Annotated in this window: 57 protein-coding genes and 1 pseudogene (2 of these 58 cut by a window edge); 26 read left to right on the plus strand and 32 right to left on the minus strand. The window is 65.5% G+C overall.

Going from position 1 to position 54,487, the window contains the following annotated elements:
* Positions 1-130, minus strand: partial view of an SPFH domain-containing protein gene (locus DJ029_RS05060; protein WP_112321207.1) — the 5' portion only. 797 nt of this gene lie to the left of the window's left edge; 130 of the gene's 927 nt are visible here — the first part of the coding sequence; it begins with the start codon at positions 128-130; its stop codon lies off the left edge, out of view.
* Positions 131-314: 184 nt separating this feature from the next.
* Between DJ029_RS05060 and DJ029_RS05065 the strand changes: the two genes are divergently transcribed.
* Complete coding sequence (locus DJ029_RS05065; RefSeq protein ID WP_112321208.1) at positions 315-1,484, plus strand: biopolymer transporter ExbB; 1,170 nt, start codon at positions 315-317, stop codon at positions 1,482-1,484.
* 1 nt (position 1,485) lies between these two features.
* Positions 1,486-3,126, plus strand: coding sequence for a peptidoglycan -binding protein (locus DJ029_RS05070; RefSeq protein WP_112321209.1), 1,641 nt, complete (start codon positions 1,486-1,488; stop codon positions 3,124-3,126).
* 10 nt (positions 3,127-3,136) lie between these two features.
* Here DJ029_RS05070 and DJ029_RS05075 read toward each other — a convergent pair whose 3' ends face one another.
* Positions 3,137-3,607 carry a hypothetical protein gene (locus tag DJ029_RS05075; protein WP_112321210.1) on the minus strand — a complete coding sequence of 157 codons (471 nt, stop codon included), beginning with the start codon at positions 3,605-3,607 and terminating at the stop codon, positions 3,137-3,139.
* Between the two features lie 152 nt (positions 3,608-3,759).
* On the opposite strand from DJ029_RS05075, the gene DJ029_RS05080 reads away from it, so the two are divergent.
* A complete protein-coding gene (locus DJ029_RS05080) occupies positions 3,760-4,467 on the plus strand; it encodes a hypothetical protein (RefSeq protein ID WP_112321211.1) in 708 nt (235 codons plus the stop codon).
* Positions 4,468-4,487: 20 nt separating this feature from the next.
* On the opposite strand, the gene DJ029_RS05085 is transcribed toward DJ029_RS05080, so the two are convergent.
* The 3 genes from DJ029_RS05085 to gloB all read right to left on the minus strand — a co-directional run bounded on the left by DJ029_RS05085 (position 4,488) and on the right by gloB (position 9,202).
* Complete coding sequence (locus DJ029_RS05085; RefSeq protein WP_112321212.1) at positions 4,488-5,657, minus strand: alpha/beta hydrolase; 1,170 nt, start codon at positions 5,655-5,657, stop codon at positions 4,488-4,490.
* Between the two features lie 124 nt (positions 5,658-5,781).
* Positions 5,782-8,106 carry an ATP-dependent Clp protease ATP-binding subunit ClpA gene (gene clpA, locus DJ029_RS05090; protein ID WP_112321213.1) on the minus strand — a complete coding sequence of 775 codons (2,325 nt, stop codon included), beginning with the start codon at positions 8,104-8,106 and terminating at the stop codon, positions 5,782-5,784.
* A 328-nt stretch (positions 8,107-8,434) separates the two neighbouring features.
* The gene (gene gloB / locus DJ029_RS05095) at positions 8,435-9,202 is read right to left on the minus strand and encodes a hydroxyacylglutathione hydrolase (RefSeq protein ID WP_112321214.1); all 768 of its coding nucleotides are present in this window, start codon (positions 9,200-9,202) and stop codon (positions 8,435-8,437) included.
* Positions 9,203-9,229: 27 nt separating this feature from the next.
* On the opposite strand from gloB, the gene DJ029_RS05100 reads away from it, so the two are divergent.
* The 8 genes from DJ029_RS05100 to DJ029_RS05135 all read left to right on the plus strand — a co-directional run bounded on the left by DJ029_RS05100 (position 9,230) and on the right by DJ029_RS05135 (position 16,614).
* Positions 9,230-10,012 (plus strand): methyltransferase domain-containing protein, encoded by a 783-nt coding sequence (locus DJ029_RS05100; protein ID WP_112321215.1) that lies wholly within the window; start codon positions 9,230-9,232, stop codon positions 10,010-10,012.
* 252 nt (positions 10,013-10,264) lie between these two features.
* A complete protein-coding gene (locus DJ029_RS05105; protein WP_112321354.1) occupies positions 10,265-10,825 on the plus strand; it encodes a F0F1 ATP synthase subunit delta in 561 nt (186 codons plus the stop codon).
* A 1-nt stretch (position 10,826) separates the two neighbouring features.
* Positions 10,827-12,359, plus strand: a complete 1,533-nt coding sequence (gene atpA / locus DJ029_RS05110; protein ID WP_112321216.1) for a F0F1 ATP synthase subunit alpha — start codon at positions 10,827-10,829, stop codon at positions 12,357-12,359.
* Between the two features lie 34 nt (positions 12,360-12,393).
* Positions 12,394-13,272: a F0F1 ATP synthase subunit gamma gene (locus DJ029_RS05115; protein WP_112321217.1), complete on the plus strand. Its 879-nt coding sequence runs from the start codon at positions 12,394-12,396 to the stop codon at positions 13,270-13,272.
* Positions 13,273-13,290: 18 nt separating this feature from the next.
* On the plus strand, positions 13,291-14,715 hold the full coding sequence (gene atpD / locus DJ029_RS05120; RefSeq protein ID WP_112321218.1) for a F0F1 ATP synthase subunit beta: 1,425 nt from the start codon (positions 13,291-13,293) through the stop codon (positions 14,713-14,715).
* Positions 14,716-14,722: 7 nt separating this feature from the next.
* Complete coding sequence (locus tag DJ029_RS05125; protein WP_112321219.1) at positions 14,723-15,445, plus strand: class I SAM-dependent methyltransferase; 723 nt, start codon at positions 14,723-14,725, stop codon at positions 15,443-15,445.
* Complete coding sequence (gene atpC / locus DJ029_RS05130) at positions 15,435-15,821, plus strand: ATP synthase F1 subunit epsilon (protein WP_157966272.1); 387 nt, start codon at positions 15,435-15,437, stop codon at positions 15,819-15,821. The genes DJ029_RS05125 and atpC overlap by 11 nt, the downstream gene beginning before the upstream one ends.
* A 22-nt stretch (positions 15,822-15,843) precedes the next feature.
* The gene (locus tag DJ029_RS05135; protein WP_112321220.1) at positions 15,844-16,614 is read left to right on the plus strand and encodes a Stf0 family sulfotransferase; all 771 of its coding nucleotides are present in this window, start codon (positions 15,844-15,846) and stop codon (positions 16,612-16,614) included.
* A 6-nt stretch (positions 16,615-16,620) separates the two neighbouring features.
* Here the strand turns inward: DJ029_RS05135 and DJ029_RS05140 are convergent, their stop codons facing one another.
* Positions 16,621-17,214 (minus strand): 2-hydroxychromene-2-carboxylate isomerase, encoded by a 594-nt coding sequence (locus tag DJ029_RS05140; protein ID WP_112321221.1) that lies wholly within the window; start codon positions 17,212-17,214, stop codon positions 16,621-16,623.
* A gap of 121 nt (positions 17,215-17,335) precedes the next feature.
* Here DJ029_RS05140 and DJ029_RS05145 point away from each other — a divergent pair, with 121 nt between their 5' ends.
* Together DJ029_RS05145 and DJ029_RS05150 are read left to right on the plus strand one after the other, a co-directional pair.
* Positions 17,336-18,355, plus strand: coding sequence for a ribose-phosphate pyrophosphokinase (locus tag DJ029_RS05145; RefSeq protein ID WP_112321222.1), 1,020 nt, complete (start codon positions 17,336-17,338; stop codon positions 18,353-18,355).
* A 6-nt stretch (positions 18,356-18,361) separates the two neighbouring features.
* Positions 18,362-19,258 carry a sulfotransferase gene (locus tag DJ029_RS05150; protein ID WP_112321223.1) on the plus strand — a complete coding sequence of 299 codons (897 nt, stop codon included), beginning with the start codon at positions 18,362-18,364 and terminating at the stop codon, positions 19,256-19,258.
* A gap of 4 nt (positions 19,259-19,262) precedes the next feature.
* Here DJ029_RS05150 and DJ029_RS05155 read toward each other — a convergent pair whose 3' ends face one another.
* The 6 genes from DJ029_RS05155 to DJ029_RS05180 form a co-directional block, all read right to left on the minus strand.
* Positions 19,263-20,309: a threonine aldolase family protein gene (locus DJ029_RS05155; protein WP_112321224.1), complete on the minus strand. Its 1,047-nt coding sequence runs from the start codon at positions 20,307-20,309 to the stop codon at positions 19,263-19,265.
* A complete protein-coding gene (locus DJ029_RS05160; protein ID WP_112321225.1) occupies positions 20,309-20,782 on the minus strand; it encodes a YcgN family cysteine cluster protein in 474 nt (157 codons plus the stop codon). The genes DJ029_RS05155 and DJ029_RS05160 overlap by 1 nt, the downstream gene beginning before the upstream one ends.
* Before the next feature lie 5 nt (positions 20,783-20,787).
* A complete protein-coding gene (locus DJ029_RS05165) occupies positions 20,788-21,729 on the minus strand; it encodes a bifunctional riboflavin kinase/FAD synthetase (RefSeq protein WP_112321226.1) in 942 nt (313 codons plus the stop codon).
* Positions 21,730-21,762: 33 nt separating this feature from the next.
* A complete protein-coding gene (locus DJ029_RS05170) occupies positions 21,763-22,218 on the minus strand; it encodes a MaoC family dehydratase (protein WP_112321227.1) in 456 nt (151 codons plus the stop codon).
* A 137-nt stretch (positions 22,219-22,355) separates the two neighbouring features.
* Positions 22,356-23,231 (minus strand): TIGR01459 family HAD-type hydrolase, encoded by an 876-nt coding sequence (locus DJ029_RS05175; RefSeq protein WP_112321228.1) that lies wholly within the window; start codon positions 23,229-23,231, stop codon positions 22,356-22,358.
* 33 nt (positions 23,232-23,264) lie between these two features.
* Complete coding sequence (locus tag DJ029_RS05180; RefSeq protein WP_157966273.1) at positions 23,265-24,266, minus strand: TraB/GumN family protein; 1,002 nt, start codon at positions 24,264-24,266, stop codon at positions 23,265-23,267.
* Positions 24,267-24,475: 209 nt separating this feature from the next.
* Between DJ029_RS05180 and groES the strand changes: the two genes are divergently transcribed.
* The gene (gene groES / locus DJ029_RS05185) at positions 24,476-24,787 is read left to right on the plus strand and encodes a co-chaperone GroES (RefSeq protein ID WP_112321230.1); all 312 of its coding nucleotides are present in this window, start codon (positions 24,476-24,478) and stop codon (positions 24,785-24,787) included.
* Positions 24,788-24,837: 50 nt separating this feature from the next.
* Positions 24,838-26,481 carry a chaperonin GroEL gene (gene groL, locus DJ029_RS05190; protein ID WP_112321231.1) on the plus strand — a complete coding sequence of 548 codons (1,644 nt, stop codon included), beginning with the start codon at positions 24,838-24,840 and terminating at the stop codon, positions 26,479-26,481.
* 124 nt (positions 26,482-26,605) lie between these two features.
* On the opposite strand, the gene DJ029_RS05195 is transcribed toward groL, so the two are convergent.
* The gene (locus tag DJ029_RS05195; RefSeq protein ID WP_112321232.1) at positions 26,606-27,127 is read right to left on the minus strand and encodes a GNAT family N-acetyltransferase; all 522 of its coding nucleotides are present in this window, start codon (positions 27,125-27,127) and stop codon (positions 26,606-26,608) included.
* Between the two features lie 24 nt (positions 27,128-27,151).
* The gene (locus DJ029_RS05200) at positions 27,152-27,802 is read right to left on the minus strand and encodes a ribonuclease T2 family protein (RefSeq protein WP_112321233.1); all 651 of its coding nucleotides are present in this window, start codon (positions 27,800-27,802) and stop codon (positions 27,152-27,154) included.
* 138 nt (positions 27,803-27,940) lie between these two features.
* On the opposite strand from DJ029_RS05200, the gene DJ029_RS05205 reads away from it, so the two are divergent.
* From DJ029_RS05205 to DJ029_RS05215, 3 genes are all read left to right on the plus strand, one after another.
* On the plus strand, positions 27,941-28,711 hold the full coding sequence (locus DJ029_RS05205) for a DUF1013 domain-containing protein (protein ID WP_112321234.1): 771 nt from the start codon (positions 27,941-27,943) through the stop codon (positions 28,709-28,711).
* A gap of 258 nt (positions 28,712-28,969) precedes the next feature.
* Positions 28,970-30,514 (plus strand): hypothetical protein, encoded by a 1,545-nt coding sequence (locus tag DJ029_RS05210; protein WP_112321235.1) that lies wholly within the window; start codon positions 28,970-28,972, stop codon positions 30,512-30,514.
* Positions 30,511-32,097, plus strand: a complete 1,587-nt coding sequence (locus DJ029_RS05215) for a hypothetical protein (protein ID WP_112321236.1) — start codon at positions 30,511-30,513, stop codon at positions 32,095-32,097. Before DJ029_RS05210 ends, DJ029_RS05215 begins: the two co-directional genes overlap by 4 nt.
* Here DJ029_RS05215 and DJ029_RS05220 read toward each other — a convergent pair.
* The 4 genes from DJ029_RS05220 to DJ029_RS05235 all read right to left on the minus strand — a co-directional run bounded on the left by DJ029_RS05220 (position 32,094) and on the right by DJ029_RS05235 (position 34,858).
* The gene (locus DJ029_RS05220; protein WP_112321237.1) at positions 32,094-32,909 is read right to left on the minus strand and encodes an SDR family NAD(P)-dependent oxidoreductase; all 816 of its coding nucleotides are present in this window, start codon (positions 32,907-32,909) and stop codon (positions 32,094-32,096) included. The two genes, DJ029_RS05215 and DJ029_RS05220, sit on opposite strands and share 4 nt — an antisense overlap.
* Positions 32,910-32,927: 18 nt before the next feature.
* Positions 32,928-33,866 (minus strand): class I SAM-dependent methyltransferase, encoded by a 939-nt coding sequence (locus DJ029_RS05225; RefSeq protein ID WP_112321238.1) that lies wholly within the window; start codon positions 33,864-33,866, stop codon positions 32,928-32,930.
* A 77-nt stretch (positions 33,867-33,943) separates the two neighbouring features.
* Positions 33,944-34,285, minus strand: a complete 342-nt coding sequence (gene clpS, locus DJ029_RS05230) for an ATP-dependent Clp protease adapter ClpS (protein WP_370445230.1) — start codon at positions 34,283-34,285, stop codon at positions 33,944-33,946.
* Positions 34,286-34,414: 129 nt separating this feature from the next.
* Positions 34,415-34,858: a phasin family protein gene (locus DJ029_RS05235; RefSeq protein ID WP_112321240.1), complete on the minus strand. Its 444-nt coding sequence runs from the start codon at positions 34,856-34,858 to the stop codon at positions 34,415-34,417.
* Positions 34,859-35,104: 246 nt separating this feature from the next.
* On the opposite strand from DJ029_RS05235, the gene DJ029_RS05240 reads away from it, so the two are divergent.
* Complete coding sequence (locus DJ029_RS05240) at positions 35,105-36,523, plus strand: D-alanyl-D-alanine carboxypeptidase (protein ID WP_112321241.1); 1,419 nt, start codon at positions 35,105-35,107, stop codon at positions 36,521-36,523.
* A gap of 128 nt (positions 36,524-36,651) precedes the next feature.
* On the opposite strand, the gene DJ029_RS05245 is transcribed toward DJ029_RS05240, so the two are convergent.
* The 11 genes from DJ029_RS05245 to DJ029_RS05295 form a co-directional block, all read right to left on the minus strand.
* Entirely contained in the window at positions 36,652-37,449 is a 798-nt protein-coding gene (locus DJ029_RS05245; protein WP_112321242.1) for a division plane positioning ATPase MipZ, read from the minus strand.
* A gap of 215 nt (positions 37,450-37,664) precedes the next feature.
* Positions 37,665-37,886, minus strand: coding sequence for a 50S ribosomal protein L31 (gene rpmE, locus DJ029_RS05250; RefSeq protein WP_112321243.1), 222 nt, complete (start codon positions 37,884-37,886; stop codon positions 37,665-37,667).
* A gap of 130 nt (positions 37,887-38,016) precedes the next feature.
* Positions 38,017-38,991, minus strand: a complete 975-nt coding sequence (locus tag DJ029_RS05255; protein ID WP_112321244.1) for a hypothetical protein — start codon at positions 38,989-38,991, stop codon at positions 38,017-38,019.
* Positions 38,992-39,129: 138 nt separating this feature from the next.
* Entirely contained in the window at positions 39,130-39,513 is a 384-nt protein-coding gene (gene rplS / locus DJ029_RS05260; RefSeq protein WP_112321245.1) for a 50S ribosomal protein L19, read from the minus strand.
* 5 nt (positions 39,514-39,518) lie between these two features.
* Complete coding sequence (trmD, locus tag DJ029_RS05265) at positions 39,519-40,382, minus strand: tRNA (guanosine(37)-N1)-methyltransferase TrmD (RefSeq protein WP_112321246.1); 864 nt, start codon at positions 40,380-40,382, stop codon at positions 39,519-39,521.
* Complete coding sequence (gene rimM, locus DJ029_RS05270) at positions 40,375-40,926, minus strand: ribosome maturation factor RimM (RefSeq protein ID WP_232822966.1); 552 nt, start codon at positions 40,924-40,926, stop codon at positions 40,375-40,377. The genes trmD and rimM overlap by 8 nt, the downstream gene beginning before the upstream one ends.
* Positions 40,927-41,010: 84 nt before the next feature.
* Positions 41,011-41,421 (minus strand): 30S ribosomal protein S16, encoded by a 411-nt coding sequence (rpsP, locus tag DJ029_RS05275; protein ID WP_112321247.1) that lies wholly within the window; start codon positions 41,419-41,421, stop codon positions 41,011-41,013.
* 36 nt (positions 41,422-41,457) lie between these two features.
* Entirely contained in the window at positions 41,458-41,763 is a 306-nt protein-coding gene (locus DJ029_RS05280) for a chorismate mutase (RefSeq protein ID WP_112321248.1), read from the minus strand.
* Between the two features lie 51 nt (positions 41,764-41,814).
* Entirely contained in the window at positions 41,815-43,308 is a 1,494-nt protein-coding gene (ffh, locus tag DJ029_RS05285) for a signal recognition particle protein (RefSeq protein ID WP_112321357.1), read from the minus strand.
* Positions 43,309-43,505: 197 nt separating this feature from the next.
* Complete coding sequence (locus DJ029_RS05290) at positions 43,506-43,919, minus strand: globin domain-containing protein (RefSeq protein WP_112321249.1); 414 nt, start codon at positions 43,917-43,919, stop codon at positions 43,506-43,508.
* A 63-nt stretch (positions 43,920-43,982) separates the two neighbouring features.
* Positions 43,983-44,435, minus strand: coding sequence for a hypothetical protein (locus DJ029_RS05295; RefSeq protein ID WP_112321250.1), 453 nt, complete (start codon positions 44,433-44,435; stop codon positions 43,983-43,985).
* 75 nt (positions 44,436-44,510) lie between these two features.
* Here DJ029_RS05295 and trhO point away from each other — a divergent pair, with 75 nt between their 5' ends.
* The gene (gene trhO, locus DJ029_RS05300) at positions 44,511-45,413 is read left to right on the plus strand and encodes an oxygen-dependent tRNA uridine(34) hydroxylase TrhO (RefSeq protein WP_112321251.1); all 903 of its coding nucleotides are present in this window, start codon (positions 44,511-44,513) and stop codon (positions 45,411-45,413) included.
* 86 nt (positions 45,414-45,499) lie between these two features.
* On the opposite strand, the pseudogene DJ029_RS05305 reads toward trhO, so the two are convergent.
* Positions 45,500-46,203, minus strand: a pseudogene (locus DJ029_RS05305) (SDR family oxidoreductase).
* A gap of 99 nt (positions 46,204-46,302) precedes the next feature.
* Between DJ029_RS05305 and DJ029_RS05310 the strand changes: the two are divergent.
* From DJ029_RS05310 to DJ029_RS05325, 4 genes are all read left to right on the plus strand, one after another.
* Positions 46,303-47,184, plus strand: a complete 882-nt coding sequence (locus tag DJ029_RS05310; protein ID WP_112321252.1) for a LysR substrate-binding domain-containing protein — start codon at positions 46,303-46,305, stop codon at positions 47,182-47,184.
* A 152-nt stretch (positions 47,185-47,336) separates the two neighbouring features.
* Positions 47,337-47,591 carry a hypothetical protein gene (locus DJ029_RS05315; RefSeq protein ID WP_112321253.1) on the plus strand — a complete coding sequence of 85 codons (255 nt, stop codon included), beginning with the start codon at positions 47,337-47,339 and terminating at the stop codon, positions 47,589-47,591.
* Between the two features lie 104 nt (positions 47,592-47,695).
* Positions 47,696-48,793 carry a cell division protein ZapE gene (gene zapE / locus DJ029_RS05320; protein WP_112321254.1) on the plus strand — a complete coding sequence of 366 codons (1,098 nt, stop codon included), beginning with the start codon at positions 47,696-47,698 and terminating at the stop codon, positions 48,791-48,793.
* A gap of 70 nt (positions 48,794-48,863) precedes the next feature.
* On the plus strand, positions 48,864-49,274 hold the full coding sequence (locus tag DJ029_RS05325) for a c-type cytochrome (RefSeq protein ID WP_112321255.1): 411 nt from the start codon (positions 48,864-48,866) through the stop codon (positions 49,272-49,274).
* A gap of 49 nt (positions 49,275-49,323) precedes the next feature.
* Here DJ029_RS05325 and DJ029_RS05330 read toward each other — a convergent pair whose 3' ends face one another.
* Positions 49,324-51,360: a vWA domain-containing protein gene (locus DJ029_RS05330; protein ID WP_112321256.1), complete on the minus strand. Its 2,037-nt coding sequence runs from the start codon at positions 51,358-51,360 to the stop codon at positions 49,324-49,326.
* Positions 51,357-51,893, minus strand: a complete 537-nt coding sequence (locus DJ029_RS05335) for an RNA polymerase sigma factor (RefSeq protein ID WP_232822967.1) — start codon at positions 51,891-51,893, stop codon at positions 51,357-51,359. The genes DJ029_RS05330 and DJ029_RS05335 overlap by 4 nt, the downstream gene beginning before the upstream one ends.
* Positions 51,894-52,118: 225 nt before the next feature.
* Here DJ029_RS05335 and DJ029_RS05340 point away from each other — a divergent pair, with 225 nt between their 5' ends.
* Positions 52,119-54,080, plus strand: coding sequence for an AMP-binding protein (locus DJ029_RS05340; RefSeq protein WP_112321258.1), 1,962 nt, complete (start codon positions 52,119-52,121; stop codon positions 54,078-54,080).
* Positions 54,081-54,144: 64 nt separating this feature from the next.
* Positions 54,145-54,487: the 5' portion of a hypothetical protein gene (locus tag DJ029_RS05345; protein ID WP_112321259.1), read on the plus strand. The gene runs 17 nt beyond the window's last position; the window shows 343 of its 360 coding nt (coding positions 1-343); it begins with the start codon at positions 54,145-54,147; its stop codon lies off the right edge, out of view.

Below are 54,487 nucleotides of genomic sequence, written 5' to 3' on the forward strand. Positions count from 1 at the left end.
TACGGGTGTAGCGCCCAAACCGCTCGACGGTCCATTCCTCGCCCTGGGGGACGGATTTGACCATCATGTAGATAAGGACCGCCGCGAAAACCAGTATGGCGACGGCGGGCGCACCGAAGGCGTCGAGCATGAAAGTCCCTCATTCCTGACTTATTATGCACAAGATATGGATACTTGTTGGCGGGGGCGCAACAAAGCACATGTAAACCGAGTGAAATTCGCCACCTGGGCCATTCGGCGTTGGACAGGCCCCTCTCACTGGGTAGAGTGCCTTAAAAGCGCTGGGAAAACAGCTTTTTTCGAGGTCGAAACCCATGTTCATGGATCGCGAGCAGGATCCGCAGTTCTCGCAACCCACACGACAGATCGTCGCGATGGTGGTCATTCTCGCGGTGGTGGGCGTCAGCGCGTTCTTCGCCTATCCGGCGATTTCGCCGATCTTTCTGGCGTCGCCTTACCTGAACGGGTTCATCGTCCTGGTGTTCATCTTCGGGGTGCTGTCGTGCTTCTGGCAGGTGTTGACGCTGGTATCCTCCGCCGGGTGGATCGAGGGGTTCGCGCTGGACAGGCCGGGGCATGAGTTCACCGCCGCGCCACGATTGTTGGCCTCGCTTTCCGCGATGCTGCGGGACGACCAGGCGCGGCAGAGCCTGACCTCCACCTCCACGCGCTCGATCCTCGATTCCGTGGGGACGCGGCTAGAGGAAGCGCGCGACATCACGCGCTACATCATTAACCTGCTGATTTTCCTTGGCCTTCTGGGCACTTTCTACGGGCTGGCCACGACGGTACCTGCGGTGGTGGACACGATCCGCAGCCTGGCCCCGCAGGAAGGCCAGGACAGCATGCAGGTGTTCGACAACCTGATGAGCGGCCTTGAGGAACAGCTGGGCGGCATGGGCACGGCGTTCGCCTCGTCCTTGCTGGGGCTGGCGGGTTCGCTGGTGGTTGGCCTGCTGGAGCTGTTTGCGGCGCATGGGCAGAACCGCTTTTATTCCGAGCTTGAGGAATGGCTGAGCTCGATCACCAAGCTGTCGCTGTTCACGGGCGAGGACGGGATGTCCCCCGGTTCCGGACGCTCGGAAATGGCGGCCAGCCAGATCGCCACGCTGAATGACCTGGCCGTGCGGGGCGAGGCGAGCCGGATCGAAACCGACGCCAAGCTGACCCGCCTGACCGATGCGGTGATGGCGCTGGCGCAGCAGTTGAACGAACGCCCCGCGCAAAGCAGCGGCTTCGCCGGCGGGGCCGAAGTGTTCGACCGCATCGCCGCCAGCCAGGACCGCATTGCCGCCGTGCTGGAAGCCCGAGAGGAAGAGGGCGGCGCGCTGGACGCGGACAGCCGCATGCGCCTGCGCAACATCGACGTGCAGCTTCTGCGCATCCTCGAGGAGATGGCCGCCGGACGCCAGGACAGCGTGGCCGAGCTGCGCCAGGAAATCGCCCAGCTGACGGACACGATCCGCCGGGCGACGGGGGCGTGACATGGCATTGAGCCGCAGACCCGGCTCTCGCTTCAACGCGGCGATCTGGCCGGGCTTCGTGGACGCGATGACGGCGCTGCTGCTGGTGCTGTTCTTCGTGCTGTCGATCTTCATGATCGTGCAATTCGTGCTGCGCGACCAGGTGACCGAAAAGGACCGGGAGCTGGAAACGCTCGGCGGTCAGATCGTCCAGCTTGCCAACGCGCTGGGGCTGGAACAGCAGCGCACCGACCAGCTTGAGGCCGAGGTGTCCGAGCTGAATGTCAGCCTGTCCGACGCCGAGAGCATCCGCGCCCGGCAGGCGGCGCTGATCGCCACGCTGACCGACCAGCGCGACACGCAGACCGAGCAGCTCGCCAGTTTCGAGGACCAGGTCGCGGGCTTGCTTGCGCAGAACCGGGACCTGAGCGCGGACCTGGAGCGGACGTCCGACGAACTGGCCGGGGTTTCGCAGGATCTGAGCGCGCTCAGGGATGAGAACGAACAGCAGATTTCGGCCAACCGGGCGCTGAACCTGGCGCTGGCGCAGGCGCGCTCGGAAGTGGACGAACAGGCGGAGGCGGCGCGCCTTGCCGCCGCCCGGCGCGAGGCGCTGGAAGCCCTGGTCGCGGACCTGGAGCAGGAAAACGCCGCACAGGCCGAGGCGATTTCCGACGCTGAAGCCGCGCAGCTGGCCGATGCCGCCGCCGCCGAGGCGTTGCGCGCCCGGCTTCAGGACAGCAGCGCCGAGCTCACCGCCATGAGTCTGGCGCTGGAGGCAGAGCGCGCCCGCGCCGAGGAAACGCTGACCCTTCTGGCCGCTGCCCGCAGCGCGCGGGACGAGTTGCAGGCCTCCCTCGCCGAAGCCGAGGAAGGCCGCGCCGAGGCGCTGAGCGCCGCCGAGCGGCAGGCCGCCCTGCTGGCCATCGCCCGCGACTCGCTGTCCGAGGAAGAGGCCCTGAACGAGGAAAGCCAGCGGCAGGTCGCCTTGCTGAATCAGCAGACCACCGCGCTGAACCAGCAATTGCGCAGCCTTCAGGGCCTGCTGGACGAGGCCAAGGCGGCCGAGGCGGCGGCGAATGTGCGGCTGGAAAGCCTTGGGTCCGACCTGAACACCGCGCTGGCCCGCGTGGCCGCCGAACAGCGCGCCCGCGCCGAGCTGGAGGAAGCCGAGCGCAAGCGGCTGGAGGAAGAGGCGAAGAACCTGGAAAACTACCGCTCGGAGTTCTTTGGCCGTGTCCGGGAAATCCTGGGCGACCGGGAAGGCATCAGGATCGTCGGGGACCGCTTCGTGTTCTCCTCGGAGGTGCTGTTCGAGGCGGGCTCCGCTTCGCTCGGCCAGCAGGGCCGCGCGCAACTGGGCGAGGTGGCCGACGTGATCCAGGAAATCCGCGGCGAAATCCCGGCGGAAATCAACTGGATTCTGCGCGTGGACGGGCACACCGACAACATCCCCATCTCCGGCGGGGCCTTCGCCGACAACTGGGAACTGAGCCAGGCCCGCGCCCTGTCCGTGGTGCGCTACCTGATCAACCAGGAAGGCATCCCCGCGGACCGCCTGTCCGCGAACGGGTTTGGCGAGTTCCAGCCCGTCGACCCGGCCAACACGCCTGAAGCACGCGCGCGCAACCGCCGCATCGAGCTGAAGTTCACCGAGCGCTAAGCTTCAGCCGTCACGGGGGCCGATCCGGGGCAGCTTCCCCGGAGGGCTCCGCGTCGCCGGTGGCATCCTGCGCGGCGTCGCCCGGCTGGGGCGTACGTAACGGCGCGGCCCCGACCGCAAGGGCGATCCTGTTCAGTATCAGGATCACCTCGGGATCGCCGGCTTTCGCGATGGCCCGCATCTCCGCCAGGAGCTGGTTTTCCCAGCGGGTCATCCCGGCCAGCAGGTCGGACTGCGTTTGCGCCAAGGTCTGCATTTCGCCCCGGATCGCGGCAATCTGGGCGGGCAGGGTCGGGTCGGGGAAGATCGGAATATCCGCCGGCGGCCCCCTGTCCGCGCCCGTGTCGGCGGGCGTATCCGCGAAGGGGGGCAGGGGCGGTGTGGCTGCGGTCAGGCGGTTGAACGCCCACCAAAGCAGGCCGGCAACGCCGCCGCCCATGAGCGTGGCGACCAGAATGATCACAAGATGTGCCAGCGTCATGCAACGCCCCTTTGCCGCCTTTTGCGCGCATTGAAGCCGCTCAAGCCTTAGGACGGGGTAAACCACGGCAAACTGGATAGGTTGCAGTTTATGTTTTGATAACTACCGGGGGCTATGGTTGGCCCAAGTCAGGCTAATCCGGAGTCGTTCACATGTTGCAGCCCGCCCGTATCCCGCGATCGACCTTCGGAGAGGAGCAACAGGTGCAACGGACCGGGCGTCGGCCCGTCGGCGCACCGAAACCCCGCGCCATGCCTTGCGAGATTGTCGCCCTTTTCGAATGCACCGGCACGGTGCCGGACCTGCCCGAAGGTTGGATGATCGAACGCAGTGGGCGGATGGCCGCACTGTGCTGCAAGCCCCACGCCCCGTGCGCCCGCCTGGGGCGTGAAATTCCCGGTGCGTTGCAATGCGCGGCGGGCATCGTCCGGTTGGAGCAGCCCCGCAGCCACCCCTCTCGCGAGTCGGTGCAGGACTGGATGCTCTCCTCTAGCAAGCGGTTGGATGCCATGATGCAGGACTACACGGGGTGTTATGAAATACGTCTACTGCTCAGCACGCCGAACCGGGCGGACGACCTGGCGCAGGACACCCGGCAAAGCCAGGAAGAGGCGCGGCTGATCGTCAAGATTGCCCAGGGCCTGCGGGATCGGGCGCGCCAGACATGCGTCACGCCGCCAGCCCTGCGAAGCCCCCATGACGGCCAGCAGAAGATGGCCCTGTCGATCCTGGTGGAACGGGAACAGCTTGCCGAAGTGCAGGAAATGACACACCTGGCTGTTCGCCTGGCCAGGGCGCACCGGCTGGAATGCCAGGTGAGCGAGCCGGGACCGATTGAAAGCTTTCCCCCACCCGCCTGAGCGCAACACCTCGGACGTGCTCAGCGCAGGTGCTGGTCGAGGAAGCGCAGGCGGATCGTCCGGCCCGCCTGGTTGCCCAGGGTCTGTGCGCCGATCTGGTTGAAGACGTGGTTCGCGAAGGGCAGGCGCACCAGTTCCAGCGGGACACCGGCGGCGCGCGCTGCTTCGGCGAACTCCAGCGTGCCCTCGGCCACGACCAGGCTGTCGCCCAGTGGCAGGATCACCTGCGTGGGCGGGGCCTTTGCCGTGAGGAAGTTGCGCGAGTCTATTGCCGCGATCCGCTCAGGGTGGCGATCGGGCGGGCCGCCGATATACCCCTCGATTAACTCCTTCGGCGTGAAGCCGGGGATCGGGTAGCCCCGCTGGTGGATCGAAGTCGGATCGACAGCGGGGTATTGCGTCACGATGGCAGCGGGGGCCAGGACGGGCCCGCAGCCGGGCACCGTCAGCCTCTCGGCCGCGGCGAAGCCTATGTTGATGGCCAGGTTGCCGCCCGCGGAATCCCCCGACAGGGCGATTCGGGCCGGATCCCCGCCGAGGCGCGGAGCGTTCCGCGCGGCCCACGTCAGGCCACATGCGGCGTCGGGCATGGCCTTGTCCCAGGTCGGCATGCCGGGCGTGAAGAGCCGGTAATCGACGCTGACGACCAGCCAGCCGCGATCGGCGAACCAGCGCAGGTCCGCGGCGGTCTCGGTCCGGTGGCCGGTCTTGAAGCCGCCGCCGTGGATGTAGACCAGGACCGGCGCAGGCGTGGCGCTTTCGGGCGGCACATAGATCGCGGCGCGAAGGGTGGTGCCCGCGACCGTGCGAAACGTCTCCTCCTTGTCGGGTGGCGGGCTGTCCATCGGGCCGGGTACCAGTGCGGCGATCAGGTTGACCGAGCCGCCCGCGGCGACAGTGACCCAGAGCAGCCGCGCCACGATATAGCCGGCGCAGAGCGTGGCCCCGGCAGACAGCCCCAGCGCCAGGGCCCCGGCGCGCCGCGCGCCCCAGCGCCGGGTGATCCCCGCCAGCCCCAGCGCGGCCAGGGCGGCGAGCAGCAGGTGCGGCCCGAAGGGCGCCCAGAGCGCGCCGCCGACCACTGCCAGCCGGGTCGACGCCGGGTCGAGGAACGCGCCCGTCGCCGCGCCCAGCAGGCCAAGCGCGAGGGCGAGAGAGAGGAGGCCGGTCAGAAGGGCGAGGGCTTGCATGCCCTTCGCTATCACGAAACGCGGCGGCGCTCACCCGCGATGGCCCCATGCCCCACGAAAAACCCCGCCGCGAGGAACGCGGCGGGGTGATCGTGCAGTGCAAGGTCCTCGGGCAGGGCGCGCCTTAGCGTGCCGTCAGCAGCGGTGGCTTGCGGGACGAGAGTTTCGCCTGGCCCGGCTCCTCCACGTGGAGGTCGAGCTTGCCGTCCTTCACCCCGACGCGCACCAGCCCGCCCTTGGCGAGCTTGCCGAAGAGCAACTCTTCCGCCAGGGGCTTCTTGATGTGCTCCTGGATGACACGGGCAAGGGGGCGTGCGCCCATCTTCTCGTCGTAGCCCTCGTCGGCGAGCCATTCGGCCGCTTCCGGGGTCAGGTCGATGGAAACGTTGCGGTCCATCAGCTGCGCTTCCAGTTGCAGCACGAACTTCTCGACCACCTGCAGGATCACCGATTTCGGCAGCGCGCCGAAGCTGATGATCGCGTCCAGACGGTTGCGGAATTCCGGCGTGAACTGCTTCTCCAGCGCGGCCATATCCTCACCCTCGCGGCTGTCGCGACCGAAGCCGATGGCTTCCTTGGCCAGTTCCGACGCGCCCGCGTTCGAGGTCATGATCAGCACCACGTTGCGGAAGTCGGTCGTGCGCCCGTTGTGGTCGGTCAGCTTGCCGTGGTCCATCACCTGCAACAGGATGTTGTAGACGTCCGGGTGGGCCTTCTCGATCTCATCCAGAAGCAGCACGCAATGCGGGTTCTGGTCCACGGTATCGGTCAGCATCCCGCCCTGGTCGAAGCCGACGTAGCCCGGAGGCGCGCCGATCAGGCGGCTGACGGAGTGCTTTTCCATGTACTCGGACATGTCGAAGCGCGTGAACTCGATGCCCATCACCTCGGCCAGTTGCTTGGCGACCTCGGTCTTGCCGACGCCCGTGGGACCGGCGAACAGGTAGTTGCCGATGGGCTTCTCGGGCTCGCGCAGACCGGCGCGGGACAGCTTGATCGCCGAGGACAGCGCCTCGATCGCGGCGTCTTGGCCGAAGACCACCCGCTTGAGGTTGGTTTCCAGGTCCCGCAGCACCGCCGCATCGTCCTTGGACACGTTCTTGGCCGGGATCCGCGCGATCTTGGCGACGACGGCCTCGATGTCCTTGGCGCCGATGGTCCGCCGACGGCGGCTTTCGGGCAGCAGCATCTGCGCCGCCCCGGCCTCGTCGATGACGTCGATGGCCTTGTCGGGCAGCTTGCGGTCGTGGATGTAGCGCGCGGACAGGTCCACCGCCGACTTGATCGCGTCATTGGTGTAGCGGATGTCGTGGTGCTGCTCGAAATAGGGCTTCAGCCCGCGCAGGATCTTGATCGAATCATCCACCGACGGCTCGTTCACGTCGATCTTCTGGAAACGGCGGCTGAGCGCGCGGTCCTTTTCGAAGTGCTGGCGGAATTCCTTGTAGGTGGTGGAGCCCATGCAGCGCAGCTTGCCGCCCTGCAACGCCGGTTTCAGCAGGTTCGATGCATCCATCGCCCCGCCCGAGGTGGCGCCCGCGCCGATCACGGTATGAATCTCGTCGATGAAGAGCACCGCGTCGGGGTGGTCCTCAAGCTCCTTCATGACGGCCTTCAGCCGCTCCTCGAAGTCGCCGCGATAGCGGGTGCCCGCCAGCAGCGCGCCCATGTCGAGCGAGAAGATGGTGGCCCCGGCCAGTACCTTGGGCACTTCCCCGTTGACGATCTTGTGGGCCAGCCCTTCGGCGATGGCGGTCTTGCCGACACCGGGGTCGCCCACCAGGATCGGGTTGTTCTTGCGCCGCCGGCACAGCACCTGGATGCAGCGCTCCACCTCGTGCTCCCGGCCAATCAGCGGGTCGACATCGCCCTTCTTGGACTTCACGTTCAGATCGACGCAGTACTTCTGCAGCGCCGTTTCTTCGGGCTCTTTGCCCGGGGCGGCCTGTTCTGCCTGCTGCTCGACCTCTTCCGCACCGGAGATGGGGCGGCTTTCGCCGTAGGACGGGTCCTTGGCGACGCCATGGCTGATGTAGTTGACCGCGTCGTAACGGGTCATGTCCTGGTCCTGCAGGAAATAGGCGGCGTGGCTTTCACGCTCGGCGAAGATGGCGACCAGCACGTTCGCGCCCGTCACCTCCGTGCGGCCGGAGCTTTGCACGTGAATCGCGGCGCGCTGGATGACCCGCTGGAAGCCGGTGGTCGGCGCCGCTTCCGACCCTTCGATTTCCGAGACGAGACTGTCCAGTTCCTCGTCAAGGAACTTGGTCAGCGTCGCGCGAAGCGCCGTCAGGTCAACGCTGCATGCCTTCATCACCCGCGCTGCATCGGGTTCGTCGATCAGCGCGAGCAGAAGGTGCTCCAGCGTGGCCAGTTCGTGCCGACGCTCGTTCGCCAGCCCGAGGGCGTTGTGGATCGCGGTTTCCAGCGTGTTTGAGAAAGATGGCATGTCTGCGTCCTTGTCTCTGCACACAACCGAAGGATGTCGGCAGTGCGTTGGCCCTGAAGCCATAATACAACATTTCGGCCAATTGTCGGGCGCTTCAAGGGGTTTTTCCCAAAGTCGCGCCGATTTCATCAGGAACGCTGCGTGCGTGACCCGCCTGCCGAAGGTTTGGGCAAGGATTGCACATCAGTGGTCAACGCAAGATTTATGCGCCCGAAAGGAGGTTACAAGATGTTCCGTGCGCACTGTTCTTCGGGCGCCTCATGCCCGGGGCAGCTTTGTGGCTTGCTCCGGGCATTAGCGCGCCCCCAGGTATCACGGGGGATGCGGATCAGAAATTGTCCTTGCGCGCGCGGATCTCGGTGAAGGTGGCGACGTCGGAGGCGCCTTCCATGCCGATGGCCGCTTTCACTTCGGGCAGGCGGGCGCGCAGGAAGGGGTTGGTCGCAAGCTCTTCCGCCAGGGTCGAGGGCACCGTGGGCGTGCCTGCCGCCACCGCCGCGTCCACCGCCTTGGCGCGGGCTTGCAGATCGGCGTTGCCCGGCTCGATCGTCAGCGCGAATTTCGCGTTCGAGGCGGTGTATTCATGCCCCGAGCACACCGTCGTCTCAGGCGGCAGCGCTACGAGCTTGGAGAGCGAGGCCCACATCATCTCGGGGTCGCCCTCGAAGATGCGGCCGCATCCGAGCGCCATCAGGCTGTCTGCCGTGAACACCGCGTTCGCCTCGGGGAAATGGAAGGCGAGGTGGCCGACCGTGTGCCCGGAGACATCGATCACATGTCCCTTCAGCCCCCCAACCATGACGGTATCGCCCTCGGAAACCTGCGTATCCAGTTTCGGCAGGCGATGGGCGTCGGCCTTGCCCCCGATCACCTTGGCGCCGGTGGCCTCGACCAGGGGGGCGACGCCCTCGATATGGTCGAAATGGTGATGGGTCAGGATGATCTGGTCGAGTTTCCAGCCCCGCGTTTCCAGTTCGGCAAGGATAGGCTGGTGATCGGGTACATCGATCACGGCTGTCACACCTGCATCGGAATCACGCAGCAGAAACGCGTAATTGTCGCTGAGGCAGGGAATCGTTACGATCTGAAAAGCCATTGTCGGAATCCTTCTGGGAACACACCAATGCATATGGATGTGGTAGAGTTGCGAGCCTTTTATTACAGGACAAAGCTTGGGCGTACAGCCCAACGTGCCCTGCAGCACGCTTTGCGCACCCTCTGGCCCGACACCAGCCACATGACGGTTGCCGGGTTCGGCTTTGCCGTGCCGTTCCTGCGCCCGTTCCTCGTGGATGCGCGCAGGGTAATCTCTCTCATGCCGGGTCAGCAGGGGGTGATGCCCTGGCCGCAAGGCGAGGACAACCATTCCGTCCTGGTGGAGGAAACGAGCTGGCCTGTGGCGACGGGCTCGATCGAGCGGCTGATCGTGGCGCATGGCCTTGAAACCTGCGAGCGGGCGAACGCGCTGCTGGAGGAAATCCACCGCGTCCTTGCGCCCGGCGGGCAGGTGATTTTCATCGTGCCGAACCGCTCCGGCATCTGGGCGCGGCGCGATGCGACGCCCTTCGGTCATGGGCGCCCCTACAGCTTCGGCCAGGTGGAGGGGCTGCTGCGCGAGCACAATTTCCTGCCCCAGCGCCATGCAGCGGCGCTCTATACGCCGCCCAGTCACCGGCGGTTCTGGCTGCGGACGGATCGCTTGTGGGAACGCCTGGGCCGCAAGCTGGACGCGCAGATGCTGGCCGGCGCGCTGCTGGTGGAGGCGAAGAAACAGGTCTACGCCACGCCCAAGCGCGGCTCCGGCGTGACCGTGCCCGGCCCGCTGGAGGTGCTGGAGGGGCTGACACAGCCCGCGCCGAAGCCCGCTTCGCGGGGGCGAATACCTGAATTCAAAGTGGCGAGCTGAAGAATCGCCAATGAAATGAGCACCCTGCGCCCGCGCAGGGTGCGCAAAGCGTCGCAGGGTAGACGCCAATCCGGGAATAGCCTGTAAAATAAAGTAATCCGGGTGTATGCGTGACGATGCTGTTCCCTTGCCACATGGCAAGGCCTCTGGTATCACCGCGCCGATTTCGCAGGGGTTTCACCAGACCCCTTTCCCGTGCCGACCGCGCCCGACATGGGCTGAGGTCGGCATCATACTATGTACGGAGTGGTCGTGTCTGACACTGGATCCCTAACTTCCGGCATTTCAGGGCGCTATGCGACGGCCCTGTTCGAGCTGGCCAAAGACGCCGGGCAGATCGATGGTATCGAAGCCGACCTGAATGCCCTGTCCGCCGCGCTGGGTGAGAGCAGCGACCTTCGCGCCCTCATCAGCTCCCCAATCTATTCGCGGGCCCAGCAGGGCGACGCGATCCGGGCGGTGTCCGAAAAGATGGGTCTGAGCGATCTGATGCGCAACACGCTGGGTCTCATGGCCGCGAAGCGCCGTCTTTTCGTCCTGCCCAGCCTGATCGTGGCCATGCAGGCCCTGATCGCGGACGAGCGGGGCGAGGTCACCGCCGAGGTGACCGCCGTGAAACCCCTGTCGGACGCACAAGCCAAAGCCCTGTCGGCCAGCCTGAAGAAGTCGGTCGGCAAGGATATCGTCATCAGGACCACCATCGATGAAAGCCTCATCGGTGGATTGGTCGTCAAAGTCGGATCGCGGATGATCGACACGTCGATCCGCGCGAAACTGAACAAAATGCAAAACGCGATGAAAGAGGTCGGATAACATGGCGATCCAAGCAGCAGAGATTTCTGCGATCCTTAAGGACCAGATCAAGAATTTCGGCCAGGAAGCTGAAGTTGCGGAGGTTGGCCGTGTGCTCAGCGTGGGCGACGGTATCGCCCGCGTCTTCGGGCTGGACAACATCCAGGCCGGCGAGATGGTGGAATTCCCCGGCGGCATCCGCGGCATGGCGCTGAACCTGGAATCGGACAACGTCGGTATCGTGATCTTCGGCTCGGACCGGGACATCAAGGAAGGTGACGTCGTCAAGCGCACCAACTCCATCGTGGACGTTCCCGTCGGCAAGGCGCTGCTGGGTCGCGTGGTGGACGCGCTGGGTAACCCGATCGATGGCAAGGGCCCGATCGAGACGACCCAGCGTTCGGTTGCCGACGTCAAGGCGCCGGGCATCATCCCGCGTAAGTCGGTGCATGAGCCGATGCTGACCGGCCTGAAGGCCATCGACGCGCTGATCCCCGTTGGCCGTGGCCAGCGCGAGCTGATCATCGGCGACCGTCAGACCGGTAAATCCGCCGTGGCGCTGGACGCCGTTCTGAACCAGAAGTCGGTCAACGACACCGACGACGAGAGCAAGAAGCTGTATTGCGTCTACGTCGCCATCGGCCAGAAGCGCTCGACCGTTGCGCAGCTGGTGAAGAAGCTGGAAGAAACCGGCGCGATGGCCTACTCCATCGTCGTGGCCGCGACCGCGTCCGAGCCTGCACCGATGCAGTACCTCGCACCCTATTCCGCGACCGCCATGGGCGAGTATTTCCGTGACAACGGCATGCACGCGCTCTGCATCTACGACGATCTGTCCAAGCAGGCCGTGGCCTACCGCCAGATGTCCCTGCTGCTGCGCCGCCCGCCCGGCCGCGAAGCCTACCCCGGCGACGTTTTCTACCTGCACTCCCGCCTGCTGGAGCGTTCGGCGAAGCTGAACGAGGACAACGGCTCGGGCTCGCTGACCGCGCTGCCGATCATCGAAACCCAGGCAGGCGACGTGTCGGCCTATATTCCGACGAACGTGATCTCGATCACCGACGGTCAGATCTTCCTTGAGACGGAACTGTTCTTCCAGGGCATCCGCCCCGCCGTGAACACCGGTCTGTCGGTGTCGCGCGTTGGCTCTGCCGCGCAGACCAAGGCGATGAAGTCGGTTGCAGGCTCGATCAAGCTGGAACTGGCGCAGTACCGCGAGATGGCCGCCTTCGCGCAGTTCGGCTCGGACCTCGACGCCTCCACCCAGCGTCTGCTGGCCCGTGGCGCGCGCCTGACCGAGCTGCTGAAGCAGCCGCAGTACTCGCCGCTCACCAACGCCGAGCAGGTCATCGTGATCTACGCCGGTACGGCAGGCTACCTGGACAAGATGCCCGTCAGCGACGTGAAGCGTTTCGAAGCAACCTTGCTGAGCCACGTGCGGTCCAACAACAAGGACCTGCTGGCCGACATCGCCAACAACGATCGCAAGGTCGCCGGTGACCTGGAAGAGGCCATCAAGTCGGCAATCGACGCTGTCGCCAAAGATTTCGCCTGATCTGAACGCCTTATAGGGAAGGAGTGACTGGCCGATGCCAAGCCTCAAGGACCTGAAGATACGGATCGAAAGCGTGAAATCCACGCGGAAGATCACCAAGGCGATGCAGATGGTCGCCGCGGCAAAACTGCGCCGCGCCGAGGAAAACGCACAAGCCGCGCGGCCCTACGCCGACCGGATGAACGCGGTTCTGTCGAACCTTGCCAAGGGGGCCAAAGACAGCCCCTCTGCGCCCAAGCTGTTGACCGGCACGGGCCAGGAAAAGACCTACCTGCTGATCGTCGCCACCGCCGAGCGCGGCCTGTGCGGCGGTTTCAACTCGTCCATCGTCAAGCTGGCGCGGACCGAGGCGAACAAGCTGCAATCCGAAGGCAAGACGGTGAAGATCATCACCGTCGGCAAGAAGGGTCGCGAGCAGTTGCGCCGGGACAAGGCTGACCTGCTGGTCGGCCATGTCGATCTGTCCGAGGTTAAGCAGGTCGGTTACGACAACGCCCACGGTATTGCGATGGACGTGCTGTCGCGTTTCGCGGCCGAGGAATTCGACGTGTGCAAGATCTACTTCAACACCTTCAAGTCGGTGATCAGCCAGATCCCGACCGCGGTGCAGTTGATCCCGGCCACGTTCGACACGGTCGAGGGCGGTGACGACAAGGGGACGCTTTACGATTACGAGCCGGAGGAGGAAGCCATTCTGGCCGATCTTCTGCCGCGCTCGATCGCGACGCAGATCTTTACCGCACTGCTGGAAAACGCCGCATCCGAACAGGGCGCCCGGATGAGCGCCATGGACAATGCGACGCGCAACGCGGGCGAAATGATCGACAAGCTGACGATCCAGTACAACCGGTCGCGGCAGGCTGCGATCACCAGCGAACTCATCGAGATTATCTCGGGCGCGGAAGCGCTCTAACGGGACGGAGATAGCAATATGGCTAACGCAACAGGCAAAATCACACAGGTGATCGGCGCGGTCGTCGACGTCCAGTTCGAGGGGGAGCTGCCGCAGATCCTCAACGCACTTGAGACGGACAACAACGGTAACAAGCTGATCCTGGAAGTCGCCCAGCACCTCGGTGAGGGGACGGTGCGCACCATCGCCATGGACTCGACCGAAGGTCTGGTCCGCGGCACCCCCGTCAGCGACACCAACGGCCCGATCATGGTTCCCGTGGGCGACGCGACACTGGGCCGGATCATGAACGTGGTCGGCGATCCCGTGGATGAGAAGGGCCCGGTCGAAGCGACCGAGTTCCGCCCGATTCACGCCCCCGCGCCCGAGTTCGCCGAGCAGGCGACCTCGTCCGACATCCTGGTCACCGGCATCAAGGTGATCGACCTTCTGGCGCCCTACTCCAAGGGTGGTAAGATCGGTCTGTTCGGCGGTGCCGGCGTCGGCAAGACGGTTCTGATCCAGGAACTGATCAACAACATCGCGAAGGTGCACTCGGGCTACTCGGTTTTCGCCGGTGTGGGTGAGCGGACCCGTGAAGGGAACGACCTGTACTACGAATTCATCGAATCCGGGGTCATCAACGCTGACGACTTGACGAAATCGAAAGTGGCTCTGGTTTACGGTCAGATGAACGAACCGCCGGGTGCGCGTGCGCGTGTTGCCCTGTCCGGCCTGACCATGGCCGAGCAGTTCCGCGACCAGTCCGGGACCGACGTTCTGTTCTTCGTCGACAACATCTTCCGCTTCACGCAGGCCGGGTCCGAGGTGTCCGCACTTCTGGGCCGTATCCCTTCGGCCGTGGGTTACCAGCCGACGCTGGCCACCGACATGGGCCAGATGCAGGAGCGGATCACCTCGACCAAGGCCGGCTCGATCACGTCCGTGCAGGCGATCTACGTGCCTGCGGATGACTTGACCGACCCCGCGCCCGCGACGTCCTTCGCGCACCTCGATGCGACAACGGTTCTGTCCCGTGCGATTTCCGAGCTCGGCATCTACCCGGCGGTTGACCCGCTCGACTCCACCAGCCGTATCCTCGATCCGGCCGTTGTGGGCGAAGAGCATTACCAGGTCGCCCGTGACGTTCAGGGGACGCTGCAGCGCTACAAGTCGCTTCAGGACATCATCGCCATCCTCGGGATGGACGAACTCAGCGAAGACGACAAGCTGACCGTGGCCCGCGCTCGTAAGATCCAGCGTTTCCTCAGCCAGCCGTTCGACGTGGCCGAGGTGTTCACCGGGTCGCCCGGTGTGCAGGTGCCGCTGGAGGATACCATCTCCTCGTTCAAGGCCGTTGTTGCCGGTGAGTACGATCACCTGCCCGAATCGGCTTTCTACATGGTCGGCGGTATCGAGGACGTGAAGGCCAAGGCCGAGAAGATGGCCGCAGCGGCGGCCTGATCCGGTGATGGCGGAAGGGCGGACCCAAGCTGCACCCGGCGTCCTGAAGCGGTTGAAGAAGACCGCCAAGGCGCTGGAACGTGGCTGGGTCGACCGGTTCGACCCGCTCGAATCCGCCCGCCGCGCCCATCGCGAGGCTTACCACGCGCGCAAGCGCAAGTTTCTGCGCCGCTACGTTCCCGAAGGGGGCGTCGGCGCGGAGGTGGGGGTCTTCTGGGCGCATTTCTCGGAAGTGCTGGCGGGCCATTTCAAGCCCGCCAAGCTGTACCTGGTCGATCCCTGGGACCGGCTGCACGGCGAAACCTTCAGCTGGAGCACGCCCTACACGCTGGACGGCACGTTGAAGACCCGTGACGCCATGGCTCGGGCCGAAGCGCTTGCCAGGCGGTATCCCGGCGTGGTCGAGGTGCGCAAACAGTACTCGACCGAGTTCTTCGCCGAGATCCCGGACGGCACGCTGGACTTCGTCTACCTGGACGCGGCCCACAAGTACGAGGATGTGCTCGCCGACCTGACGTGCATCTGGCCCAAACTGAAGCCGACCGGCGTGCTGATCGGCGACGACTATTTCGAAGACCCCGGCGCGAAACATGCCGGGACGAAACGTGCGGTGGACCATTTCGCCAAGCGTCACGACATTGCGTTGATCAAGGAAGATCACTACCAGTACATCCTGCCGCGCGCCGATGCGCCCCTGCCGGATGAGGAGAATGGAACCCATGCGACTTGATATCGTCACCCCCGAACGGCAGCTCTTTTCCGCCGAAGTCACCAGCGTGCGCCTGCCCGGTATGGAAGGCGACATGACGGTGATGGAAAACCACGCCGCGACAGTAACCACCCTGCGCCCCGGCATCGTCACCGTGGTCGGCGGCGACTCGGCGGGCGAGTTCGTCGTGACCGGCGGTTTCGCGGAAATCTCCACCGACGGCGCCTCGATCCTGGCCGAGCGTGCGATGCCCCGCGCCGATGCGAACGCCGACATCCTGCAAGGCGTCCTGGCCGAGGCGAAAGCCGCTGTCGAGATCGCCGAAAGCGGCGAAGCTTCGGCAGCTGCGCGGATGCGTGTGAACGACGTCACCGAACTGATGAAGCTGGTCGGCTGATCAGGATAGGCGGAATACGAATATGGAACTGACGCTCGTTCTTGCGAACCAGCGCTCCGGGTCCACGCTGCTCTGCCAGGACATTTTTTCCCTGGGCGGTATGGGCCGCCCGGGCGAATATTTCCTGAAGGTCGTTGGTGGGGGCAAGCCCAAGCCCGGCGTTACCGAGGCGACGATCCGGGACATCCTTCAGCAGCCCCAGGCGACCGGCGATTCCGGGGTCGCGGCGATCAAGCTGATGGTGAACTACGCGCCCCGTATCATCCAATACATCACCGGGGACCAGGATTCGCGCCCCGAGCCGGAGGCCGCCTGCAAGGCGTTCATCGACTGGGCCCGCCAGAATTTTGACGGCGTGAACCTGATCGTTCTGACCCGCGAAAACGCGATCGACCAGGCGATCAGCCGGATCACCGCCAAACGCACCGGCGTCTACCATAGCCAGGGTGCGGCGGGGTCCACGCCCCAGGATCTGTTCGCAAAAGACAATCCCGAGAAACTGCGCAACGCGATCCTGCGCGCCGCGATGATCGCGGCAGAGGAGCGGGACGTCCTGCTGCGCGTCGCCGCGGCAAACCCCGATATCGCGTTGCACCTGACGTATGAGTCCATCGCCGCCTCGGTCGAGGATACCTCCCGAAGGCTGCATGAGCAGGCCAGCCGGTTCCGTATGACCCCGCGGGCGGCTGTGGCCCAACGCACGCTGCGCAAGCTGGTGACGGATGAAACCGCCGACAGGCTGCGCGCGGGCGTCAGGGCCTACGTCGAAAGCCGCCTGCTGCCCTACCTCTGAGCGGGGTCAGAGCTGGCCGAGGTGCCGGTCTAGGTGGTCCAGCCGGTCCTGCCCCCAGAACAGCTGATCGCGCACGACGTAGCTGGGCGATCCGAAGACACCGGCGTCGATGGCGTCCCTGGTGAACCGCTCGAAGGTATCGATCGCGCCGAGCATGTCGTGATCCGCGAGGGCAGGGTCAAAGCCCGCTTCCTTCAGGCAATCGCGGACCACGGCGCCGTCGGCGATATCCTTTTCGTTGGTCCAGGTGCTGCGCAGCAGAGCGTGCACCAGCAGGCCCAGGTCCCCGCCGCCCACCTTCTGGGCGGCGATGACGGCAACCGTGCCGGGCACGGGATTCATCGGCCAGTGTGCGGGTTCGCGGTTGATCGGCAGGCCGGTCATGTCGGCGATGCGGGCAAGGTCCTGCATGCGGTAGGCGCGGCGCGCGGGGGCGCGTTCGGCCAGCGGGACGAAGCCGGTTTCCTTGCCGACCTCGCCCAGGTTGAAGGGCTTGTAGGTCACGCTGGCGCCGTGTTTCGCCGCGATCCCTTCCAGCCGCTGGCCAGCCAGGTAGGTGAAGGGCGACAGCAACGTGAAGTAGTAGTCGATATGGGCCATTTTCCTCGCCTTTCCGCCGTATATGCGCGATCTGCCGCATGATGGAGCCCCTTGCGGACTTTGCAAGGGCGGGCGGGGATGATACGGGAAAGCCCATCCGGCCCTGACACACGAGACCCTTATGAGCAACCAGCCCAAGCTGATCTCCGGCAATGCGAACCGACCACTGGCGGAGGGGATTGCCCGCCGCATGAGCTTTCATCGCGGCGAAAGCGTACGCCTGTGCAAGGCACGGGTGGAGCGTTTCAACGACGCGGAAATCTTCGTCGAGGTGTTCGAGAACGTGCGCGGCGAGGATATGTTCATCATCCAGCCCACCTCGAACCCGGCGAACGACAACCTGATGGAGCTGCTCATCATCGTCGATGCGCTGCGCCGTTCCTCGGCCGACCGGATCACCGCCGTGATCCCCTATTTCGGCTATGCACGGCAGGACCGGCGCACCAAGGCGCGCACGCCGATCAGCGCGAAGCTGGTGGCGAACCTGCTGACCCGCGCCGGGATCGAGCGGATCCTGACGATGGACCTGCACGCCGCGCAGATCCAGGGTTTCTTTGACATTCCGGTGGACAACCTCTACGCCTCCCCCGTGTTCGCGCTGGATATCAAGCACCACTTCGAGGACACGAGCGACATCACCGTCGTTTCCCCCGACGTGGGCGGCGTGGCCCGTGCGCGCGAACTGGCCGAGCGGATCGATGCCGACCTCGCCATCGTGGACAAGCGCCGAGCGGCACCCGGTGAGATCGCCTCGATGACCGTCATCGGCGAGGTGAAGGACCGCAAGTGCCTGATCATCGACGATATCGTGGACACCGCCGGCACCCTGTGCAAGGCGGCGGACCTGCTGATCGAGCAGGGCGCGAAGGAAGTGCACGCCTACATCAGTCACGGGGTGCTCAGCGGCCCGGCGGTGGAGCGGGTGACAAGCTCGAAGATGAAGTCGCTGGTGATCACCGACTCGATCCAGCCCACGGCCCCGGTGCTGGCGGCGCACAACATCCGGATCATTCCGACCGCGCCGATCTTCGCGCAGGCGATCCAGAACATCGCCAACGGGACCTCGGTGTCGTCGCTGTTCGATGACGAGACGCTGTCGCCCATCTACGAGGTCGCCTACCCGGCTAAGATGCGGGCCTGATCGGTGATGGCCGCGCCGCTCAGCGCCCTTGCCGCAACGGATGAGTTGCCAGAGTTGAGCGGCAAGACCTTCCTTCTGGGGATCGGCGCGCAAAAGGCGGGAACAAGCTGGCTTGACCGGTACGTTCGGGCGCATCCGGATGTGGCGATGACCCACATGAAGGAGGTGCATTTCTTCGATGCGCGCTTTCGCCCCCGCCTGTTCGGGAATTTCCATACGCGGGCCGTAAAGCGCCTGCGTGAGGCGGTGGAGAAGCATCAGGACAGCAAGATGCGGCTTCGTCGCGGCATGTTGGAGCGAATCGACCGCGTCCGCATGATCGAGGACGACCGCGCCTATCTTGAGATGTTCGCCCGAATCGCCGCCCCCGCGAAACTGGTGGGGGAAATAACCCCGTCCTACGCCGCCCTAAACGCGGCAGCCTTCACGGATATCCGGCGTTTCCTGAAAAGCGCCGGGATGACCCCGCGGGTCGTTTTTCTGATGCGTGACCCGATTGAGCGGATCTATTCCGCCGCGCGGATGCGCTTTCGCGACAGCGGCCAGCCGCGTGGGATCCGGGCGCAGGATATCGCCCTGCGTGCGATGCATGAGCCGAGCAACATCGCGCGCGGGCGCTATGACCGCACGATCAAGGCGCTGGAAGCGGCCTTCCCCCCTGAAGAGCTGTTCATCGGATTTTACGAAACGCTCTTCACCGAGGATACGGTCGAGGCACTTTGCGCTTTCCTGGGCCTCAGCGTCATCCCGGCGGATTTCGGAGAGGTGCGCAACGCCTCGCCCCGCGATGGGGACTTCACCCCTGAGGAAGAGGCGCAGCTGATGCAGATGCTGCGCCCGGTGTACCGCTATTGCCGCCGGCGTTTCGGTGATGACCTGCCGGAAGCGTGGCGCAAGCCCTAGGCGGTCAGCTCTGCGCGATACTCAGGAGCTGTTCGATCGCGTCCCGTGTCGTCGCCCAGTTGGTCACCATGCGCACGTCAATCGTGGGGCTATCCGGGTTGCTGGGCATGGAGGCGCTGTCCTCGCCGTATTTCGCACCGCCTGCCTGCAGCGTTCCGTGCAGGGCGCGGGGCAGGCGCAGGAACAGCATGTTCGCCTCGACCGGGTGCAGCGCGGTGACACCGTCCACCCCGAGCAGCCCGGCGGCCAGTTGCGCGGCGCGGGCGTTCGCCGTCTCGGCGAGCGAGCGCCACAGTTCATCCTCAAGATAGGCCTGCATCTGCGCGGCCAGGAACCGGTGCTTGGACAGAAGCTGCGCCCCGCGCTTGCGGCGCAGCTCGAACTCCCAGGCGTAGGCCGGGTCGAACAGTACCACCGCCTCGGCGGCCATCAGCCCGTTCTTGGTCCCGCCCAGGCTGAGCGCGGTGACGCCCGCCTTCCAGCTCATCTCGGCCGGGGTGCAGTCCAGCGCCTGAAGTGCGTTGGCAAAGCGCGCCCCGTCCATGTGCAGCGGCACGCCGGCCGCCTTCGCCGCCGCGCCGATCGCGCGCAGCGTCTTGAGGTCATAGACCGTGCCGCGTTCGCTCACCTGGGTGATGCTGACGGCGCCCTTCTGTACGTTGTGCACGCCCTGGGGGGCTGCGCGGCGCAGCGCCTCGGCCACGGTGTCCGGGGCCAGCTTGCCGTTGTCGCCCTCAAGCAGGGTCAGGCGGGCGTTGGAATAGAATTCCGGCGCGCCGCATTCATCGTCCACCACGTGGGATTGCCGGTGGCAATAGATCGTCGCCCAGGGCGGGCACAGCGTGGCCAGGCTGAGCGCGTTCGCCGCCGTGCCCGTCGCCACCAGGTAGACGGAAGCCTCGGGTGCCTCGAACAGCTCGCGGATGCGCGCGGTCACGCCCTCGGTCAGCGCGTCGCTGCCGTAGGAGCCGCTGTAGCTGGAAGCGGCCCGGCTCATCGCCCGGATCACGTTGGGATGCGCGGGGCCCGCGTTGTCGGAGGTAAACCACATCACTGCAATCCTTCCACGATGTATTCCTCGAGGTCGTCCTCGTCGATCTCTTCCTCCGAGATCATGTGCCCCGCCAGCGAGATCCCCGCCTCGGCCACGCTTTCCGCCCGTCCGCTGATCAGCGGGTGCCAGTCGGGCAGCGGCTGATCCTCGGCCAGCAGGCGATAGGCGCAGGTGCCGGGCATCCAGTACAGGACCGACGGCAGCGTCTTGGGGCTGATGACCACGCAATCGGGCACCTTGGCCTTGCGGTTGGCGTAGTCGCGGCAGCGGCAGGTGTCGGTGTCCAGAAGTTTGCAGGCGACGTTGGTGTATTCCACCTCGCCCGTGTCCTCGAACTCCAGCTTGCGCAGGCAGCATTTGCCGCAGCCGTCACAAAGGGCTTCCCATTCGTCGCGGGTCATGTCCGCCATGGGAACGGTTTCCCAGAAGCGCGGGCGCAATCCCGAGCGTTTGATCGGATCATCTGTCATGGGGCTCAGACCAGTTCTTTCAACGCGGCGCGGGCGTTGGCACTGTCCTTGTCCATCTGCGCGATCAGGGCATCAACGCTGTCAAAGGACTCTTCGGGGCGCAGGAAGGACACCAGCGCGACCGACACGTCGGCGCCGTAGAGATCGACCTCGAAGTCGAAGACATGGGTTTCCAGGTTGGGCGCGTTCACCCCGAAGGTCGGCCGCACCCCAAGGCTTGCGACGCCGTGGTAGTTCCCCTTGTTCGGCCCGCTGAGAACGTCGAACAGCACGGCATAGACGCCGAAGCGCGGCAGGTGCAGCCCGTCGAGCGACAGGTTTGCGGTGGGATAGCCCAGCTCGCGCCCACGCTGGTCGCCCTTGATGACCTGCCCGTCGATGCGGTGCCAGTGGCCCAGCATCCGGGCCGCCTCGGCGGTGTCGCCGTTGGTCAGCGCCTCGCGGATCGCGGTGGAGGAATAGTCACGGTAGTTGGTACCCACCAGTGGCGCGATCGATACCTCGAAGCGGTGCGTCCGCCCCAGCGCCTGCAACAGGTAGGCATCGCCGCGCCGGCCCTTGCCGAAACGGAAGTCCGCCCCAATAACCGCGTGGCGGATGCCAAGGCCCGCGACCAGGATCTCGGCTACGAAGTGATCCGCACTCATCGCGGCCATGCGATAGTCGAAGGCCAGCTCGTAGAGTTGGTCGATGCCAATCTTCTCTAGCCGGTGCGCGCGGCCGTCGGCGTTCATCAGGCGGAACGCGGGCGCGTCGGGGGCGAAATGGCTTCGGGGATGCGGTTCGAAGGTGACGACGCCCAGCGGGCTGTTCAGCTGCGCCGCCGCTGCGCGTGCCAGCCCGATGACGGACTGGTGGCCAAGATGCACACCGTCGAAATTGCCTATGGCAACGCTTGCCCCTCGGTCGCTTGGGGCCAGGCCTGTGTAGTCTGTGTGGCGTCGCATCGGGCCCTGTCTGCCAGGGCTTGGATGCCTGGCCTAGTCGAATTTGCGGCTCGGCGCCAGAACCAGCGCTTCACCCCTCAGCACGACGGTATCACCCACCATGCATCTGCATTCAAGTGTGACCCGACGTTTTGCATAGTCAATGGCTTGCACGGCGACGATCGCCTCGACCCGGTCGCCGGGGCGCACGGGGGCCATGAACTTCAGCGACTGGCCAAGGTAGACGCTGCCGTGGCCGGGCAATTGCTCGCCGATCACGGCCGAGATCAGGGCCGCGGTCAGCATTCCATGGGCGATGCGCCCGCCGAAGATGGTTTCGCGGGCGTAATCCTCGTCCAGGTGGACCGGGTTGTGGTCCATGGAAAGGCTGGCGAAGGCGGCGATATCCGCGTCCGTGATGGATTTGGAGATCGAGCGGGTCGTCCCGATCTCGAGATCCTCGATGCAGATCGTGCCGACGGGAAAGTTGTGCTGAGCATGATCGAGCATCGGCCGTTTCTCCGGACTGGAACGGGCCGGGCGAATCCCGGCCCCGGGCCTTGGATACTCCAAGCCAAGGGCAGGTGCAACTTCATTGCGCAATAAAGTTGCTATAATTTGCGCTGCTGCGCCATTTCGTTACCTGATCAGCGCAGGCGCCCCATGGCGGCGGTGGCCGAAAGCCGTGAGTCCCGCAGGTAGGCTTCCAGCGCATCGGGATCGGGGGTACCTTCGATCGTGCGTGTTTCCTCTGCCGCCAGGCCGCCGGTGATGAACAGCGTGTCCAGTCCTTCCGCGACGCCGCCCTTGATGTCGGTGCTGATGCCGTCGCCGATGCACAGGATCGCCTCGTCGCCGATCTGCTCCTTGCGGATAGCTTCGGCGCGCTGGCGCGACAGGCCGTATATCGGCGCATGGGGCTTGCCGAAGTAATAGGCGGGCCCGCCGAGCGACTCGTAGAACGCCGCCAGCGCGCCGGCGCAGTAGATCCGCTGATCGCCCACGTCCACGACCACGTCGGGATTGGCACAGAGCAGCTTCAGCCCGCGTTGCTTCGCGCGCATCAGGGTCAGGCGGTAATCCTCGGGGGTTTCGCTGCGATCGTCGAACAGCCCGGTGCAGACGACGCTGTCGGCGTCCTCCAGGGGGACACGCTCCACGTCCAGCGGGGTGCCATCCTCGGCCTGGAAGAACACGAGGTCACGTTCGGGGCCGATGTGGTGCACCTTCTTGCCGAACAGCCCCGCCGCCAGGGCCGCCTGCGCCGCATCCCCGGAGGAGGCGATGTCGTCATAGCAGTCGTCGGGCGCGCCGAGGCCCTTCAGCTGTTCGGCCACCGCCCGGCGGGGGCGGGGGGAGTTGGTGACCAGGATGACCGTGCCCCCGGTCTTGCGGAAGGCGGTCAGCGCCGCGGCGGCGGCGGGGTGCACCCGCTTGCCGTCATGCAGGCAGCCCCACAGGTCACAGTAAAGCACGTCATATCGTGCGGAGATGTCGCTGAGCGCGGTGATGATCTGGGTCATGAGTGTTCTTTCCTGGCGGGGGGTGTCCGCCGATTACCCGTCCAGCCGCCGGATCGCAAATCCTTCTGCCTCCAGAAGGTCCAGCAGCCCGCCCGTGCCGCCCAGGTGCAGCGCCCCCACGGCGATGACGCGGTTGCCCTGCTCAAGCTTCGGGCGCAGGGTCTGCACCCAGGCGGTGTTGCGCGCCTCCAGGAGCAGGCCGGTGAAGGTCTCGGCCGCTTGCATGGCGGCTGTCGCCGAGGCCGCTTCCACGAAGGCATCTTCCGTCAGCACCATGGAAAAGGACCAGATCTGCATCACCTTACCGGCAAGGTAGAGCTGCTTTGTCGTTTCGAGGAAATCCTCCGCCATGGTGTAGGACGGCAGGCCCATGCGCAGCATCTCCACCTGCTCGTCGTAGGGCACGTCGGAGAACAGGCCGAACACGTCATCGAAGCTTTCCAGCCCGCTGACCGGGATGTCGCGCGCCTTTGCGCCGGCCTCGATCCGCCGGTCCAGGATCTGCTTGCCGGAATACTGATCCTCCAGCACGCAGGCGGGGTTGGACAGGGTGATCATCAGGAACCACGGGGCGATCTGGTCGGCCAGGTCGGCGTCGATGCCCAGGGGGGCCGCCAGCTCCGTTATGGCGGCCCATTCGGCGGGCAGCAGCGAATCGCTCAGTCTGCGGTCGGGCGCGGCGAGGATCACCTCTGGGTTAAGGATCAGGTTGCGCATCATGCGCTGTTCTTCCTCGCGGGTGATTTCGATCAGCAGTTCCTCGGCCTCGGCAAGGCGGGCCATAAGCGCTGCGGGCGGGGTGGCGACGGCGTCCTCGGACAGGTGGATCGTGCCGAAGATGACCGAGCTCGCGCCATTCTTGGTGACCTCGAAAAAGCGGCCCTCGGGGTAGGGCTCGGCGTTGGCCATCTGCTCGACCTCGGCGCGGAAGTCCGGGGTCCAGTCCGCCGAAAGGTCGATGCCGTTGCACGCGGCGTAAGCGGCGGGCGTGAACACCGAAAGGACAAAGACGGACAAGGCGCGGACGAGGTGCATTGGGCAGGCTCCAACTTCTGGCTCTGGGGCTGGGAGCGAGTATCGCGGGTTGCGGCGGAAATTCCACCTCCGAATGCGATGGCGCGGGGGTTGACTCGCTTGTTGGCGATGCCTATCTCCGCTTTGTTGGCACTCAGGGATGGGGAGTGCTAACCGAGCGGCTTTTCCCATCCACCTGACAATCTGGATAGCGAAGAGGAGCGATATCCATGAACTTCACACCTCTGCACGACCGCGTGCTGGTCCGCCGCATCGAAGGCGAAGAAAAGACCGCAGGCGGGCTGATCATCCCTGACACCGCCAAGGAAAAGCCTGCCGAAGGCGAGATCATCGCAGTAGGCGCCGGCGCCCGCGATGAAGATGGCGACCGCATTTCCATGGACGTCAAGGTCGGCGACCGCATCCTGTTTGGCAAATGGTCCGGCACGGAAATCAAGATCGACGGTGAAGACCTGCTGATCATGAAAGAGAGCGACATCCTCGGCATCATGTCCGACAGCGCGGCTTCCGCAGCGGCCTGAAGGCCTGACGCCGACTGATCCGAAACTCAAGACTGACGGAGACTTAACGAATGTCCGCTAAAGACGTCAAATTCAACACGCACGCCCGTGACAAGATGATGAAGGGTATCGATACCCTTGCAAACGCTGTCCGTGTGACGCTGGGCCCCAAAGGCCGCAACGTGGTGCTCGACAAATCCTTCGGTGCACCGCGCATCACCAAAGACGGTGTGTCCGTGGCCAAGGAAATCGAACTTGAGGACAAGTTCGAGAACATGGGCGCCCAGATGGTCCGCGAAGTTGCTTCGCGCACCAACGACACTGCCGGTGACGGCACCACCACCGCCACCGTTCTGGCCCATGCCATCGTCAAGGAAGGCATGAAGTCCGTTGCCGCCGGCATGAACCCGATGGATGTGAAGCGCGGCATCGACCTGGCCGTGACCAAGGCTGTCCAGTCGATCAAAGACGCGTCCCGTGCCGTTTCCGGTTCGGACGAAGTTGCCCAGGTTGGCACCATCTCCGCCAACGGCGAATCCGAGATCGGCCGCCAGATCGCTGACGCGATGCAGAAGGTCGGCAACGAGGGTGTCATCACCGTCGAAGAGAACAAGGGCCTCGAGACCGAGACCGATGTTGTCGAAGGCATGCAGTTCGACCGTGGCTACCTGTCGCCCTACTTCATCACCAACGCCGACAAGATGACGACCGAGCTCGACGACGCCGTCATCCTGCTGCACGAGAAGAAGCTCTCCTCGCTTCAGCCGATGGTTCCGCTGCTCGAAACCGTGATCCAGTCCGGCAAGCCGCTGCTGATCATCGCGGAAGACGTGGACGGCGAAGCCCTGGCGACCCTGGTCGTCAACAAGCTGCGTGGTGGCCTGAAGATCGCTGCCGTCAAGGCGCCGGGCTTCGGTGATCGCCGCAAGGCCATGTTGCAGGACATCGCCATTCTGACCGGTGGTCAGGTGATCTCCGAAGACCTGGGCATGAAGCTCGAGTCCGTGACCATGGACATGCTGGGTTCGGCCAAGAAGGTGTCCATCACCAAGGACGAGACTACCATCGTCGACGGCGCTGGCGAAAAAGCCGAGATCGAAGCACGGGTCACCCAGATCCGCGCGCAGATCGAGGAAACCACCTCCGACTACGACCGTGAGAAGCTGCAGGAGCGTCTGGCCAAGCTGGCTGGCGGTGTTGCCGTGATCCGCGTTGGCGGTGCGACCGAAGTCGAAGTGAAAGAGCGCAAGGACCGCGTTGACGATGCCCTGAACGCGACCCGTGCGGCCGTGCAGGAAGGTATCGTCGTCGGTGGCGGTGTTGCCCTGGTTCAGGCGGCGAAGTCGCTGCTCGACATGACCGGTGCAAACTCCGATCAGGACGCTGGTATCGCCATCGTGCGCCGCGCGCTGGAAGCGCCGCTGCGTCAGATCGCGGAAAACGCCGGTGTCGACGGTGCGGTTGTGGCTGGCAAGATCCGCGAAAGCGACGATCTGGCCTTCGGCTTCAACGCTCAGACCGAAGAATATGGCGACATGTTCAAGTTCGGTGTGATCGACCCCGCCAAAGTGGTGCGTACCGCTCTTGAGGACGCTGCCTCGGTTGCCGGTCTGCTGATCACCACCGAAGCCATGGTCGCCGACAAGCCCGCCAAGGAAGGCGCAGGCGCTGGTGGCGGCATGCCCGACATGGGCGGCATGGGCGGCATGATGTAAGCTGCGCCCAAAGGTGCTGATTTCGGAAGGGGCCCCCTCGCGGGGCCCCTTTTGCGTTCCGGCAGCAGCGGGCACCGTAGGGTGGGTTCCTGTGAACCCACCATCCCCGGCGGGCCGGGCGGTGCTACAGCCGTCGCTTGAGGAACACCATCACCCGCCCGAGGTCGGGGTATTGATCGTAGGTCGTGCTTTCCGGGAAGGGCGGCACCTTTTCGAACCCGAGCGAGGTGTAGAGGCCGAGCATCTCATGGTTGTTGCGCAGGGTATCGACCAGCAGCTCCCAAAGCCCCATGGCGCGCGCCGCGTCGATCCGCATCTCCACCAGCCGCCGCCCCACGCCATGCCCGCGCGCCGCGTCGCGAACGAACAGCCGCTTCAACTCACCCCGCGTGGGGCCGATCGCCTTGAGCATGCCGCAGCCCAGCAGTGCGCCCTGCGCGTCATGCGCCAGAACCGTCGCGCCCCGTGGCGGCAGGAAATCCCCCGCGTTGTCCCAGTAGTCCTGCAAAAGCGTGTCGATGTCGAAGGCAGGTCCGCCGGCGGCGTCGATCCGCGCGACGATGAAGTGGTAGTACTCGCGCAGCAGCGCCGTCATCGCGGCGCGGTCTTCCGGAGGGGTTTCGAGCAGGCTGTAGGTAGGTGTCATGGGCGTTCCCCGGTGAGCGTTGCGTCAGCGTATGGGCGGGACCAGGACGGTGCGCGCGCCGCAATCGCGGCGCACGTCCTCGCCGCAGGTCCGCGGCTGCAGATCCCGGGTCAGGCAGATCTGCGCCTCCTGTAGGCGGCCGGCGCGGCAGGTAATGGTGATGCCATCCGGTTTCAGCGCCGGGTTCGCCTCCAGGAAGGCGGCCTCGACCACCTCGGGGGGGATATCCATCGCGCGGGGCAGGGCGCGCAGCACCTCGGGTCGCGCGATGCCGTCATAGGCCCGGCGCGCGGCGTCGAAATAGGCGTCCGGGTCCAGCCCCGAGCATCGCCCGTGCTTCTTCCACTGGTACCAGGCCAGCCCGCCGGACCCCATGATATCCGCCATCGCGCCGGTCTGGCGGCGCGTCGGGTCCCGCTCGGCGGTCCGGCAGAAAGAGGGCCAGCCAGCCTCGTACTGGGGCCAGAGCCCGTGCAGCGTGAAGCCGTGGCCCTGCTCAGGCGCGCATTGCTCCGCGTCCCGCGCGTCGCCCTCATGGGCGCACCAGGATGGCGTCCAGCTCAGCGCCAGGACGTAGTAATCGAAGTCCCCGGCCCGCTCTCCCTCCGCGCGGGCGGGCAGGCTGGCGCAGAGCGCGGCGGCAAAGGCGGCGCACAGGATCGTCAGGCGGTGCATCTTGGCTCTTCCCCTAGGCATTGCCCATGTGTATAACGCCCCCGACGTCCCCCCGAAAGCTGCAGACTACGGCCCAGGCCAAAGCGGTTTCCGCCCCGGGACCCCCGTGTTTGAATTCGTGATCGAAAGGAGGCCCCGATGGCCCTGCCCCTTATGCAAAAAGCGACGGCCGTCTGGCTGGTCGACAATACCACGCTGTCCTTCAAGCAGATCGCCGATTTCACCGGCCTGCACGAGCTTGAGGTCAACGGCATCGCGGACGGTGAAGTTGCCCAGGGCATCAAGGGTTTTGACCCGATCGCCAACAACCAGCTGACCGCCGATGAGATCAAGCGCTGCGAGGCCGACCCGAGGGCCAAGCTGCAACTGATGCACAACCCCGCCGCCGAGGGCGAAGAGCGCCGCAAGGGCCCGCGCTACACCCCGCTGTCCAAGCGCCAGGACCGCCCGGCCGCGATCGCCTGGCTGGTGAAGTTCCACCCCGAGCTGAGCGATGCGCAGATCTCCAAGCTGGTGGGCACCACGAAGCCGACGATCCAGACCATCCGTGAGCGCACGCACTGGAACATGGCCAACATCCAGCCCGTCGATCCGGTGGCGCTGGGCCTGACCAAGCAGGTTGAGCTGGACGCCGCCGTGGCTAAGGCCGCGAAGAAGGCGGCCAAGGACGGCAACGCCATGACCGATGACGAGCGCATGAAGCTGGTCTCGACCGAGCAGTCCCTGCAGATGGAAGACGAGCCGAAGGTCCCCTCCAACATCGCCGGGTTCGAAAGCTTTACGCTGGGCGGGTCTGACAAGTCCGACGATGAGGACGATGACGATCCGCGCGGCAAGACCCCGCTGGACGCCGACAGCCTGTTCAACCTGCCCAAGTCCAGCCCGGACGACGACGAAGACGAAGATTGACTTTGCCGCCGCCGGACGCTCCCCTTCCGTTGAAATGATCGGGGCGTGGTCCATTGGCGGACAGGCAAGGAAGAGACACGGTAAAAGACAGGCCCACGCTTCGCGGCGTGGGCCTGTCGGCATTCAGCGCCCCGCGGATGACGCGGGGCCGGGCATTCGCCGCCATGGGCGCATCGCCCCGGGGCCTGAGCGCCTCTGCTCCGCGTGAACCGCTGTCCCCCTCGGCATGGCGGAAAGCCGCGGAGGGGGCATTGCTGGATGGCTGAGCACCTGCGCCGCTTGCTGCCGTTCGTTCTGATCCCGCTCGGGGTCGTCCTCGCGTTCAATTTCTATGCCGCGGATGTGCTGCAAACGCCGTTCGGGCCGCTGGTCCACCTGGAAGACGACAACATGATCACCCTGCGCGTGGCGCAGGTGATGCATGAGACGGGGCGGCCCTATTTCAATCCGGGCGAGCCGGTGGCCGCCAATACCTCGCTGTTCTGGCCGATCCTGATGTCGCCCCTGTTCGGCCTGCTCCCGCCCGAGGTGGTGCCGGGGGTCCTGTTCATGCTGTCCTGCGTGATGAGCGTGCTCAGCGCGACGCTGGCCGCCAGCCTCGTCAGGCCGGCGGTGGCGCAAGTGCTGGTGTTCGCGGCGGTCCTGCTCAGCCCCGGTTTCATCAAGTACGGCGGCAGCGGGTGGGAGCATATCCCCCAGACGCTGGTGGTGACTTTCGGCTTCTGGCTGATCCTGCGGAATTCCGCCCGCACGAGCTGGCGCGATGCGGCGGGGTTCCTTGCGGTCAGCCTCGGCTTTGCCTTTCGCCTCGATGCCGCGGTGCTGGTGGCGGGCGTCTGGGGGCTGTTCGTGCTGCGGCATGGGCGCGCGCACCCGGTCCGGGTCGGCGCGATCAGCCTGTTCGCGCTGCTCCTGCCCGCGCTCTACCTGGTGCTGATGCTGCGCTACTACGGCGACGTGGTCCCGAACACCTTCTACCTGAAGGAAAGCGGCCCCGGGGAAATCGGGCAGGGACTGCGCTACCTCGCCACGCCCCGGCTGGCGGGGCTGGGGCCGGTCCTTGTCGCGGCGGCGGCGCTGTTGTGGCTGCGCAAGCCCGGGGCCAAAGGGGCGGACCTGGCGGTGTCGCTGGTCCTGCTCGCCTACGTCGCGGCGATGTCGTTGTCTGGGGGGGATATCTTCAGCGCGGGGCGGTTCTTCCTGGTCGTCCTGCCGGTGGCGACCGCGCTGGTCGTGCGCGCGATGGAGGGCGCCGCCCTGCAAGGCGCCGTGGCAGCGGCGATCCTGGCCGGAGGCATCGCGACAGGAGGTGCGCCGAACTGGCGCGGCCCGATCGACACGCGCACCGCCGAGAGTGGGCCGGCCAACAAGATGGCGAGCCATGTCGCGCTGACGCAGTTGATCGCCGATCGCCTGTCGCCGCAGGACGGCTCCATCGGGCTGCACCGCCTTGGCATGGGCTATCACCTGCCCGATTTCCATATCGTGGATTTCCTCGGCAAGGCCGAGCCCCATATCGCCCGCACGGCCCCGCAGCGCGGGCCCAAGGGGCACAACAAATGGGACTACGACCATGCCTTCGCGACCTACGACATCGCCGCCGCGCCCTTCCCGATGTCCGAGGCCGACTTGCTGCAGTACGAGGACCTGCCGCCGCACAACTGGATGTATCTGTGGATCTTCGGGCGCAAGCTGCTGACCGATCCGGAGTATGTTCTGCTTTCCCCCGAAGCACTTGGTGGCAGTCAGACTGACTGGGGCCTGTTCGTGCGCACCGACCTGGCTGCAAGGATGAAACAATGATGAAACCCATTAATAAGGTCAGTCTTGGGGATGTTCGGACCATGATCGTTGTCCTGATGGTGACAACGATGGTTCTCGGGCTTGGCTATGCGGGTTCTGCCGTGCGGTTGGACGACCAGCTCACGATACATCTGGCCGATGATCACATGATTACAATGCGCGTTGCCTGGATGATGCATGCGACCGGCCAACCCTATTTCAATGCAGGCGAAGCGGTGGCGGCCAACACGTCGCTATTCTGGCCGATACTCCTGTCTAGTGGATACAAGGTGTGGTCCTTGCTGCAATGGCCGCTGGTGTTGTTCTGGCTATCGATCACAATGACCGTTGCGGCGGCCTGGATTGCGGCGACGATGTTTGATGGACTGGCGCGGTTCGCCGTTCTGATTGCGGTGCTGCTCAGCCCCTCGCTGGCAGCTTACGGCGCCAGCGGTTGGGAACACATCCCCCAGATGCTCTGTGTAACGGCGGGGCTCACGCTGTTCCTTCGCAACCAATCCAGACGGTTGCGTCTGGATGTGGCGGCCTTCGGATTGCTGTGCCTCGCGTTCCTGTTCCGCCCCGATTCAGCGCCGATCGTCTTTGGAGGATGGCTGATCCTCGTGGCAAGCCACGTTCGGACACGACCGGTCGCGGTGGTGGTGGTCAGTCTTCTGGCTCTGATCCTTCCGGCGGCATACCTCTTGCTGATGTTTCACTATTACGGTGATTTCGTTCCCAATACCTACTACCTGAAAGGCGCAGGCGGTTCCGAGTTGCCGAGAGGTTTCCGGTACCTGACCATGCCATTGTTTAGTGGCCCGATACCAGTCCTGCTTGGGGGCGCAACGGTCATCCTGTTGCTGCGCAAGGTCGAAGCTCGCGTCCTGAGTGTTCTTGCAATACTCTGGATGCAGATCGCTTTTGTGGCCTTCACGGGCGGTGACGTCTTTCCCAATGGCCGGTTCCTTCTGGTTATCCTGCCGGTTGTGACTGGGCTGTTCGTTCTCGCAATTTCAGGCGGTACAGGGCCGGGCCATCCGCGCAATCGCGCATGGGTGGGTATGGTCCTGACTGTTGCAGCCGCTTGGTATCCCTGGGTGCCGGTATTGGAATGGAGGCTTTCTGGCTGGCCCGCCGCCCGCGCAGAGAATGCCGTGGCCGAAGATCGAGAGGCGGCGCATGCACGCCTCATGACCTATCTGGGGGCGCGGCTGACCCCAAACGACGGATCCATCGGGCTGCATAATCTTGGCATGGGATACTACCTTCCGGAGTTTCACATCACCGACTTTCTTGGGAAGGCGGAGCCGCATATCGCTCGTCTGCCTGCCGGTCGCGGCGCAAAGGGGCATAACAAGTGGGACTATGACTACGCTTTCGATACCTATGATATCGCGGCGGCGCCGTTTCCAGAGAAAGAGTTCGCTGCCCTGTCTGATCCGGCGCCAGCCTTGCGCCAATGGGAATTCAATTGGGTTTTCGGGCGCAAGTTGCTGGCTGATCCGGACTACGTCTACCTGAACCCCGAAGCGCTCGGAATCGGCCAGACCGACTGGGGCTTGTTCGTACGCGCGGATCTGGTGGATCGCTTCGCGCGCTAGTGTGCGGGCGTGTCCATCGGGTCCAGCATCGTGCGCCCGCCGTCCACGGCCAGGATCTGCCCAGTGATGAAGCTCGCACTGTCAGAGGCGAGGAACAGCGCTGCTTCGGCGGCTTCATCGGCCTCTCCGATGCGACCGAGGGGGGTGACGGCGGTCAGGTCGTCTTGCAGGCCCTCACGCTCTTTCAGGGCGGCGCGCAGGCTGGCGGACAGGACCGAGCCGAGCGCGATGGCGTTCACCCGGATCCCGTAGGAGGCGAAGGCCACCGCCATGGAACGTGTCAGCTGGTCCACCGCCGAGGAGGCGACGGAATAGGCCATCAGCTCGGGCAGGGTGCGCCGCGCCGCGATCGAGGTGACGTTGACGATGCTGCCGATCCCGTTGCGGTCCTGCGCCTCGGGGTTCTCGGAGGCGGTCTTGATCATGCGCTTCGCCACCGCCTGGCTCAGGCGCAGGGTCGGCATCACGTTCTGGGCGATCAGCTGATCGAAGGTCTTGTCGTCGGGATCGAGCGGGTCGGACTTCTGCACCTCGCGGCTGGCGTTCACCAGGATGTCGATGCGGTCGAAGGCGTCCACCGTGGCGGCGATCAGGTTGGTCACGGCCAGCTTCTCGCGGATGTCACCGGCGAAATAGGCGGCTTCGTAGCCGGATTTTTGCAGCGCGGCGGCCTCTTCCTCCAGCTTGTCCTCATCCGTGCCGGCCAGCATGACCCGCCCGCCGTGCTGGGCAAAACGCCGGGCGATGGCCAGGCCAACGCCGTGGCCCGCGCCAGTGATGATCACGGACTTTCCATCAAGTGACAGGGCCATTGGCGCGTCCTCCGGGACTTAGCTTTTACGCTGGCGCAGCGGGTGGCTGGCGCGAATGATCTTGTAGCGGGGGGTTGTCTCGATCTGCTCCCACTGGCGGAACGAGGTTTCGAGCGTCTTCTCGTAGGGCAGCTGGCGGTTGGCGACCATCAGGAAACGCCCCTTGGGCCCCAGCAGCCGCGCGGCGGCCTGGATGAAGGCGCGCCCCAGCGCGGGATCGGCGCTGCGGCTTTCGTGGAAGGGGGGATTGGTGATGATCAGGTCGTAGTCGCCGCCGTCGAAGGTGGTGGCGTCGGCCCAGTGAAACCGGGCGCGCGGGTCGCTTACGTTGCGGCGCGCGGCTTCCAGCGCGGCGTGGTCCGCCTCGATCAGGTCGAGCGAGACGAGCTTGGGCGCCTTGGCCAGCAATGCCGCCGATAGCGCGCCCCATCCGGCGCCAAGATCGGCCGCGCGCCCCTTCGCCCCTTCGGGCAGATGCGCGATCAGCAGGGCGGAGCCGGGGTCCAGCCCGTCGGCGCTGAACATGCCGGGCGCGGTCCACAAGCCGTCGACCTGGCGCGGCGCGGCGCCGGCTTTCCAGTCGGACATCAGCGTCGGCATCGGGTCCGGCTTCGGCCCCCAGGCGATCTTGCCATGGGACTTGGACAGCACGCCATCCATCGGCACGGCGGTTTTCAGGCGCTTGAGGAACGCGTCCACGCCGTCGGTCTTCTGCCCGTCGATGACGAGCAGCCCGCCATCGGCCAGGCGCGTCAGCCCGTCGGACAGCAGCCCGAAGGACTGCGCGCGGTTGCGTTGCAGGCAGACGACGACAACATCGAACTGCCCCTCGGGCAGGTCGGGAACCGCGGTCGCGCGATGCGCGCCGATTCGCGCGGCGACGGGGGCAAGCTGCGTCACGTGGATGAGCGGCGCGGGCAGACCATCGGTCAGGACCGGCGCAGCGGGGCCGAGCACGAGCGTTCCCTTCCCTGAATCAGGGAAAGAGACACCGGCTTCGAGCAACAGGGGAAGGCGATCCGAAAGGATGTGAGTTACTCTTTTTCCATGGTGCACTGGAGCGGATGCTGATTACGCCGCGCGTAGTCCATCACCTGTGTCACTTTGGTTTCCGCGATCTCGAACGAGAACACGCCGACGACAGCCAGACCCTTCTTGTGCACTGTCAGCATGATGTCGACAGCCTGATCATGGGTGATCCCGAAAAAACGCTCAAGCACGTGAACGACGAACTCCATCGGAGTGTAGTCGTCGTTCAGAAGCAGAACCTTGTAGAGCGGCGGCTTCTGGGTTTTCGACTTGGTCTTCGTCGCGATGCCGGCATCACCGATACCGCCGTCGTCCTCACCATCCTTGTCGGAGGGGCCTGCCGTTATGGGTTGGATCGTATATGCCACGTTCGCCGCCATTCATCGCATTTACTCGGACGACCTTTATATATGCGATGGGGGTAAAGAGAAAAGGGGGCTTGCGCCCCCTTTTCAAAGTCGGTGCCCTTGGGAGGATCAGGCCCCGAAAGACTTGCTCACTTCGGTCGCTGCGTTCACACGCTCGGTGAGCGGTGCGCTCACGTCCTTGGCGGCTGCCATGTAGATTTCGTTCATCTTGGTCGCCTGCGCCATGAACCCTTCAAACGCGGACTGGGCAAAAGCGGTCTGCTTTTCCATCAGTTCGGTCATGTTCTTGGCGGATGCCAGGTCCTGAGCGGCAGCAACGCTGTCCTCGAACGCCTTCTTGGAGTAGGCGCTGACTTCGGAACTGATGCCTTCGGCGGCTTTGGTTGCGATCTCGGACGACTTGACGATCGCGTCGACGTTGCCTTGTGAGAAGGACGCGATTTCCTCAACGCTCTTGGTCATTTTTTCCATTCCGTCCGTCATCGTTTTCTGTGCATCAGCGGCGAATTCCTCGACCTTCGCGGTCGCCGCTTTCGTGGTGGCTTTGGCCATTGGATTTCTCCTGCTTGGTGTTCATTTCTGACTCTTATGTAGGGATTATGTTGCACTGCGTCAAGTTATTTTGTGCAGTGCGACATGATGGCAGAAAGCCTGTCTGCGTTACCTGAAGAACACGCTCTCACACATTGATACTAATCACTTTTAGGAATGCCAAAGTCGTGCTACGGTGTGACTCAAAAGAATAGCGGCACCGGAAAATCGGGCCGGAGGCAGTTTTCCCATTCGTCGGAGTAACCGATGACCATACAGGCATTCCGCGGGCTTTTGCTCGTGCTTTTTTTCCTATGCAGCGCCGCCAGCTCACAGGCCGCACCCTATGCCGCCTATGTGATGGACGCCCGCGATGGCACCGTGTTGCATGCGCGAAACCACGACACGAGGCTGCACCCGGCCTCACTCACAAAGATGATGACGCTCTATCTTGTGTTCGACGCGATCGAGCAGGGCAAGTTGTCGCTTGACCAAAAGATCCCGATCTCGAAATACGCGGCATCGAAACCGCCCTCTAAGCTTGGGCTCAGGGCGGGCTCGTCGATCGAGCTGCGCTACCTGATCCGCGCCTCGGCGGTGAAATCCGCCAATGACGCGGCCGCGGCCCTGGCCGAGGCGGTGTCCGGTTCGGAACCTGCTTTCGCGCGCAAGATGACGGCGACGGCGCGGGCGATGGGGATGGACAACACGACGTTCAAGAACGCCTCGGGGCTGACGCAGCAGGGGCATCTCAGCACCGCGCGGGACATGGCAATCCTGGGGCGGCAGCTGTTCTATGACTTTCCGCAGTACTACAACCTGTTTTCCCGCCGCTCGACCAACGCCAAGATCAAGACGGTGCGCAACACGAACCGCCGCCTGCTGGATGCTTACGAGGGCGCGGACGGGATCAAGACCGGCTACACCAGTGCGGCCGGCTTCAACCTCGTCGCCTCGGCCAAGCGCGGGCAGGAGCGGGTGATCGTGTCGATGTTCGGCGGCAGCAGCTCGTCGGCGCGGAACGCGCGCGTGGCGGAGCTGATGGACCTTGGCTTCAACCGGATGCCCAGCCGCAAGGCCGAATCGCGGCCGCGCCGGATCCGGGTGCCTGATGGCACCGGGGGGAACACGCTCATCGCTTCCGCGGACACATCGCTCAAGACCAGCCCGCGCCCGCGTTTGCGCGCCGGGGTCCGGTCCGGCGATGCAGCCGCGCAGGTCATTGCCTCCGCGGTGTCGCGCGCGCTGGAGGATCAGCAGCTGCCTCAGATCAACGTGGCCAAGAACGCCCCTGTCGAGGTTGCCGCCGCCGAGCCGCTGTTGCCCGCCGCCATGTCGCCGCGCCGCAGGCCCAAGGGGCTGACCGTCGCGGCGCTGACGCCGACGGATACCGTGCAGAACCGCGCGCCGCTTGAAGCGAAAAGCGTGCGGGCGGACAACCGCGGCACCTATGTCGTGCAGTTGGGCGGGCAGCATAACCGCTCGAACGCCGAGCGGTTGCTTCTGACCACTGCGCTTCAGGAGATGGAGGCGCTTGAAGGGTCGCAGCGCGACCTGCAACCCACAGGGCAACCCGGCTGGTATCGCGCGCGATTCGTCGGGCTGAGCGCGCAGGCCGCCGAGACCGCCTGCGCGCGCCTGGCCGCCGCGCGCCAGACGCCCTGCCAGGTCCTCACTGGCGGCTGACGACAGGTTACACGAACCCGGGCCCACCGGAGCCAAAGGCAGGGTCAGGCAGCGATTTGCGGCTATTGGGGGCTTTCCCGGGTAAGCTGCGATGAGCCTGACCCGGCCGGCGGTTGTTCCCGTCCCGTTCAGAACCCGGGCAGGTTCAGGGACTTCATCAACTCACGCAGTTCCTGGCGCGCGGCGATGTTGGACATGTTCAGTCGGCCGCCCCCGGCATCGCCGAGGTCCAGCAGCGTCAGCCCTTGCAGGAACAATTCCCGGAACACGACCCGTTCGGTGAAGCCGGGAACCAGCCGGAAGCCGATGCGGCCCCGCAGTTCCTCCAGCGCCTTGCCGACGCGGCGCTTGTTGTGCGCGTCCACCGTGCCCATGCGGTTGCGCAGCACCACCCAGTCCACGGGTTTCAGCCCCGCCGAGGCGCGCAGCTGGCGCGCGGACCAGACCATCTCGGCATAGATCGAGGGGCCGATCACCTTGCCAGTCGCCGGGTCCAGCCGCGCCAGCAGGTCCAGGTCGACATGGCTGTCGTTCAGGGGCGTGATCAGCGTATCCGCCGCGGAATGGGCCATCTGTGCGAAGCGCGTGTGCGCGCCGGGGCAGTCGATGACGATGAAGGCGCAGGATTCATCCAGCTTGCGCAGGCCGTTGGCGAAGCCCTCTTCCTCCTCCGCCTGGGCGGCGCGGGCGCTGTCGGCGGTGGACAGGCTCAGTTCGGCCACCTCGGGCAGGGGCAGCTCCAACCCCTCGCGGGCGACGAAGGCCTGGCGATTGCGCACGTAGCCGAGCAGGCTTTGCTGGCGCATGTCCATGTCCATGACGCCCACGGCATGACCCGCGCGCAACAGCGCGGTGGTCACGTGCATCGCGGTGGTGGATTTTCCCGAGCCGCCCTTTTCGTTGCCCAGAACGATGATATGCGCCATCGCGTTTTGTCTGCCCGTCGCTAGGAATTCCGCGCGGCCCGTGGGCCGCTCCGTCAGTCTTAGGCGAAGGTGATTGACGATAAAAGCGTAATTCCGCCGATGCCACGGCGGGGCCCGCCCCGCGCCTTGGCGCGCGGGCCGCGCCTTCGGCCGGGGCCAAAGAAAAAGGGCCGCGTCGGGCGGCCCTTCGATAGTCCTCGGTCTTTTTGGCTGTCTTAGAAGCCGAGACCTTCGTATTTCTTCTTGAACTTCGACACACGGCCGCCGGTGTCCATCAGGCGGGTGTTCCCGCCGGTCCATGCCGGGTGGGAAGAGGGGTCGATATCCAGCGACAGGGTGTCACCCTCCGACCCGTAGGTGGAGCGCATCTGGATGACGGTGCCGTCGGTCATCTTCACGTCGATCGTGTGGTAGTCGGGGTGCAGATCTTTTTTCATGTCATAAGTCCTTCGAGCGGGTGACTGATCCAACTGCGGCCGCGTCTTTCAGCGCCGGGAGTATGGTCGCCACCCTGGATTGGGATCGGACGGGCTATACCGAAAGGGATGCGTTCCCGCAAGGGGCAGGTCAGCCCTTCTTGCGCGGATCGTACAGGACCGTGCCGCTGGCGCCGCTGCGTCTTGCCTGGCGCAGGGAGCGGACGCGCTCACGCTCTTCCTCGTAGTTGATTTCGGGCACGCGCTCGGCCTCGGTCCAGCGTTTGACCTTTTCGCGGATTTCCCGGTAGCCGAGTGCCATCGCGGCGTAGGAGACGCAGGGCGCGTAGATCGCCCAGACCAGGAAGGCGATGTCGAGGGTCGTCAGGCTGCTGCTCTCGGCGACGCCGGCGATTATCTCGGGCGGGGCCATCCGCATGTAGAGCGCGACCGGAACCACCGAGGCGAGCACCCAGACCGTGTACTGGTGCGGGAAGTAGCGCCCGATCCCGAAGATCAGGTCGTTCTGCGGGCTGTATTGCACGGCGTTCGCGGCAAAGGCGCTCATCGGGATGCCCATCAGGCTGATTCCGATGCCGAGCATCAGGTAGTAGCCGGTGGTCAGCACGAAGGCCGCCTCGCGCAGGGGGGCGGGGTTTTCGATCAGCTCCTGAAGCTGGGGCAGAAGCAGCTCGATCGCCTCCGAATCGAAGGAGGCGGTCGCTGAATAGAAGCTGCTCAGCGTCCCGGCGGCCGCCGCGGCGGCGTCGGACAGGATGAAAGTGGTCGCGACCCAGTACATCCCGGCGGTCAGCACGATCACCAGCACCAGTTGCAGGATCATGTGGGTGAACATCATCTTGATCGTGACGTTCAGCAGCCCCTCCGCCGTCGGAGGGGTTGTGGCGCGGATCACCATCAGCCCGGCGCGCATCCCGTTCACGAACAGGAAGGTGGTGCCCACCGTCCCCACGAGGAACAGGATCATGCCGACCACCCAGGGGTTGTCGGTGGTCACGAACAGTCCGTAGACGATGAACGCCAGGATCGCCACGATCGGGACGTAGCGAAAGAAGACGAAGGGCGAAAGCGCGAAGGCTTTGAGGATGAATCCGACGTATGACATGGCGCGAATCCTACCCTTCTTCGTGGCAAAAAGAAGACCGTGGCAGCGCCTCTTACATAAAAAAATGAATATGTGTCCGGCACATGAAAAAGGCGGCCCCGGGGGACCGCCTGATTGTCTTTCGACGGTGCCGTTGGCTTACGCTTCGGCGCCGCGCTTGGGGCGGTAGTTGGTCTTTTCCGCGATACGGGCGGATTTGCCGCGACGCGAGCGCAGGTAGTACAGCTTGGCGCGCCGTACCTTGCCGCGGCGGACCACGGTGATGTTGTCGATGTTGGGCGAGTGGAGCGGGAAAACACGCTCGACACCTTCGCCAAAGGAGATCTTGCGCACGGTGAACGCCGCCGCGATCCCGCTGCCGCCCTTGCGGGCGATGCAGACGCCTTCGTAGTTCTGGACCCGGGTGCGCGTACCCTCGGTCACCTTGTAGCCGACACGGATGGTGTCGCCGGCTGCGAAGTCGGGGATATCCTTGCCCAGCTCCGCGATCTGCTCCTGGTCGAGCGTCTCGATGATGTTCATCTGTTTCAGTCCTTATGCTCGCCTTTTGCGGCGATGGTGTGCGCGTCCGAGTGCTCTGTGCCTTCCACCGGGTCCTTATCCTTGTCCAGATAAGCCCGCCAGAGATCGGGACGACGTTCCTTGGTCAGCCTTTCGGACTGGGCCTGCCGCCATGCGGCAATCTGGCCATGATGGCCGGAGAGGAGGATCTCCGGTATCTGGTGGCCTTCCCAATCCTGGGGCCGGGTAAACTGCGGGTGCTCCAGCAGGCCATGTGAGAAGCTTTCCTCCTCGACCGACTCGGCGTTCCCAAGCACGCGGGGTATAAGGCGGACCGTTGAATCAATCAAGACCTGTGCTGCAAGCTCTCCGCCGCTGAGCACGTAGTCCCCGATCGACACCTCCAGCACGTTGCGCGCGTCGAGCACTCGCTGGTCCACGCCCTCGAACCTGCCGCACAGCAGGGTGACGCCGTCGGTCTGGCTGAGGCGGCGCGACATCGCCTGGTCAAGGGGGCGGCCACGGGGCGACAGGTAGATCACCGGCCAGTCGCTGCGCGCCCCGTCCGCCGCTGCGTCGAGCGCGGCGGCCACGACGTCGGCGCGCAGCACCATGCCCGCGCCGCCGCCCGCGGGCGTGTCGTCCACGTTGCGGTGCTTGCCGACGCCGAACCTGCGCAGGTCGATCGCCTCAAGCGCCCACAACCCTTCGGCCAGGGCCTTGCCGGTGAGCGACTGGCCGAGCACGCCGGGGAACGCCTCGGGAAACAGGGTGATGACGCGCGCGGTCCAGGCCCCGGGCTTGCGCGGGGGCTCGGCCATCAGGTCGCGCGGCGTCAGGCTTTCACGGATCGACAGCCGCCCGTGGGAGCGGTTGGGCTTCTCAGCCATGATCCCAGTCCGTGGCGTCGGGATCGGGCTCGTTCTCTTCTCCGAAGACGCCCAGCGGCGGGTCGACGATGATCCGCCCCGCGCCCAGGTCCACGGTCGGCACCGCCTCACGGGTGAAGGGCAGCATGGCGGAGCCCTTGATGCCGGGGCCGAGGATTTCCAGCACGTCGCCCGCGCCATGGTCATGCACGGCGTGGATCTGTCCGAGGGTGACCCCTCCGGTATCCACCACCTGGAGCCCGATCAGGTCCGCGTGGTAGAATTCGTCGTCCGGAAGGGCGGGAAGCCGCTCGCGCTGGGCGTATAGGCGCTGGCCTTTCAGCGCCTCCGCCGCCTCGCGGGTGTCCACGATATCGAGGCGCGCGGCGAATCCGCCCTTTAGCGGGCGGGTGATCTTCAGCGTGACGCTGCGCCCGTCCCCGAGGGTGAGCGGCGCGTAATCGGCGATCGCGCCGGGATCGGCGCAGAAGGATTTCAGCCGCACCTCACCACGCACGCCAAAAGCGCCGGCAAGCGCGCCGACACAGATCAGGGAAGGGGACACCGGCTCCGGCATGGCGGCAACGCGCAAGCGCCTTGCCCGGACAGGACGGACCCGCAAGGATCCTGCCCTGTCCGGGGCAAGAGCTTAGCTCGCGGCTTCTTCGTCGGCCGGGGCTTCGGCCGGAGCTTCAGCCGGGGCGGCGGCGGCTTCGGCGGCTGCCGCTGCCTTGGCGGCCTTTTCTTCGGCGCGTTCCTTGGCTTTCTTGCCGGGCTCGGCCTTCTGCATGTTCGCGCGCTCTTTCTTGGCGACGACGCCGGCGGCTTCGAGCATGCGGCTCACGCGGTCCGTGGGCTGTGCGCCCTCGCCAAGCCAGTGCTGGATGCGCTCCAGGTCCATCTGGACGCGGTTCTCGTCATCCTTGGCGAGCAGCGGGTTGTAGACGCCCAGCTTCTCGATGAAGCGGCCGTCGCGGGGCATGCGGGTGTCGGCGGCGACGATGCGGTAGAAGGGGCGTTTCTTGGAACCCCCACGGGCGAGACGGATCTTGATGGCCATTGGTTTTCTCCTTTGAATGGCGGGGTGCGGCGGGCCTCAGTCGGCGGCGTCGCGGATTTGCTCGTGATGGCGGATCACTTCCGAGATCACGAAGTTCAGGAATTTCTTGGCGAATTCGGGGTCGAGGTCGGCTTCCTCGGCCAGTTGGGTCAGCCGGGCGATCTGCTTCTCTTCCCGCGCGGGGTCAGAGGGGGGCAGGTCGTGGCTTGCCTTCAGCACGCCCACGGCCTGCGTGTGCTTGAAGCGTTCGGCCAGGGTGAACAGCAGGATCGCGTCCAGCCGGTCGATGGAGGCGCGATGCTCTTTCAGCACCTCGGCGGCGCGGGCGACGGGATCACTCATCGGAATGCTCCTTCATGGGCCAGGCCGCGCCCTGATATGCACGAACACGCATCATTTCTTTTTCCCGAAGCCGGACAGGCCCGGGGGCAGGGCCGCGCCGCCGCCCATGCCGGGGAAGCCCGGTGGCAAGGCGCCGCCCTGTGCAGCGCCGCCACCGGCGCCGGGCATGCCGGCGGGCATGCCGCCGCCCTTGCCGAACATCTGGCCGAGCGCGCCGCGCATCATGCCCTTTTTGCCCATCTTGCCCATCTTCTTCATCATGTCGGCCATCTGCCGGTGCATTTTCAGAAGCTTGTTGAGGTCGGAGACGTCCTGCCCGGAGCCCTTGGCGATGCGCTTCTTGCGCGACGCCTGCAGCAGCGCGGGGTTGGCGCGCTCGCGCTTGGTCATGGACTGGATCAGCGCGATCTGGCGGCGGATCACGGTGTCGTCGAAACCGGCTTCCTCGATCTGCTTGGCCATCTTGCCCATGCCCGGCATCATGCCCATGACGCCCTGCATGCCGCCCATCTTCATCATCTGTTCAAGCTGCATCCGAAGGTCGTTCATGTTGAACTGACCCTTCTGGAAGCGCTTCATCATGCGTTCGGCCTGCTCGGCCTCGATCGTTTCCTGGGCCTTCTCGACCAGGGCGACGATATCGCCCATGCCGAGGATCCGGCCCGCGACGCGTTCGGCGTGGAACGGCTCGATCGCGTCCATCTTCTCGCCAAGGCCGACGAATTTGATCGGGCGGCCCGTGACCGCGCGCATCGACAGCGCTGCGCCGCCGCGCCCGTCGCCGTCCATCCGGGTCAGGACCACGCCGGTGATGCCGATCCGCCCGTCGAAATTCTCGGCGGTGTTCACCGCGTCCTGCCCGGTCAGCCCGTCGACCACCAGCAGGGTTTCGCGCGGCGATGTGGCGTCGCGCACCGCCTCGACCTCGGACATCAGCTCGTCATCGATGGACAGGCGGCCCGCGGTGTCGAGCATGTAGACGTCATAGCCGCCCAGCGTTGCCTGCTGCTTCGCGCGCTTGGCGATCTGCACCGCGTCCTGCCCCTGCACGATGGGCAGCGTGTCGACGTTGATCTGGCGGCCCAGCACGGCGAGCTGTTCCATCGCCGCCGGGCGGCGCGTGTCGAGCGAGGCCATGAGGACGCGCTTGCCGTCCTTTTCGGTCAGGCGTTTCGCCAGTTTCGCGGTGGTCGTCGTCTTGCCCGAGCCCTGAAGCCCGACCATCAGGATCGGGGCGGGGGGGCTGTCGATGCGCATCGCGCCGACGTCTTCGCCCGAGTCCCCGGCCAGGACGTGCACCAGTTCGTCGTGGACGATCTTCACGACCTGCTGGCCCGGCGTGACGGATTTCGTCACCGCCTGGCCGGTGGCCTTTTCCTGCACAGCCTTCACGAAGTCGCGCGCCACGGAAAGCGAGACGTCCGCCTCCAGCAGGGCGACGCGGACTTCGCGCAGCGCCGTGGCCACGTCGGCTTCGCTCAGCGCGCCCTGTTTCGTCAGGCGCTCGAAGACGCCGGAAAGGCGATCGGACAGATTCTCAAACATCATGTGCCTCCAGCACGGCGTCGGGTTCCCGTGGTCCAAACCAGTAAAGCACCCGTGGGCGCAACGCGCTGACGGATGGCGATCCTGACATAAGCACAGGACCGGAAGGTTTCACGCTTCCGGATGGATTGGCGCGGGATTAGGCCGAACGGCGTGCCGAGTCAACTGTTGATGCGCCCGGCGGGGGGGCTGGTCGCTCAGGAGTGCCCCGCTTCCATCATCCGCGCGGCGATATGGGCGTAGGCGCTTCGCCACGCGTCCTCCATCTCGGTCGTGAAGTCGGGGCCGAGCACCTCCTTGAAGGTGTCGATCAGCGCGTCGCCCATGGGCGCGTAATGCGCGGCGGTGATCCCGATGGCGGCATGCCCCTCGGCCAGTTCGCGCAGGTCATGCCTGAACACCTCTTCCGAAGTGAGCGCGTCGACCACCACGGACAACGTGCTCATGAACTTCATGCCCTGCCCGGCGATGTCATCGCGGAACAACTTGCGATAGTCGGGACGAAGGGCGAACAGGCGCTCGTAAAAGCGGGTGTCCCCGGGTTCCATCCGGGCGCGCGCCTCGGCCAGGCTGTCGCGCACAAGGGCGTATTCATAGGGTGTGAGGGCCATGAGATCCTCCGGCGCTTGAATGGACAGGGTCGCGGCTGCGCGCGGATGGCGCCTTGATCAGGATCAAACGGGGCGCGTCAGCCAGTCGTTCACCGTGCTTTCCACGCCCAGCCGGTTGCCGTTTCCCGAGGTGCATTCCAGTGGCAGGGGGCCGTCGCTTGTGTCGAGGACCAGCCGCGTCTGGCGGCTGCTGTCGGACCAGGTCGCCTCCACCCGCGCGCCGAGGATGCTGTCCAGCGGGCGCGGGGTGAGGCGCTTGCCGGTCAGCCTGCGTTCCTCGTGAACGAACAGCCCCTCGGCGCGGTGAAAGACCGTGCGGGTCAGGGGGAACGCCCACCAGGCCAGTGCAACCAGGCCGAGCCCGCAGACGATGCCGATCAGCCGCCCCGGTTGGGCCCCCTCTGCCAGGCCGGCCGTCAGCGCCACCGCCGCGCCGGCGGCATTCAGTACCACGGCCATCCGCAGCGGCCTGTGTTCCAGTACCAGAACGGCGTCGGTATCCTCAACGACTTTCATCGCGCGACCCTGCCACGCAGGGCGGAACGCGCAAAGCATCTTTTCCAGCCCGCGCGGAGTTGCTACATCGCCGTCATGAGCTTCACCGTCGCCGCCCTGTATCGATTCACGCCTTTCGCCGACCCTGCCGCGCTGCGCACGCCGTTGCAGGCGATCTGCGAGGCGAACGGCGTGCGCGGCACGCTGTTGCTGGCGCAAGAGGGGATCAACGGCACCATCGCGGGTCCCGAGGCGGGGATCGACGCCGTTCTGCATCACATCCGCGCGCTGCCCGGTTGCGCTGATCTTGCGCCGAAGTTCTCCTCCGCCGCCGAAATGCCGTTCCGCCGCATGAAGGTGCGCCTAAAGCGGGAAATCGTGACCATGGGCCAGCCCGACGTGGACCCTCGCGCGTCTGTCGGGGCCTACGTCCCGCCGCAGGACTGGAACGCGCTGATCCGCAGCCCCGATGTCGTCGTCATCGATACCCGCAACGATTACGAGGTGGGGATCGGCACCTTCGAAGGCGCGATCAACCCGGAAACCGAGAGTTTTCGCGAGTTCCCCGCCTGGTGGGAACAGAACGCCGACGCCTTCAAGGGAAAGACGGTGGCGATGTTCTGCACCGGCGGCATCCGTTGCGAAAAGGCCACGAACTACCTGATGTCCCAGGGGGTCGAGGACGTGCGCCACCTGGAAGGCGGCATCCTGCGCTACCTGGAAGAGGTCCCGGCAGAGGACAGCACCTGGGAAGGCTCGTGTTTCGTCTTCGATGGCCGCGTGTCCGTCGAGCATGGGCTGGAGGAAGGGCCGCACCTTCTGTGCCACGCCTGCCGCCGCCCGCTGCTGCCCGAGGATACCGAACGCCCCGAGTACGAAGAAGGCGTGCAATGCCACGCCTGCGCGGGTGAGCGCGATGAACGCGACCGCCAGCGCTTTCGCGAGCGTCAGGCGCAGATCGCCCGCGCAAGGGCGCGGGGGGAAAGCCACCTCGGCTGACGTTCGGCTCGCGAGGGTTCGCCGTTGCCGACGTGGCTGACGTTATCTGCTGAGTGCGCCGCCCCGGCGGTGGCCGGGGCGCGCCATCAGACGGACCGGGTCACCCCGCCGTCGATGCGCAGGTTCTGCCCCGTCATGTAAGCGCCCCCGTCCGACGCCAGCCAGGAAATCAGCGAGGACACTTCTTCCACCGTGCCATAGCGGCCAAGGGGGATGCGCGCGCGGCGTTCCTCCGTCTCGGGCAGGCTGTCGATGAAACCGGGAAGGATATTGTTCATGCGCAGGTTCCCGGCGGCGTATTTGTCTGCGAACAGCTTGGTGAAGGCCGCAAGGCCCGCGCGGAACACGCCCGAGGTCGGGAAAAGCGGGTCAGGCTCGAACGCCGCGAAGGTCGAGATGTTGACGATCGCCCCGCCCCCCTGCGCCTGCATCAGCGGCGTCACCAGGCGCGTCGGGCGAATGACGTTCATCAGGTAGACGTCCATCCCCTTGTGCCAATCCTCGTCCGAGATCTCCAGCACCGGGCCCTTGGGCCCGTGCCCGGCTGAGTTGACCAGAACATCGACGCGGCCCCAGCGTTCCTTCGCCCCGTCGACGAGGCTGGCAAGGTCGTCTTCGACTGGTTCGACCCGGTGACGCCGAACCCGCCGAGCTCCTCCGCCAGGGCCTTTCCCTTGCCAGAGGAGGAGAGGATACCGACCTTGAAGCCATCACCCGCCAGCCGGCGCGCCGCGCCTGCGCCCATGCCGCTGCCCCCGGCGGTGACGAGGGCCACTTTTTCTACAGACATGATGATCTCCTTCTATCCGTTTTCCCCTGCATACCGGGTTCCGGGGCGCTGCGTGCAGCAGAATTGATGTTTCCTGACAGTAGTTATACAACTGTCAGAATGGCCGAACTTCCCCCTCTCAACGCGCTCAGGGTCTTCGACGTCGCGGGGCGTCACCTGAACTTCCGCGCCACCGCCGAGGAACTGGGCGTGACGCAGGGCGCGGTCGCGCAGCAGGTGCGCGCGCTGGAGGCGCACCTGGGCCTGCCGCTGTTCGAGCGGTTGCCCAAGGGACTGGCGTTCACCGCCAGCGGGCGCGGCTACCATGCGCGGGTCGCGGCGGCCTTCGCCGACCTGCGCTCGGCGACCGATATCCTGCTGCCCCGGCCCGGGAAGGTGACGGTCAGCGTCACGCCGACCTTTGCCGCGAAATGGCTGATCCCGAATCTGCCGGACTTCGCGAAGGATCATCCCGATATCGAGTTGCGCATTCTCGCGACGGAGAAAGTCTCGAGCTTTCACAGCGACGGTGTGGACCTGGCCGTGCGCCAGGGCGCGCGGCCCTCTGGCGGCTCGCTCGACGTTGTGCGTCTGTTTCGCCAGCAGATCGTCGCCGTCTGCGCCCCGGCGCTGGTGCAGGCGGAAACGCTGCCGCTTTCCCCGGCGTGCATGGCGCGGCTGCCGAAGCTTCACGACAGTTACGACCTCTGGCCCGCTTTCCTGAGGACCATCGGTGTGGAGGATCGCAGCGGCGGCGGGCTGCGGCTGAGCCCCACCACCCTGACGATCGACGCGGCATTGTCCGGGCAGGGGGTTGCGCTGGTCAGCCGGTTCCTGGTTCTGCGCGAACTGCAGGCGGGCGCGCTGGTCGAGGCGTCGGCGCAACCGATGGACGCGGGAAAGGACTTCTACCTTGTCCGCAACCGGCAGGTGAACCGCGGACCGGCGGCGGATGCGGCGTTCCGCTGGTTCGAATCGAGGGCGGAGCCGACGACCGGGTGACGCGGTCATCCCCGGACCCGCCGGGGCGGGGGTGCGTTGGATCAGACGCTTCCGGCCGCCTGTAACGCCGCTGAAACGGAAAGGTGTTTTGTGACGGCGGCGGCGCTGGGCTAGACTCCATCCCAAACCCGCAATTCCGGAGGCTGACGCCGATGACCCGTATCCTGACGATAACCCTTTGCCTTGTCTTTTCCGCCGCCGCCGCATCCGCTGCCGCCGCAGACGGGCGCAGCCAGCTGGCCGCGAGCCTCGGCCTCAGCGCGGAGCAGGCGAGCCAGTTGAGCACCGCGCAACTCGCGTTGCTGAAGCATGTGGCCGACAGCTCGACCATCTCCGAAGCGGACAAGCGGCGGCGGATCAAGGCGATCCTGAACGGGGCGGCCCCGCGCTTCCAGTTCAACTTCTGAGCTGCCGCTCTTGTCAGCCCGCGGTTTACTTCCTGCGCCGCTAGGTTCACAAACGGGCCCCGAAACACGCGCCATTCCGATGCGTGAAGGCAAAGGGGCAGGACATGAGCGACGGGCTCTTGCCGGTCTATCGCAAGGGGCTGGCCGACGGCACCTATTCCGAGGACAGCGGTCAGCGCCTGGCCGTTGAAAAGCTGCAATTGCTGCACAACCGGCTTGAGGGCTACCAGCCCGCCAAGCCCAAGAAGGTGCGCCTCGGCGTCTTTGGCTGGGGCCGGGAGAAGATGGAACAGCGCGAGGTCCCGGGCCTCTACCTTTACGGCGGGGTGGGGCGCGGCAAGTCCATGCTGATGGACCTGTTCTACGCCACCGCCACGACCGAGCCGCGCCGCCGCGTGCATTTCCACGCCTTCATGCAGGAGGTGCACGACGCCATCCACGCCGCCCGCAAGCGCGGTGAGGAAGACCCGATCAAGCCCGTCGCCAACGCCATCGCCGACAGCGCGACGCTGCTGTGCTTCGACGAAATGCAGATCACCGACATCACCGACGCAATGATCGTGGGCCGCTTGTTCGAGCAACTGTTCGCGCGCGGCGTGGTGATTGTCGCCACCTCGAACCGGCATCCGGATGACCTCTACAAGGACGGGTTGAACCGCCACCTGTTCCTGCCTTTCATCGCGCTCATCAAGGACCGGCTCGAGGTACATGAAGTGGCGGGGGAGACGGACCATCGCCGCGCCTATTACAAGGGCACGCCGGTCTATCACACCCCGCTTGGCGCGGAATCGCGGGCGGCGATGGATGCGGCCTGGGACAGTCTTGCCGGCGGTCCGGGCAGCCGGCTGGTGCTGCGCCACAAGGGGCGGGACGTGGTTATTCCGCATGTGCTGAACGGCGTTGGGCGGGCCAGTTTCACCGATCTCTGCGGTCAGCCGCTGGGGCCGGGCGACTACCTTGCCATCACCGACGCGCTGCGAGTGTTGCTGATCGACGACATCCCCCGCCTCAGCCGCGCGCAGAACAACGAGGCGAAGCGCTTCGTCACCCTGATAGACACGCTTTACGAGGCGCAGGTGCGGCTGATCTGCTCGGCCGCCGCCGAGCCCGACGCACTGTACGAGGAAGGCGCGGGCGCCTTCGAATTCGCGCGCACCGCTTCACGGCTCGAGGAAATGCGCAGCGCGGACTGGGCGGCATGATCCGCCCGTCCGCTTGCGGTGCGGCGCGACCTGTCACATCCTGTGGGAAAGCCCCGAAAGGACACATCTGATGAGCTATCTGAAAGCAGCCCTGCCCGTCGCCCTTGGCCTGCCGATCCTTCTGGTCGCCGCCTGTGACCCGGTCGAGCAGGTGGACGCGGCGGCCATATACGGCGAGCATTGCGCGGTCTGCCACGGCCCCGCCGGCCTTGGCGACGGCCCGGCGGCAGAGGGGCTGGCGAAGCCGCCCTCGGACCTGACCCGGATTGCCGTGCGCAACGAGGGCAGCTTCGATTTCGCCGCCGTGATGTCGATGATCGACGGCTACAAGGCCCCGTCGCGCGACATGCCGCGTTTCGGCGACATGCTGGCGGAAAGCGAAACCGTGCCCTTCGACAGCGGCGACGGTATTCTGACGCCGACCCCCGCCTCGCTGATCGCGCTGGCGAAATACGTCGAAAGCATTCAAGTCTCTGAATGAAAACGGGCGGCCCACAAAGGGGCCGCCCGGACAAACCGGCTGGCGGGGATCAGTCCAGCGCGTCGGCCATGCGGATCAGGCTGAGCAGTTCCGAGCGGTAGCCGTAGGCATCCTCGCCCCGGTTGGCCGCCGCTAGCGCCAGCGCGTCCGCGTAGTCCCAGCCCGGCGTGGCGCGATGCCCGCGCAGCAGCCCGGCAAAGCCCGCGACAGCGGCGGCGAACCGCGTTTCCTGCGGCGCGATGTCCGCGCGATCGGGCAGCACCGGGGTTTCGATCAGCTTTGAACGCTCCTCCCCCGGCAGCTTGTAGCGCAGCTTGAGGAAGGCGTATTCGCCGGAGGTGTCGCTGGCCTGCGTCGTTTCGGATGTGCCATAGCGCAGGTCGCTGATCCGTTCCGCGGGGGAGCCGACGGGCGTGATCTCGTAAAGGGCGGTCACCTGGTGGCCCGCGCCGATTTCGCCCGCGTCCACGGCGTCATTGTTGAAATCCTCGCGGTTCAGGGCGCGGGTTTCATAGCCGATCAGGCGGTATTCGCTGATCTGGGCGGGGTTGAACTCCACCTGGATTTTCACGTCGCCCGCGATGGGGAACAGGTTGGCGGTCATATCCTCGACCAGCACTTTCTGCGCCTCGGCCAAGGTGTCGATATAGGCGGCGATGCCGTTGCCGTTCTGGGCCAGGCTTTGCATGACCGCGCCGTTGTAGTTGCCGCGCCCGAAGCCCAGCACCGACAGGTAGGTGCCGCTGTCTCGCTTGTCCTCGACAAAGGTTTTCAGTTCCTCGGGGTCGGAGATGCCGACGTTGAAATCCCCATCCGTGGCCAGGATCACGCGGGCAATCTCGCCCTCCGTCGCCATCTGTTCGGCCACGGAATAGGCCTGTTGCAGCCCGGCCTGCCCGGCGGTGGAGCCGCCCGCCGCCAGTTGGTCAAGGCTGTCAAGGATTATCGCGCTCTCGCTGGCCGGGGTCGGGGCCAGGGCCATGCCGGCGGAGCCTGCATAGGTGACGATGGCGACACTGTCCTCGGCGCTCAGCGTCTCAAGCAGCAGCTTGAAGGACTGCTTCAGCAGCGGCAGCTTCCTCGGATCCTCCATCGAGCCGGAGGTGTCGATCAGGAACACCAGGTTCAGCGGCGGGCGTTCGGCCAGCTCATAGCCCTGGATGCCGATGTGCATCAGCTTCGTGTACGGGTTCCACGGCGTTTCGGCGATGGAGACGGAGGTGGCGAAAGGCACCTCGCGGCTGTCCGGCGCGGGGTAGGCGTAGTCGAAATAGTTCACCATTTCCTCGATCCGCACCGCCGCGCGCGGGGGCATCGTGCCATTTTGCAGCGAGTTCCTGACCAGCGCGTAAGCCGCCGTGTCCACGTCGATGGAAAAGGTCGAGACGGGCTCCTCCGCCGTGAGTTTCAGCGGGTTCGCCGCCGCCTCGGGGAAAGCCTCGCTCGAGGATTCGGGCGGGCGAACGACGAGGGGGCGCGCGGGCTCAGGCGCAATCCGTTCCATCTGGATGCCGTCGCCGGGGGTGAATTGCAGCAACGGCGCGGAGCGGGGGGCGACCGCCATGTCACCGTCCGCGAAAGACTCGGCCTCTTCGGCGGGGGCAATCTCTTCAAGTTGGACCATATCACTTTTCCCGAGCACGATTGGCGCGGGCGGCGCGCTCCGCTGCTGCCCCTCGACCTGCCCGGCAAGGGTATCGCTACGGCCACGCTCGTCGTCTGCGGTGCGTTGTTCCGCCCGGCGGATCGCGTCGCGTAGGGCGGACTCCATGTGCGAGCTGCCGTGACGCAGCGGGCCGAAGTCGCCCAACAGCACAACCGCGATTGCGGCGGTGGCAAGGGCGGAGGTGCCCATCAGGGCGCGGGTCGAGGTGAGGCGGGTCAGCATGGTTTTCACTCCTGTCCAGAAACCGCGCGCCTCTTGCGTGCGGTCAGGAGTAGGACGCGCCTGCGCGGGCGATCCTTGGTGCGCGCGCGAAAAATTTTCGGCCGCCGCGCGCAACGCCGCCTGTTTCGCCGCCTCGGACGGGGGCGGGGTGCCCTGCTTCAGGGCGCGGGACAGTCTGTCGAGAGGGTCCTGGGTCATACCTTGTCCTCCTCAGCCATGGTGCGCAGGCGCTTTCGGACCTCGCTCATGCGCCAGCTTACGGTGCCCTCTGACAGCTGGAGCACCTCGGCCGCTTCGGCGTGTGTCATCTCCTCGCCGAGGACCAGCGCGACGGTTTCGCGCAACTCCGGCGTCAGCGCGGCCATGGCCCGGCGCAGCCACGCCTGCGCCGCCGCCGACTCGGCCGCCTCGGCGCGGCGCATGGTTTCCACGTCGCCCCAGGCGTTGGCGGTGCGGGTCTGTGTTGCCTGCCGCCGCAGCCGATCACGCGCCGCGTTGATCACGATCCGGTGCAGCCAGGTGGTGAACAGCGACTCGCGGCGGAACCCTTTCAGCTTGCCCGGCAGGGCGGCGCAGATGTCCTGCGCCAGATCCTCCGCCTCTGCCTGGATGCCGAGGACGCGGTACGACAGCCGGTAGATTCGCTCGTAATGGCGCGCCACAAGCTCACCAAAGGCGTCGGCATCCGCTCGCAGCGCCCGTTCCACCAGGCTGATGTCGCTCGGCTCCATTCTCATGCCCCGTTAGACGCATGCGCAGCGCCGATCCTTGGCGGTAGACTGAACTTTTTTTCGCGCGGCGTCACCTGGTTCGAGGGAAATGAACGCTGGTTCAATTTTTTCCGTAGACCTGCGCTTGAACGGTGCTAGACTCAATTCAAATGGTCCATTGAAAAACGCCGCAGCAACGTATTGCGGCTCGCGGGCAACGACCCGCGAATGGGAGGTTGACCACGAATGACGGCAGACCGGCCAGCCACGGGGCTGGACACGTTTCCGAAATTGCTGGCCCGGAATGTCGACTCATTCGGGACAGGCCACGCTTATCGCGAAAAAGAGTTCGGGATCTGGCAAAGCTGGACCTGGGCCGAGGCGGGGGAACAGGTGGCGGCGCTGGCCAAGGGGCTGATCGCGCTGGGCCTGGACGAGGGCGATTACGTCGCCGTGATCGGGCGCAACCGCCCGCATCTGTACATGGCCATGACCTCCATCCAGTGCGCGGGTGCGATTCCCGTGCCGCTATACCAAGACGCAGTGGCCGAAGAGATGGCCTATGTGCTAGATCACTGCGGCGCGCGCTACGTGATCGCCGAGGATCAGGAGCAGGTCGACAAGGTCATGGACATCAAGGACCGGCTGCCGGGGCTTGAGCAGATCCTCTACCTCGATCCGCGCGGCTTGCGGAAATACGATCACACCCATCTGCACAAGCTCGAGGAAGTGGTCGCCGCCGGGCGCGCCTCGGACAACGAGGGGGACCTGAAGCGCCGCTCTGACGCGCTGAGCGGGGCCAGCACCTGCGTGATGCTCTATACCTCGGGCACCACCGGGCGGCCGAAAGGCGTGGTGCTGTCCAACGACAATATCATCCTGACCGCCAAGGCCAGTGCAGAGGTCGATCACCTGACCCATACGGACAGCGTGCTGGCTTATCTGCCCATGGCATGGGTGGGCGATTTCATCTTTTCCATGGGTCAGGCGTACTGGACCGGGTTCTGCGTCGCCTGCCCTGAATCGGAAGCCACGATGCAGCATGACCTGCGCGAGATCGGGCCGACCTATTTCTTCGCGCCGCCGCGCTTCTTCGAAGGGCTGCTGACCAATGTGACCATCCGCATGGAGGATGCGGCGAAGATCAAGCAGCGCATGTACCGCTATTTCATGGGCGTCGCGGGCCGAGTCGGCCCGGACATCCTGGATGGCAAGCCGGTCGGTTTCATGGACCGGATGCTGTACCGGCTGGGCGATCTTCTGGTCTATGGCCCGCTGAAGAACACGCTGGGTCTGAGCCGCGTGCGCGTCGGCTACACCGCCGGGGAAGCGATCGGGCCGGAGCTGTTCGATTTCTACCGCTCCATCGGGATCAACCTCAAACAGCTCTACGGGCAGACGGAGGCGAGCGTCTTCATCACCCAGCAGGCCGACGGGCAGGTGCGCGCGGATACGGTGGGAACGCCCACACCCGGGGTCGAGATCCGCATCGACGAGAACGGCGAGGTCTTCTACCGCTCGCCCGGGGTGTTCCAGGAGTATTACAAGAACGCGGAAAGCACGGCCTCCACCAAGGATGCGGAAGGCTGGGTCGCCACCGGCGACGCCGGGTTCATCGAGCCGGACACCGGCCAGCTGCGCATCATCGACCGCGCCAAGGACGTGGGAAAGATGTCGGACGGGTCGATGTATGCGCCGAAATATGTCGAGAATAAGCTGAAGTTCTACCCCAACATCCTTGAGGCGGTGGTCTTCGGGGCCGGGCGCGACCGGTGCTGCGCGTTCCTGAACATCGACCTGGCGGCGGTGGGCAACTGGGCCGAGCGCAACAACATCGCCTATGCCAGCTACCAGGAACTCGCCGCGCATCCGCGCGTCTACGCGATGTTCCAGGAGCATGTGGAGGCGGTGAACGAGAGCATCGCCCACGACGGGATGCTGTCCGGCTGCCAGGTGCATCGCTTCGTGATCCTGCACAAGCAGTTGGACGCCGACGACGGCGAGTTGACGCGCACCCAGAAGGTGCGCCGCCGCATCATTGAGGAGAAGTTCTCCGACATCATCGACGCGCTCTACGACGGGTCGGACAGCGTCTACACCGAAACAGAAGTGACCTACGAGGACGGGCGCAAGGGCAAGATCAAGGCGACGCTGGAAATCCGCGACGCGAAGGTCTGGCCGCGCAACCCGGCGGTGGCCGCGGAATGAGGGGCCGCCGGACGACGCTCGCGCTCTGCGCATCGCCCCGCCCGCCGTCCCATGAGGGGGCGCGATGAACCGGTTCCGCGAGCCCGATCATATCGAGGTCGGCGCGGTCCTGCGCGTTCTGTCCCTGCTGCTGCTGTTCGCGGCGAGCGCCTGGCTGCTGCTGTCTGACTATCACCCGATGAGCCTGGCGGTGCTGACCTCCGTCTATTTCTGCGCCTATGTGGCGTTCCGCCTGATATGGTTCCTGGACAACAACAGCTTCACGCCCCAGCGCCGCCAGGTAGGCCTGACCTGGGCGCTGACCGGGTTCAACGCCGACACCAGCGAGTTCGATGGCCGCCCTGTCCGGGTCTATTTCCTGCTTCTGACCCTGATGAGCGCGGGGCTGTTCCTGCGCCCCATCGTTC

Origin of the sequence: Oceanibium sediminis, from assembly GCF_003265325.1 — a bacterium.
Taxonomy (GTDB): domain Bacteria; phylum Pseudomonadota; class Alphaproteobacteria; order Rhodobacterales; family Rhodobacteraceae; genus Halovulum; species Halovulum sediminis.

What these genes read in the sequence shown, in the direction of transcription:
- DJ029_RS05065 (WP_112321208.1), top strand. Translation starts at nt 315, where the DNA reads ATGTTCATGGATCGCGAGCAGGATCCGCAGTTCTCGCAACCCACACGA.
- DJ029_RS05070 (WP_112321209.1), top strand. Translation starts at nt 1,486, where the DNA reads ATGGCATTGAGCCGCAGACCCGGCTCTCGCTTCAACGCGGCGATCTGG.
- DJ029_RS05075 (WP_112321210.1), bottom strand. Translation starts at nt 3,607, where the DNA reads ATGACGCTGGCACATCTTGTGATCATTCTGGTCGCCACGCTCATGGGC.
- DJ029_RS05080 (WP_112321211.1), top strand. Translation starts at nt 3,760, where the DNA reads ATGTTGCAGCCCGCCCGTATCCCGCGATCGACCTTCGGAGAGGAGCAA.
- DJ029_RS05085 (WP_112321212.1), bottom strand. Translation starts at nt 5,657, where the DNA reads ATGCAAGCCCTCGCCCTTCTGACCGGCCTCCTCTCTCTCGCCCTCGCG.
- clpA (WP_112321213.1), bottom strand. Translation starts at nt 8,106, where the DNA reads ATGCCATCTTTCTCAAACACGCTGGAAACCGCGATCCACAACGCCCTC.
- gloB (WP_112321214.1), bottom strand. Translation starts at nt 9,202, where the DNA reads ATGGCTTTTCAGATCGTAACGATTCCCTGCCTCAGCGACAATTACGCG.
- DJ029_RS05100 (WP_112321215.1), top strand. Translation starts at nt 9,230, where the DNA reads ATGCATATGGATGTGGTAGAGTTGCGAGCCTTTTATTACAGGACAAAG.
- atpA (WP_112321216.1), top strand. Translation starts at nt 10,827, where the DNA reads ATGGCGATCCAAGCAGCAGAGATTTCTGCGATCCTTAAGGACCAGATC.
- DJ029_RS05115 (WP_112321217.1), top strand. Translation starts at nt 12,394, where the DNA reads ATGCCAAGCCTCAAGGACCTGAAGATACGGATCGAAAGCGTGAAATCC.
- atpD (WP_112321218.1), top strand. Translation starts at nt 13,291, where the DNA reads ATGGCTAACGCAACAGGCAAAATCACACAGGTGATCGGCGCGGTCGTC.
- DJ029_RS05125 (WP_112321219.1), top strand. Translation starts at nt 14,723, where the DNA reads ATGGCGGAAGGGCGGACCCAAGCTGCACCCGGCGTCCTGAAGCGGTTG.
- atpC (WP_157966272.1), top strand. Translation starts at nt 15,435, where the DNA reads ATGCGACTTGATATCGTCACCCCCGAACGGCAGCTCTTTTCCGCCGAA.
- DJ029_RS05135 (WP_112321220.1), top strand. Translation starts at nt 15,844, where the DNA reads ATGGAACTGACGCTCGTTCTTGCGAACCAGCGCTCCGGGTCCACGCTG.
- DJ029_RS05140 (WP_112321221.1), bottom strand. Translation starts at nt 17,214, where the DNA reads ATGGCCCATATCGACTACTACTTCACGTTGCTGTCGCCCTTCACCTAC.
- DJ029_RS05145 (WP_112321222.1), top strand. Translation starts at nt 17,336, where the DNA reads ATGAGCAACCAGCCCAAGCTGATCTCCGGCAATGCGAACCGACCACTG.
- DJ029_RS05150 (WP_112321223.1), top strand. Translation starts at nt 18,362, where the DNA reads ATGGCCGCGCCGCTCAGCGCCCTTGCCGCAACGGATGAGTTGCCAGAG.
- DJ029_RS05155 (WP_112321224.1), bottom strand. Translation starts at nt 20,309, where the DNA reads ATGTGGTTTACCTCCGACAACGCGGGCCCCGCGCATCCCAACGTGATC.
- DJ029_RS05160 (WP_112321225.1), bottom strand. Translation starts at nt 20,782, where the DNA reads ATGACAGATGATCCGATCAAACGCTCGGGATTGCGCCCGCGCTTCTGG.
- DJ029_RS05165 (WP_112321226.1), bottom strand. Translation starts at nt 21,729, where the DNA reads ATGCGACGCCACACAGACTACACAGGCCTGGCCCCAAGCGACCGAGGG.
- DJ029_RS05170 (WP_112321227.1), bottom strand. Translation starts at nt 22,218, where the DNA reads ATGCTCGATCATGCTCAGCACAACTTTCCCGTCGGCACGATCTGCATC.
- DJ029_RS05175 (WP_112321228.1), bottom strand. Translation starts at nt 23,231, where the DNA reads ATGACCCAGATCATCACCGCGCTCAGCGACATCTCCGCACGATATGAC.
- DJ029_RS05180 (WP_157966273.1), bottom strand. Translation starts at nt 24,266, where the DNA reads ATGCACCTCGTCCGCGCCTTGTCCGTCTTTGTCCTTTCGGTGTTCACG.
- groES (WP_112321230.1), top strand. Translation starts at nt 24,476, where the DNA reads ATGAACTTCACACCTCTGCACGACCGCGTGCTGGTCCGCCGCATCGAA.
- groL (WP_112321231.1), top strand. Translation starts at nt 24,838, where the DNA reads ATGTCCGCTAAAGACGTCAAATTCAACACGCACGCCCGTGACAAGATG.
- DJ029_RS05195 (WP_112321232.1), bottom strand. Translation starts at nt 27,127, where the DNA reads ATGACACCTACCTACAGCCTGCTCGAAACCCCTCCGGAAGACCGCGCC.
- DJ029_RS05200 (WP_112321233.1), bottom strand. Translation starts at nt 27,802, where the DNA reads ATGCACCGCCTGACGATCCTGTGCGCCGCCTTTGCCGCCGCGCTCTGC.
- DJ029_RS05205 (WP_112321234.1), top strand. Translation starts at nt 27,941, where the DNA reads ATGGCCCTGCCCCTTATGCAAAAAGCGACGGCCGTCTGGCTGGTCGAC.
- DJ029_RS05210 (WP_112321235.1), top strand. Translation starts at nt 28,970, where the DNA reads ATGGCTGAGCACCTGCGCCGCTTGCTGCCGTTCGTTCTGATCCCGCTC.
- DJ029_RS05215 (WP_112321236.1), top strand. Translation starts at nt 30,511, where the DNA reads ATGATGAAACCCATTAATAAGGTCAGTCTTGGGGATGTTCGGACCATG.
- DJ029_RS05220 (WP_112321237.1), bottom strand. Translation starts at nt 32,909, where the DNA reads ATGGCCCTGTCACTTGATGGAAAGTCCGTGATCATCACTGGCGCGGGC.
- DJ029_RS05235 (WP_112321240.1), bottom strand. Translation starts at nt 34,858, where the DNA reads ATGGCCAAAGCCACCACGAAAGCGGCGACCGCGAAGGTCGAGGAATTC.
- DJ029_RS05240 (WP_112321241.1), top strand. Translation starts at nt 35,105, where the DNA reads ATGACCATACAGGCATTCCGCGGGCTTTTGCTCGTGCTTTTTTTCCTA.
- DJ029_RS05245 (WP_112321242.1), bottom strand. Translation starts at nt 37,449, where the DNA reads ATGGCGCATATCATCGTTCTGGGCAACGAAAAGGGCGGCTCGGGAAAA.
- rpmE (WP_112321243.1), bottom strand. Translation starts at nt 37,886, where the DNA reads ATGAAAAAAGATCTGCACCCCGACTACCACACGATCGACGTGAAGATG.
- DJ029_RS05255 (WP_112321244.1), bottom strand. Translation starts at nt 38,991, where the DNA reads ATGTCATACGTCGGATTCATCCTCAAAGCCTTCGCGCTTTCGCCCTTC.
- rplS (WP_112321245.1), bottom strand. Translation starts at nt 39,513, where the DNA reads ATGAACATCATCGAGACGCTCGACCAGGAGCAGATCGCGGAGCTGGGC.
- trmD (WP_112321246.1), bottom strand. Translation starts at nt 40,382, where the DNA reads ATGGCTGAGAAGCCCAACCGCTCCCACGGGCGGCTGTCGATCCGTGAA.
- rpsP (WP_112321247.1), bottom strand. Translation starts at nt 41,421, where the DNA reads ATGGCCATCAAGATCCGTCTCGCCCGTGGGGGTTCCAAGAAACGCCCC.
- DJ029_RS05280 (WP_112321248.1), bottom strand. Translation starts at nt 41,763, where the DNA reads ATGAGTGATCCCGTCGCCCGCGCCGCCGAGGTGCTGAAAGAGCATCGC.
- ffh (WP_112321357.1), bottom strand. Translation starts at nt 43,308, where the DNA reads ATGTTTGAGAATCTGTCCGATCGCCTTTCCGGCGTCTTCGAGCGCCTG.
- DJ029_RS05290 (WP_112321249.1), bottom strand. Translation starts at nt 43,919, where the DNA reads ATGGCCCTCACACCCTATGAATACGCCCTTGTGCGCGACAGCCTGGCC.
- DJ029_RS05295 (WP_112321250.1), bottom strand. Translation starts at nt 44,435, where the DNA reads ATGAAAGTCGTTGAGGATACCGACGCCGTTCTGGTACTGGAACACAGG.
- trhO (WP_112321251.1), top strand. Translation starts at nt 44,511, where the DNA reads ATGAGCTTCACCGTCGCCGCCCTGTATCGATTCACGCCTTTCGCCGAC.
- DJ029_RS05310 (WP_112321252.1), top strand. Translation starts at nt 46,303, where the DNA reads ATGGCCGAACTTCCCCCTCTCAACGCGCTCAGGGTCTTCGACGTCGCG.
- DJ029_RS05315 (WP_112321253.1), top strand. Translation starts at nt 47,337, where the DNA reads ATGACCCGTATCCTGACGATAACCCTTTGCCTTGTCTTTTCCGCCGCC.
- zapE (WP_112321254.1), top strand. Translation starts at nt 47,696, where the DNA reads ATGAGCGACGGGCTCTTGCCGGTCTATCGCAAGGGGCTGGCCGACGGC.
- DJ029_RS05325 (WP_112321255.1), top strand. Translation starts at nt 48,864, where the DNA reads ATGAGCTATCTGAAAGCAGCCCTGCCCGTCGCCCTTGGCCTGCCGATC.
- DJ029_RS05330 (WP_112321256.1), bottom strand. Translation starts at nt 51,360, where the DNA reads ATGACCCAGGACCCTCTCGACAGACTGTCCCGCGCCCTGAAGCAGGGC.
- DJ029_RS05335 (WP_232822967.1), bottom strand. Translation starts at nt 51,893, where the DNA reads ATGGAGCCGAGCGACATCAGCCTGGTGGAACGGGCGCTGCGAGCGGAT.
- DJ029_RS05340 (WP_112321258.1), top strand. Translation starts at nt 52,119, where the DNA reads ATGACGGCAGACCGGCCAGCCACGGGGCTGGACACGTTTCCGAAATTG.